Source organism: Kitasatospora sp. NPDC041988, assembly GCF_055588525.1.
This window is the reverse complement of record NZ_JBVJCO010000005.1, coordinates 202,683-253,197: the sequence shown is the minus strand read 5'-3', so window position 1 is coordinate 253,197 and position 50,515 is coordinate 202,683. Positions and strand designations below refer to the sequence as shown.

At 73.3% G+C, this 50,515-nt stretch carries 45 protein-coding genes and 1 pseudogene; 29 read left to right on the top strand and 17 right to left on the bottom strand.

Annotated features, from left to right (window positions below; translation table 11 throughout):
- Nucleotides 1–160 precede the first annotated feature (160 nt).
- The 4 genes from ACZ6NC_RS08315 (at nucleotide 161) to ACZ6NC_RS08300 (ending at nucleotide 2,281) form a co-directional block, all read left to right on the top strand.
- A complete protein-coding gene (locus ACZ6NC_RS08315) occupies nucleotides 161–367 on the top strand; it encodes an acyl-CoA carboxylase subunit epsilon (protein WP_465730222.1) in 207 nt (68 codons plus the stop codon).
- 115 nt (nucleotides 368–482) lie between these two features.
- Nucleotides 483–1,160, top strand: coding sequence for a TetR/AcrR family transcriptional regulator (locus tag ACZ6NC_RS08310; protein WP_465730220.1), 678 nt, complete (start codon nucleotides 483–485; stop codon nucleotides 1,158–1,160).
- A gap of 190 nt (nucleotides 1,161–1,350) precedes the next feature.
- Nucleotides 1,351–1,545, top strand: a complete 195-nt coding sequence (locus tag ACZ6NC_RS08305; protein WP_465730219.1) for a DUF1918 domain-containing protein — start codon at nucleotides 1,351–1,353, stop codon at nucleotides 1,543–1,545.
- 49 nt (nucleotides 1,546–1,594) lie between these two features.
- Entirely contained in the window at nucleotides 1,595–2,281 is a 687-nt protein-coding gene (locus tag ACZ6NC_RS08300) for a DedA family protein (RefSeq protein WP_465730218.1), read from the top strand.
- 20 nt (nucleotides 2,282–2,301) lie between these two features.
- Here ACZ6NC_RS08300 and ACZ6NC_RS08295 read toward each other — a convergent pair whose 3' ends face one another.
- Nucleotides 2,302–3,045, bottom strand: coding sequence for a PIG-L deacetylase family protein (locus tag ACZ6NC_RS08295; protein ID WP_465730216.1), 744 nt, complete (start codon nucleotides 3,043–3,045; stop codon nucleotides 2,302–2,304).
- A 247-nt stretch (nucleotides 3,046–3,292) separates the two neighbouring features.
- Here ACZ6NC_RS08295 and ACZ6NC_RS08290 point away from each other — a divergent pair, with 247 nt between their 5' ends.
- Nucleotides 3,293–4,312, top strand: a complete 1,020-nt coding sequence (locus tag ACZ6NC_RS08290; RefSeq protein WP_465730214.1) for an MDR family NADP-dependent oxidoreductase — start codon at nucleotides 3,293–3,295, stop codon at nucleotides 4,310–4,312.
- 23 nt (nucleotides 4,313–4,335) lie between these two features.
- Entirely contained in the window at nucleotides 4,336–4,719 is a 384-nt protein-coding gene (locus ACZ6NC_RS08285; RefSeq protein ID WP_465730212.1) for a MerR family transcriptional regulator, read from the top strand.
- Here the strand turns inward: ACZ6NC_RS08285 and ACZ6NC_RS08280 are convergent.
- Entirely contained in the window at nucleotides 4,716–5,399 is a 684-nt protein-coding gene (locus ACZ6NC_RS08280; protein ID WP_465730210.1) for a TetR/AcrR family transcriptional regulator, read from the bottom strand. The two genes, ACZ6NC_RS08285 and ACZ6NC_RS08280, sit on opposite strands and share 4 nt — an antisense overlap.
- 112 nt (nucleotides 5,400–5,511) lie before the next feature.
- Here ACZ6NC_RS08280 and ACZ6NC_RS08275 point away from each other — a divergent pair, with 112 nt between their 5' ends.
- The 5 genes from ACZ6NC_RS08275 to ACZ6NC_RS08255 all read left to right on the top strand — a co-directional run bounded on the left by ACZ6NC_RS08275 (nucleotide 5,512) and on the right by ACZ6NC_RS08255 (nucleotide 12,184).
- Entirely contained in the window at nucleotides 5,512–6,321 is an 810-nt protein-coding gene (locus ACZ6NC_RS08275; RefSeq protein ID WP_465730238.1) for a hypothetical protein, read from the top strand.
- A gap of 70 nt (nucleotides 6,322–6,391) precedes the next feature.
- A complete protein-coding gene (locus ACZ6NC_RS08270; RefSeq protein ID WP_465730208.1) occupies nucleotides 6,392–7,903 on the top strand; it encodes a serine hydrolase domain-containing protein in 1,512 nt (503 codons plus the stop codon).
- A 147-nt stretch (nucleotides 7,904–8,050) separates the two neighbouring features.
- Nucleotides 8,051–8,656: an ArsR/SmtB family transcription factor gene (locus ACZ6NC_RS08265; protein WP_465730206.1), complete on the top strand. Its 606-nt coding sequence runs from the start codon at nucleotides 8,051–8,053 to the stop codon at nucleotides 8,654–8,656.
- On the top strand, nucleotides 8,653–9,951 hold the full coding sequence (locus ACZ6NC_RS08260) for an MFS transporter (RefSeq protein WP_465730204.1): 1,299 nt from the start codon (nucleotides 8,653–8,655) through the stop codon (nucleotides 9,949–9,951). The genes ACZ6NC_RS08265 and ACZ6NC_RS08260 overlap by 4 nt, the downstream gene beginning before the upstream one ends.
- Before the next feature lie 259 nt (nucleotides 9,952–10,210).
- Complete coding sequence (locus ACZ6NC_RS08255; protein WP_465730202.1) at nucleotides 10,211–12,184, top strand: FUSC family protein; 1,974 nt, start codon at nucleotides 10,211–10,213, stop codon at nucleotides 12,182–12,184.
- An 18-nt stretch (nucleotides 12,185–12,202) separates the two neighbouring features.
- On the opposite strand, the gene ACZ6NC_RS08250 is transcribed toward ACZ6NC_RS08255, so the two are convergent.
- Complete coding sequence (locus tag ACZ6NC_RS08250; RefSeq protein WP_465730200.1) at nucleotides 12,203–13,618, bottom strand: amidase; 1,416 nt, start codon at nucleotides 13,616–13,618, stop codon at nucleotides 12,203–12,205.
- 187 nt (nucleotides 13,619–13,805) lie between these two features.
- Here ACZ6NC_RS08250 and ACZ6NC_RS08245 point away from each other — a divergent pair, with 187 nt between their 5' ends.
- The 5 genes and pseudogenes from ACZ6NC_RS08245 to ACZ6NC_RS08225 all read left to right on the top strand — a co-directional run.
- A complete protein-coding gene (locus ACZ6NC_RS08245) occupies nucleotides 13,806–14,153 on the top strand; it encodes a GntR family transcriptional regulator (RefSeq protein WP_465730198.1) in 348 nt (115 codons plus the stop codon).
- On the top strand, nucleotides 14,150–15,142 hold the full coding sequence (locus ACZ6NC_RS08240; RefSeq protein ID WP_465730196.1) for a DUF1648 domain-containing protein: 993 nt from the start codon (nucleotides 14,150–14,152) through the stop codon (nucleotides 15,140–15,142). The genes ACZ6NC_RS08245 and ACZ6NC_RS08240 overlap by 4 nt, the downstream gene beginning before the upstream one ends.
- Before the next feature lie 145 nt (nucleotides 15,143–15,287).
- A complete protein-coding gene (locus tag ACZ6NC_RS08235; RefSeq protein ID WP_465730194.1) occupies nucleotides 15,288–16,457 on the top strand; it encodes a serine hydrolase domain-containing protein in 1,170 nt (389 codons plus the stop codon).
- A gap of 264 nt (nucleotides 16,458–16,721) precedes the next feature.
- Complete coding sequence (locus ACZ6NC_RS08230) at nucleotides 16,722–18,761, top strand: SpoIIE family protein phosphatase (protein WP_465730192.1); 2,040 nt, start codon at nucleotides 16,722–16,724, stop codon at nucleotides 18,759–18,761.
- Nucleotides 18,762–18,837: 76 nt separating this feature from the next.
- Nucleotides 18,838–19,902 (top strand): annotated as a pseudogene (locus ACZ6NC_RS08225) (amidohydrolase); the annotation flags it as partial.
- A 24-nt stretch (nucleotides 19,903–19,926) separates the two neighbouring features.
- Here ACZ6NC_RS08225 and ACZ6NC_RS08220 read toward each other — a convergent pair.
- Both ACZ6NC_RS08220 and ACZ6NC_RS08215 read right to left on the bottom strand, forming a co-directional pair.
- Complete coding sequence (locus ACZ6NC_RS08220) at nucleotides 19,927–20,298, bottom strand: hypothetical protein (RefSeq protein ID WP_465730190.1); 372 nt, start codon at nucleotides 20,296–20,298, stop codon at nucleotides 19,927–19,929.
- Between the two features lie 156 nt (nucleotides 20,299–20,454).
- Nucleotides 20,455–20,658, bottom strand: a complete 204-nt coding sequence (locus ACZ6NC_RS08215; RefSeq protein ID WP_042388274.1) for a cold-shock protein — start codon at nucleotides 20,656–20,658, stop codon at nucleotides 20,455–20,457.
- 429 nt (nucleotides 20,659–21,087) lie between these two features.
- Here ACZ6NC_RS08215 and ACZ6NC_RS08210 point away from each other — a divergent pair, with 429 nt between their 5' ends.
- Together ACZ6NC_RS08210 and ACZ6NC_RS08205 are read left to right on the top strand one after the other, a co-directional pair.
- Nucleotides 21,088–22,758 (top strand): serine hydrolase, encoded by a 1,671-nt coding sequence (locus ACZ6NC_RS08210; RefSeq protein ID WP_465730188.1) that lies wholly within the window; start codon nucleotides 21,088–21,090, stop codon nucleotides 22,756–22,758.
- 84 nt (nucleotides 22,759–22,842) lie between these two features.
- Nucleotides 22,843–23,067 (top strand): hypothetical protein, encoded by a 225-nt coding sequence (locus tag ACZ6NC_RS08205; RefSeq protein ID WP_396322423.1) that lies wholly within the window; start codon nucleotides 22,843–22,845, stop codon nucleotides 23,065–23,067.
- Between the two features lie 146 nt (nucleotides 23,068–23,213).
- On the opposite strand, the gene glmS is transcribed toward ACZ6NC_RS08205, so the two are convergent.
- Nucleotides 23,214–25,040 carry a glutamine--fructose-6-phosphate transaminase (isomerizing) gene (gene glmS, locus ACZ6NC_RS08200; RefSeq protein WP_465730186.1) on the bottom strand — a complete coding sequence of 609 codons (1,827 nt, stop codon included), beginning with the start codon at nucleotides 25,038–25,040 and terminating at the stop codon, nucleotides 23,214–23,216.
- A gap of 35 nt (nucleotides 25,041–25,075) precedes the next feature.
- On the bottom strand, nucleotides 25,076–25,360 hold the full coding sequence (locus tag ACZ6NC_RS08195; protein ID WP_396322425.1) for a hypothetical protein: 285 nt from the start codon (nucleotides 25,358–25,360) through the stop codon (nucleotides 25,076–25,078).
- A gap of 237 nt (nucleotides 25,361–25,597) precedes the next feature.
- Here ACZ6NC_RS08195 and asnB point away from each other — a divergent pair, with 237 nt between their 5' ends.
- The 8 genes from asnB to ACZ6NC_RS08155 all read left to right on the top strand — a co-directional run bounded on the left by asnB (nucleotide 25,598) and on the right by ACZ6NC_RS08155 (nucleotide 36,857).
- Nucleotides 25,598–27,448, top strand: a complete 1,851-nt coding sequence (asnB, locus tag ACZ6NC_RS08190; RefSeq protein ID WP_465730184.1) for an asparagine synthase (glutamine-hydrolyzing) — start codon at nucleotides 25,598–25,600, stop codon at nucleotides 27,446–27,448.
- A 215-nt stretch (nucleotides 27,449–27,663) separates the two neighbouring features.
- Nucleotides 27,664–28,794, top strand: a complete 1,131-nt coding sequence (locus ACZ6NC_RS08185; RefSeq protein ID WP_465730182.1) for a hypothetical protein — start codon at nucleotides 27,664–27,666, stop codon at nucleotides 28,792–28,794.
- Between the two features lie 123 nt (nucleotides 28,795–28,917).
- Nucleotides 28,918–30,339 carry a pyridoxal phosphate-dependent decarboxylase family protein gene (locus ACZ6NC_RS08180; protein ID WP_465730180.1) on the top strand — a complete coding sequence of 474 codons (1,422 nt, stop codon included), beginning with the start codon at nucleotides 28,918–28,920 and terminating at the stop codon, nucleotides 30,337–30,339.
- Between the two features lie 102 nt (nucleotides 30,340–30,441).
- On the top strand, nucleotides 30,442–31,872 hold the full coding sequence (locus ACZ6NC_RS08175) for a GNAT family N-acetyltransferase (protein ID WP_465730178.1): 1,431 nt from the start codon (nucleotides 30,442–30,444) through the stop codon (nucleotides 31,870–31,872).
- 319 nt (nucleotides 31,873–32,191) lie between these two features.
- The gene (locus ACZ6NC_RS08170; protein ID WP_465730176.1) at nucleotides 32,192–33,454 is read left to right on the top strand and encodes a MurT ligase domain-containing protein; all 1,263 of its coding nucleotides are present in this window, start codon (nucleotides 32,192–32,194) and stop codon (nucleotides 33,452–33,454) included.
- 88 nt (nucleotides 33,455–33,542) lie between these two features.
- Nucleotides 33,543–34,271: a type 1 glutamine amidotransferase gene (locus ACZ6NC_RS08165; protein WP_465730174.1), complete on the top strand. Its 729-nt coding sequence runs from the start codon at nucleotides 33,543–33,545 to the stop codon at nucleotides 34,269–34,271.
- A gap of 364 nt (nucleotides 34,272–34,635) precedes the next feature.
- Nucleotides 34,636–35,661 (top strand): 6-phosphofructokinase, encoded by a 1,026-nt coding sequence (locus ACZ6NC_RS08160; RefSeq protein ID WP_465730172.1) that lies wholly within the window; start codon nucleotides 34,636–34,638, stop codon nucleotides 35,659–35,661.
- Nucleotides 35,662–35,855: 194 nt separating this feature from the next.
- Nucleotides 35,856–36,857 carry a 2-hydroxyacid dehydrogenase gene (locus tag ACZ6NC_RS08155; RefSeq protein ID WP_465730170.1) on the top strand — a complete coding sequence of 334 codons (1,002 nt, stop codon included), beginning with the start codon at nucleotides 35,856–35,858 and terminating at the stop codon, nucleotides 36,855–36,857.
- 457 nt (nucleotides 36,858–37,314) lie between these two features.
- On the opposite strand, the gene ACZ6NC_RS08150 is transcribed toward ACZ6NC_RS08155, so the two are convergent.
- From ACZ6NC_RS08150 to ACZ6NC_RS08105, 10 genes are all read right to left on the bottom strand, one after another.
- Entirely contained in the window at nucleotides 37,315–38,010 is a 696-nt protein-coding gene (locus ACZ6NC_RS08150) for a FadR/GntR family transcriptional regulator (protein WP_465730168.1), read from the bottom strand.
- A gap of 146 nt (nucleotides 38,011–38,156) precedes the next feature.
- Nucleotides 38,157–39,056, bottom strand: a complete 900-nt coding sequence (locus ACZ6NC_RS08145) for an amidohydrolase family protein (protein ID WP_465730166.1) — start codon at nucleotides 39,054–39,056, stop codon at nucleotides 38,157–38,159.
- A complete protein-coding gene (locus tag ACZ6NC_RS08140) occupies nucleotides 39,053–39,364 on the bottom strand; it encodes an L-rhamnose mutarotase (protein ID WP_465730164.1) in 312 nt (103 codons plus the stop codon). The genes ACZ6NC_RS08145 and ACZ6NC_RS08140 overlap by 4 nt, the downstream gene beginning before the upstream one ends.
- On the bottom strand, nucleotides 39,361–40,014 hold the full coding sequence (locus tag ACZ6NC_RS08135) for a LutC/YkgG family protein (protein ID WP_465730163.1): 654 nt from the start codon (nucleotides 40,012–40,014) through the stop codon (nucleotides 39,361–39,363). Before ACZ6NC_RS08135 ends, ACZ6NC_RS08140 begins: the two co-directional genes overlap by 4 nt.
- Nucleotides 40,011–41,477, bottom strand: a complete 1,467-nt coding sequence (locus ACZ6NC_RS08130) for a LutB/LldF family L-lactate oxidation iron-sulfur protein (RefSeq protein WP_465730161.1) — start codon at nucleotides 41,475–41,477, stop codon at nucleotides 40,011–40,013. Before ACZ6NC_RS08130 ends, ACZ6NC_RS08135 begins: the two co-directional genes overlap by 4 nt.
- Nucleotides 41,474–42,214: a (Fe-S)-binding protein gene (locus tag ACZ6NC_RS08125; RefSeq protein ID WP_465730159.1), complete on the bottom strand. Its 741-nt coding sequence runs from the start codon at nucleotides 42,212–42,214 to the stop codon at nucleotides 41,474–41,476. The genes ACZ6NC_RS08130 and ACZ6NC_RS08125 overlap by 4 nt, the downstream gene beginning before the upstream one ends.
- Nucleotides 42,214–43,203: an aldo/keto reductase gene (locus ACZ6NC_RS08120; RefSeq protein ID WP_465730236.1), complete on the bottom strand. Its 990-nt coding sequence runs from the start codon at nucleotides 43,201–43,203 to the stop codon at nucleotides 42,214–42,216. Before ACZ6NC_RS08120 ends, ACZ6NC_RS08125 begins: the two co-directional genes overlap by 1 nt.
- 2 nt (nucleotides 43,204–43,205) lie before the next feature.
- Nucleotides 43,206–43,967 carry an SDR family NAD(P)-dependent oxidoreductase gene (locus ACZ6NC_RS08115; protein WP_465730157.1) on the bottom strand — a complete coding sequence of 254 codons (762 nt, stop codon included), beginning with the start codon at nucleotides 43,965–43,967 and terminating at the stop codon, nucleotides 43,206–43,208.
- Nucleotides 43,964–45,304, bottom strand: a complete 1,341-nt coding sequence (locus tag ACZ6NC_RS08110) for an L-fuconate dehydratase (protein WP_465730155.1) — start codon at nucleotides 45,302–45,304, stop codon at nucleotides 43,964–43,966. Before ACZ6NC_RS08110 ends, ACZ6NC_RS08115 begins: the two co-directional genes overlap by 4 nt.
- An 11-nt stretch (nucleotides 45,305–45,315) precedes the next feature.
- Entirely contained in the window at nucleotides 45,316–46,167 is an 852-nt protein-coding gene (locus ACZ6NC_RS08105; protein ID WP_465730153.1) for a fumarylacetoacetate hydrolase family protein, read from the bottom strand.
- A 504-nt stretch (nucleotides 46,168–46,671) separates the two neighbouring features.
- Here ACZ6NC_RS08105 and ACZ6NC_RS08100 point away from each other — a divergent pair.
- The 3 genes from ACZ6NC_RS08100 (at nucleotide 46,672) to ACZ6NC_RS08090 (ending at nucleotide 50,389) form a co-directional block, all read left to right on the top strand.
- The gene (locus ACZ6NC_RS08100) at nucleotides 46,672–47,718 is read left to right on the top strand and encodes a sugar ABC transporter substrate-binding protein (RefSeq protein ID WP_465730151.1); all 1,047 of its coding nucleotides are present in this window, start codon (nucleotides 46,672–46,674) and stop codon (nucleotides 47,716–47,718) included.
- An 84-nt stretch (nucleotides 47,719–47,802) separates the two neighbouring features.
- A complete protein-coding gene (locus ACZ6NC_RS08095) occupies nucleotides 47,803–49,374 on the top strand; it encodes a sugar ABC transporter ATP-binding protein (protein WP_465730149.1) in 1,572 nt (523 codons plus the stop codon).
- Nucleotides 49,358–50,389: an ABC transporter permease gene (locus tag ACZ6NC_RS08090; protein WP_396323088.1), complete on the top strand. Its 1,032-nt coding sequence runs from the start codon at nucleotides 49,358–49,360 to the stop codon at nucleotides 50,387–50,389. Before ACZ6NC_RS08095 ends, ACZ6NC_RS08090 begins: the two co-directional genes overlap by 17 nt.
- Nucleotides 50,390–50,515: the final 126 nt, after the last annotated feature.

Sequence of the window (50,515 nt, the reverse complement as noted above, 5' to 3'; positions counted from 1 at the left end):
GGCAGGTCCTCGCCTCCTCGCTCGCCATGCTCCGCACCAAGCACGCCGACCTGCCCAGCCGCAAGCACGGCAACCCGCCGATGTAGCAGCGCCGTCCAGCGGCCTTCAGTTCCGGCGCCACCGACCACCCACCACGCATCCGCCCGGGAGAAACCGGACCATGGCCGTTTCCGCCGAACCCTTCATTCGCGTCGTCCGCGGCTCGCTCTCCGACGAGGAGCTCGCGGCCCTCACCGCCGTGCTGACGGCCCGCGCCGCCGCCGCCCAGCAGGCCGCGGCCGCGCCAGTCGAGCCGATCGCCACCTGGCAGCGCCTGGAGCGCCGCCCGGCCTACTTCTCGCCGGTCAGCTGGCAGCAGGCCGCCTGACGGATGGTCACCGGCGGGCCGCTCGCGGCCGCGAGCGGCCCGCTCCGGGGCGAACATGAGTAGCGCTCATGTTCGTGATTGGCCGCGGGAACGCCGGATGCGGCACAGTGGCCCCATGAGCCCGGACACGAGGAGTCACCACGCCGCCGGGCAGCGCGCCCCGGGCCGCCGGCGGCCGGTGCAGCAGCGCAGCCAGGAGCGGTACGGCCGGATCCTGGACGCCTGCGCCGGGCTGCTCGACGAGGCCGGGGCCACCGCGCTCACCACCAAGGAGGTCGCGCACCGCGCCCAGGTGCCGATCGGCACGCTGTACCAGTTCTTCGCCGGCAAGGAGGACCTGCTGGCCGCACTGGCCGGCCGCAACCTCGACCACTACCTCCAGCGGCTGGACCGGCGGCTGAGCAGCGAGGCCCCGGACGGCCCGGCCGGGTTCACCGACCTCGCCGTGGACGAGTTCGTGACCATGAAGCGGACCGTGCCCGGCTTCGGCCAGGTGGACTTCGGGCTGGCCGGCGCCGCCGTGCCCGCCGGGGTCCGGGACGACCGGCACCTGATCGACGCCGAACTGGACAACAACACGGCTGTCGCCCTGCGCCTCCAGGCACTCGGCGGCGAACTGTTCGGCACGGTCGATCCGGCGACGCTCACGCTGCGCCTGCGGGTGGCCCTGGAGGCGGCGGACGCCGTGCTCAAGCTCGCCTTCCGCGGCGACCCGGACGGCGACCCGGTCCTGATCGCCGAGTCGAAACGGCTGGTCCGCTGCTACCTGGCCGAACCGCCCGGCCCACGCTGAGGCCCACACCGAGGCCCACGCTGAGGCCCACACCGAGGCCCACGGTGCGCGACGACCCCGGCCGTGACGGCAACCCCAGGCCCCCCGGGCGTCCCTCAGCGCCGTCACGCCGTTGCGAGCCCGTCCCCGCCGCAGCACAGTGGAAGCAGAACGGCCGCCCGCGCGGCCACCGCTACCCGAGGAGCAGACCATGCACGCAGCGGTAGGTGACCAGCTCCACATCCACAGCAAGTCGGTGGGCATGGTCGACCAGAAGGGCGAGATCATCGAGGTGCGCGGCGCCGAGGGCGAGCCGCCGTACATGGTCCGCTTCGAGGACGGCCACACGGGCCTGATCTACCCCGGGCCCGACTGCAACATCGAACGCCGCGAGGCGCTCCGCTGACCCAGGCGGCCACCACCCTGCGCTTCCGCGGCGCGGGGTGGTGACTCACGTGTCCGCACCCGCCCCCGCACTGCCCGGCGCGCTCGCCGGGCTCGCACCCCTGCTCGACCAGTACGGCTACCCGGCCGTGGCGCTCCTCGTCCTGCTCGACAACTGCGGCATCCCGGCGCCCGGCCAGACCATCCTGGTGCTCGCCGCCGTCTACGCGGGCGCCGGGCACCTCGACTTCGCCGCCGTGGTGACGATCGCCTTCACCGCCGCGGTCGTCGGCAACAGCCTCGGCTATCTGATCGGCAGCACCGGCGGCCGCGCCTTCGTCCACCGCTGGGGCCGCTACGTCCTGCTCACCCCGGCCCGGATGGAGCGAGCCGACGGCTTCTTCGCCCGGCACGGCGGCAAGGTCGTCACCGTCGCCCGCTTCGTCGACGGACTGCGCCAGACCAACGGCATCATCGCCGGCACCACCGAGATGGGCTGGCGACGGTTCCAGCCGTTCAACCTGCTCGGGGCGGCGCTCTGGGTCGGCGTCTGGTCCTCCTTCGGCTACCTCGCCGGCGCCAACATCGGCGGGGTCTACCGAACGGCGATCCGCTACCAGCTCTGGCTGCTGATCGCCCTCGCCGCCCTCTGCGCCGCCCTCGCCGCCCGCCACCTGCTGCGCCGCCGCCGCAGACCGGACGACGGACGGCGCGAGCAGGCGGACGAGGGCTCGCAGGACGAGGACTCGCAGGCCTAGGCCCTCCCCTTCGAGCGGGCCTAGCCCAGCGGGAACACCTCGAACGGAACGGCGAAGCGCGTCCCGAGGCGGCTGCCGGCGCCCCGGCCGAAGCCCTCCAGGAACTCACGCGGGTCGCTCATCACGCCGCCCAGCCCGGCCAGGTACGCCTTGTGCTCGGCCAGCGAGGCGACGCCCTGCTCGAAGTGGTCGGTGGTGTCCACGGCGTGCCGGGACTCGGGCGAGGCGACCGCCCAGATCTCGCGCACGCCGTTCCACGGCTCGTGGCCCTCGGCCGTCAGCTCGCGGAACACCCAGCGGTTGCCGGCGTCGCGCACCGCGTCCAGGGTGGCCCGGCCGACGGCGATGTGGTCGGCCTGGTTGAGGAAGGTCCCGCCGTACGTCTCGCGGAAGTTGCTGGTGATGACGATGTCCGGGCGGTGCCGGCGGACGGCGCGGGCGATGTCGCGCCGCAGCGGCAGCCCGTACTCCAGCACGCCGTCGGGGTGGCCGAGGAACTCGACGGTGTCGACGCCGACCAGGGCGGCGGAGGCGATCTGCTCGGCCTCGCGCAGCGGTCCGCACTCCTCGGGGCTCAGCGAGTCGATGCCGGCCTCGCCGCTGGTGACCATCAGGTAGACCACCTTCTTGCCCTGCGCCGTCCAGCGGGCGACGGCGGCGGCACCGCCGTACTCCATGTCGTCGGGGTGGGCGACGACGGCCAGTGCGGTCTGCCAGTCCTCGGTGACGGGCTCGAACGGCTCGGGGGCCTGCTGCTCGCTCATGGTGCTGCCTCTCCGTGGTGCACGCGGTGTGGTCGTTGCGGTCGGTGCGGTCATTCGGTCGTACCGGTGGTGACTCTAGGAGATCACCGCTCCCCTCGTCCGCCGAACGGTCCGTCAGGCACGGTCGCCGCAGCCGCCGTTCCGCAGCGCCTCCTCGCGGGCTTGCCCCTGACCCGCGGGTCAGGGGTTAGCGTCCCGGCACCCGCAGCGGGACGGCCGCTGCCCGTGTTCCTCCAGGAGTTCCACGATGCCTCTCCCGACGACCGCCCGCGAGGTCCGGCTCATCACCGCCCCGGACGGACTGCCCGCCCCGGAGCACTTCGCGCTCGTCGAGGCCCCGCTCGCCGCGCCCGGCCCGGGCCAGGTGCTGGTCCGCAACCATGCCTTCCTGGTCTTCCCCGGCCTGCGCACCCTGATCGGCGGCGAGCTGACGGGCCTCCCGCTGCCGCGGATCCTGCCCGGCGGGGCACTGTTCGGCCCCGCGCTGGGCGAGGTGCTGGCCGCGCCGGCGGACGGCCCGCTGCGCCCGGGCGACCTGGTCACCCACATGCAGGGCTGGCGGGACCACGCGGTGGGCGACGCGGCCGGGTTCGCCCCGGTCGACGACACGCTGCCGGACCCGGTGGCACTGCTCTCCCCCGCCTCGGCCGGGTACGGCGGGCTGACCCGCTCGGCCGGGGTACGGGCGGGTGACGTCGTGCTGGTCACCGGTGCGGCGGGCGCGGTCGGCACGGTCGCCGGGCAGGTCGCCCGGCTGCTCGGCGCCTCGCGGGTGATCGGCACCACCGGCTCGCCCGCCAAGGCGGAGCGGCTGACGGCCGAGCTCGGCTTCGACGCGGTCCTGGTGCGCGGCGCCGGGCCGATCGCCGAGCAGCTGGCCGGGGCCGCGCCGGGCGGCATCGACGTCCTGCTGGACACGGTCGGCGGGGAGCAGCTGACCGCCGCCGTCGGCGCGGCCCGGCCGGGCGCACGGTTCGCCCTGGTCGGGGCGCTGGCCGGGCAGATGGCGCCGGACCGGCGCGGCGGCAGCTCCCCGGCGGTGGTCGACACCTTCCGGCTGCTCAACCAGGGTGTCACCGTGCGCGGGTTCCGCGGCCAGGACCACCCCGGCCTGGAGGCGGAGTGGCGGCAGCGGTTCGGCGCGTGGCTGCGCGCCGGCGAGATCACCTTCCCGTGGACGGCCGTGTCGGGCCTCGACCGGGCCCCGGAGGCGTTGCCCCGGCTGATCGAAGGCCGTACCTTCGGTGCCACGATCGTCGAGGTGTAGCCGGAACGGCAGCGGGGGGACGGATGCGGATCGGTGACGCGGCGGCAGCGGCGGGCACCACGCCCCGGGCGCTGCGCTTCTACGAGCAGCGCGGGCTGCTGCCGCCGCCGGTCCGCACGGCCACCGGCCAGCGCGAGTACGGGCCGGCCGAGGTGACCCGGGTGCGGGCGATCCGCGAGCTGCTCGCGCTCGGCCTGACCGTCGAGGACATCCGCAGCCGGGCCCACCGGCTCGACCTGCTCACTGAGGACCCGCCGCGCAGCTGCGCCTCCACCGGCGATGCCGGGCCGGAGACCTTCGCCCCGGTGGTCGAGCACCGCCTGGCCGCGCTGGACGCCGAGATCGCCCGGCTGACCTCCCTGCGCGACAGCCTGGCCCGGCACGCCGTCACCGGGGGCGCCGCCTAGCTCCTCCCGCCCGGTCCTTCGGACGGCGCTCCTTCGGACGGCGCTCCCTCAGACGGCGGCCGGATCAGCGTCCCGATGCCGGCGCAGAGCAGGTCCAGGCTGCGGGTGAACTTCTCGTCCGGCCCGTGCGCGGCCGCGGCGGCCACCGTCCGGGGGAAGCTCCGGTGGAGCGCGGCGACGTCCTCGGTGGTGACCGGCACCGCGGGTGGCTCGCTCTGCTCCTGGAGCACGTAGCCGGTGACGTGGCTGAGCACGGTGTCGGCGGCGGTGCCGCAGTGCTCCGGGGGCACGCCGGCCTCGGCGAGGGTGGCGAGCAGCCGTTCCATCAGCGAGAGCGCGCCGGGGCTGAGGGTCTTCGGGCTGCCGGCGAGCATGATCGCCCCGCCGGGGTGCTGCCGGATGCTCTGCCGCAGGGCGACGGCCTGCGCCGTGACCAGCTCCGGCCAGCTCGTCTGCGGGGGCAGTCCGGCCAGGGCGGCGGTGCCGGCCTCGTACGCCTGGCGGACCACCCGGTCGGCCATCAGCTGGAGCAGCGCGGCCTTGCTGGGCACGTGGTAGTAGAGGCTGCCGGCGTGCACGTCGAGCCGGTCCGCGACCTGGCGCACGGAGAAGCCGTGGTAGCCGGTCTGGGCGAACACCGCCATCCCCGCCTCGATGATCCGGTCTGCAGTCAGCTTCACGGCCGCAGTCTAGCGAGCTGCGCCGGCTTTCAAACAGTGTTTGAAAATTCCCCGGGTCGCGCTAATGTCATGATCAGCAAAATCGCACACGGCTCGGAGGGGGGTGGTGACGATGGACATCCTGCTGTTCAACGTGACCACGGCGGCACTGATGGTGCTGATGTTCAACGGCGGTCTGGCCCTGGTCGGCCAGAGCACCCTGGGCCGGCGGCGGATCCCCTGGGCGGCCGTCGGCCTGACCGGGCTCGCGCTCGCCGGGGTGGCCCTCCAGCTCTGCTGGTCGGGGGCGATGGGCGCGCTCGACGCGGACCCGTCGAAGTCCGGCTGGTGGCGCGTGGTCACCTCGGTCTTCATGCAGAACGGCGGCTTCGGCGGGGCGGCCTGGAACATCGCCACCCTCGCCGCCGTCGCGGCCTTCGCCGACTGGTTCTGGGGCGCGCCGCTCACGCTCGCCCTGTTCGCCGCGGGCATCCTGCTGCCGGAGCAGATCGACAAGCTGTGGGGCCAGACCTCCCACAGCACCGACCCCCGCAACTTCGCCGGCAGCTCCGGCGCCACCTACTTCCTGGGCGCGACGCTGGCCGCGGCCCTGCTGCTGCGCGGCGGCGCCGCCGAGAACTCCGGCAAGGCCGCCGGCCAGGGTGCCGGGCAGGGCTCCGACGACGAGGGCGCGAGCCGCGGCAAGGCCGTCCGCAAGAACCGGCTGCTCGCGCTCGGCGTGCCGGTGCTCGGGCTGGCGATGTGGTTCGCGCAGGAGAACGGGCACGGGCTGGTCTCCGGCTACGGCTTCGTCCTCGGCGCACTCGCCTGGGCCGCGTTCCGCACGGTCCTGCACCCGGACCGCGACCTCCGGCAGCCGCCGCGCACGACGGTCGCCTCGCTGACCGGGCTGCTCGGCCGGCGGACCCGCAACGCCGGCTAGCCGGCAGGCCCCCGCCCGACCCCGCCCCACCCCAACTGCGCCGTTCCACCGTGACCACGAGGGAGACAGCATGTCGGAAAACCTGCGCCGGGAAGTGTCGAAGCTCGTCGACCGGGAGGTGGCCGAGATCCTGGAACGGACCGACCGCGACGTGGCCCGTACGGTCAACCGCGCGCTGGGCGTGAACGACGGCGCCCCGGCGTTCGACACCGCCCGCTGGCAGGCCCGGCTCGGCGAGCTCCTCGCCGCCCACCACATCCCCGGCGCCGCCCTGGCCGTGCTCGCCGACGGCGAGATCCACGAACTGGCCGCCGGCGTCCTGCACACCGGCACCGGCGTCGCGGTGACCCCGGACTCCGTATTCCAGATCGGCTCCGTCAGCAAGGGCTACACCGCCGCCATGGTGGTCCTGCTCGCCGACGCCGGGAAGCTGGACCTCGACGCGCCGGTCGCGGACGTCCTGCCGGACTTCGCGGTCGCCGACGCCGGGGCCACCCGGACGATCACGCCGCGCCAGCTGCTCAACCACACCAGCGGCATCGAGGGCGACTACGTCAACGACACCGGCCGGGGCGACGACTGCCTGGCCCGCTACATCGAGGACGCGCGGACGGTCGGCCTGACCAACCCGCCCGGCGTCACCATGTCGTACTCCAGCACCGCCTACAACGTCCTCGGCCGGATCGTCGAGGTGGTCACCGGCCAGACCTGGGACGAGGCGCTCAAGGAACTGCTCCTGGCCCCGCTCGGGCTGGAGCACACCATGACCCTGCCCGAGGAGGTGCTGCGCTTCCGCGCCGCCATGGGGCACATGGGCGAGCCGGGCGAGAGCCCCGTCCCCACCCCGCTCTGGAACATGCTGCCGCGCTCGGCCGGCCCGTACGGCGGGATCAGCGCGACCGCCGCCGACGTGGCCCGGTTCGCCCGGGCGTTCGTGGACGGCGGTGCCGCGCCGGACGGCGCCCGGGCGCTGCCGGCCGCCGTGGTCGACGCGATGCTGACCCGCGAGGTCGAGATGCCCGACCAGTGGTTCCTCGGCGCCCACTGGGGCCTGGGCTGGGGTCTGTTCGAGTGGGACGGCGCGCGCGGCTTCGGCCACGACGGCAGCACCTTCGGCCAGCTCGCCTACCTGCGCGCCATCCCGGAGAAGGGCCTCGCCATCGCCCTGCTGACCAACGGCGGCGGCGCCGCGCCCAAGGTCTTCGAGGCGCTCTGCCGCGAGCTCTGCGCCGAACTCGCCGGGGTCGCCATGCCCGGGTTCGCGCCGGCCACCGAACCCCCGGCCGTGGAGACGGAGCCGTTCCTCGGCAGCTACAAGCGCGAGGGCTTCCTCATGACCATCGCCGACGGCGACGGCGGCCCGGGCACGCTGCGGCTGAGGTACGAGGGCGCGGACGGCCTGGCAGGCACCTTCGACCCGCTGGTCTGGCACCTGACCCCGGTCTCGCACACGCCGGCGAAGACGGTGTTCGCCGGCCGCCGCAACGAGAAGGACGCCTGGATCCCCGTGGTGTTCTACGCCCTCGCCGACGGCAGCCGGTACGTCCACTTCGGCGTCCGGGCGACGGCCAAGTCCGCCTGAGGCCCAGCCGTCCGGAGGTGCGGCCCGGCCGCACCTCCGGACCCGCCCAGCCGGCCCGGCATGATCGCAGGGCATCACGCCCATGTTGCAGAGGATTCTCTGCAGATACCTCTATGCAGAGAATCCTCTGCAACATACGATGGCGCCATGATCGAGCACCCGGACCAGCCGACCCCGCCCGCCACGCCGCACCGCCGGCTCGACGCCACGAGCCTGCGCGGCCTGGCCCACCCGTTGCGGATGCAGATCTTCGAACTGCTCAACCTGGACGGCCCGTCCACCGCGACCCGGCTCGCCGAGCAGCTCGGCGAGAACACCGGCACCGTCAGCTGGCACCTGCGCCACCTCGCCGAGCACGGCTTCATCGAGGAGGAGACCGGCCGCGGCACCAAGCGCGAACGCTGGTGGCGCCGGGTGCCCGTGGCCAATCGGCTCGACACCACGGACTTCCGCGACGACCCCGCCAGCCACAGCGCGCTCACGCTCTACGTGCACCAGGTGGTGCAGAACTCCTTCAACCGGGTCACCTCCTACCTCGACCAGGAGTGGGAGGACGAGTGGCGCGACGTCGGCACCGTCTCGGACTGGAGCCACCTGCGCCTGACGCCCACTCAACTCCGGGAGCTCAACGATGAGTTCGCGGCCGTCATCGCCCGCCACACCCCCAGCCCGGACGCCGCGCCCGACCCTGACGCGCTACCGATCGTGGTGCAGCTCCAGTCCTTCCCGCGCCGGGCCCGGGGTGCCGAGTGAGCCCCGCCGCCCGCGGCGGGCTGCTCCGCCGCCACCGGGACTTCCGCCTGCTCTGGTGCGGTGAGACCGCCGGGAAGTTCGGCGCCTCCGTCACCGGGGTGGCACTGCCGCTGATCGCCGTCTCCGATCTGCACGCGTCAACCTTCGAGATCGGCCTGCTGAACGCCGCCGCCTGGGCGCCCTGGCTCCTGATCGGCCTGCCAGCCGGCGTCTGGGTGGACCGCTTACCACGCCGGCCGATCATGCTGGCCACCGCCGCGGCCTCACTGCTGCTGTTCGCCGCCGTCCCGCTGGCCGACCGGCTCGGCCACCTGAGCATCGGCCTGCTGCTGACCGTCTCCCTGCTGACGGGCACGGCCGCGGTCTTCTTCCAGACCGCCTACACCGCCTACCTGCCCGGCCTGCTCGACCCCGCCGACCAGCCCGAGGGCAACGCCAAGCTGCACGGCAGCGCGTCCGCCGCCCAGATCGCCGGGCTCGGCTCCGGCGGCCTGATCGGCCAGTTCGCGGGCGCGGTGAACGGCATGTTCGCCAACGCCGCCACCTTCCTGCTCTCCCTCGTCTGCCTGGGCCGGATCCGCCACCGCGAGACCCCCGCCCCCCGCAGGGAACGGGCGCTGCGACGCGAGATCGGCGAAGGCCTGCGCCTGGTCGCCGGCGACCGCTGGCTGCGCACACTGACGCTCTTCGGCGCCGCCTCCAACCTGACGCTGATGGGGTACCAGTCGATCCAGGTCGCCTTCCTGATCCGCGAGGTCGGACTCGCCTCCGGCACCGTCGGCGGGCTGATCGCGGCCACGGCGAGCGGCGGCGTCGCCGGGGCGTTCGCCGCCCGCCGGATCGCCGCCCGGATCGGCACCGCCCGCGCGATGCTCCTCTTCGAGCTGGGCCTGCCCGGCCTCGCGCTACTGATCCCGCTCACCACCGACGGGGCGGGCGTGCTGCTCTACGTCACGGGCGGGCTCAGCGTCTCCGCCGGGGTGGTGGCGGGCAACGTGCTCAAGTCGAGCTTCCAGCAGAGCTACTGCCCGCCCGAGCTGCTCGGCCGCCTCGCCGCCAGCGCCGCCGTCCTCAACTACGGCACCATCCCGCTCGGCGCGGTGCTCGCCGGCATCCTCGGCACGACGCTCGGCCTGCGCCCCGCGATGTGGATCGCCACCGCCGGCGTCCCGCTCGCCGCCCTGATCCTGCTGTTCTCCCCCGTCGGCCGCACCCGCGACCTCCCGGCCGCCCGCCGCGCGGACCGGACGGAGGAGGGGGCGGACGGCCACCCGAAGGCCTCGGCGCTGCGCTGACCCGCCTCCCTCCGGGGCCCTCGCCGGTGACGGCGGGGGCCTGCGCCATTTGCGCACTCGATACAAAAGGCAAGCCCGACGCCGAAGCCCCGAAGCCGATACCGGCCGCCCGGGCCTCCGACCCGCCGGCCGCCCGCTCCGAGGCACGGGGACGCCAGGGCCTGTCCTACGGCGTGCCGGTGCCCGGCCGGCCCAGCAGGTCGGCCGGCGCGCCCGGGGCAACCGGGCCCGGACGCCCCCGGAGCCGTACGTTTCTCGTATGGCACGGAGCTCACGAGCCGGCCGGCTCGTACCCCCCAGCTGGCTCACCGCCGGCCTGCGACCGCACTCCGCGCCGATCCCGTGGGCCGCCGTCGCCCGGGCCGCCGTCGCGCTCTCCGCGCCGCTCGCGGTCGGACTGGCCGCCGGAAACCCCGGCTACGGCGCGCTGGTGTCGATGGGCGCGCTCTCCGCCGTCATCGGCGACACCGCCGACGCGTACCGGATGCGGCTCTTCAACATCGCCGTCCCCCAGCTGTTCGGCGCCCTCGGCGTCACCCTCGGGACGCTGGTGTACGGGGAGGGGTGGACGGCCGTCGCCGTGCTCACGATGACCGCGCTGGTCTCCGGCATGATCTCCTCGATCGGCGCCGTCGCCTCCGCCTCGGGGCTGCTGCTCCTGCTCAACGCCGTGGTCGGCGCCGGCCTGCCGATGCCCGCCCCCTGGTGGAAGCCGCCGTTGCTGCTCACCCTCGGCGGCCTGGTCGTGCTGATGCTCACCCTGTTCGCCTGGCCGCTGCGCGGCGGCGTGCCGGAGCGGACGGCGGTCGCCGGGACGTACCGGGCCGTCGCCGACTTCCTGGAGGAGGCGGGCACGTCCGCGCACGACGAGCGGCGGCAGGCCGTCACCCACTCGCTCAACCAGTCCTACGACCTGCTGCTCGCCCACCGCGCCCGCCGGCACGGCCGCTCCCCGGTGCTCGCCCTGCTGATCGCCCAGCTCAACGCCTTGGTGCCGGTGGTCGAGGCCGGTTCGGCGGCCAAGCTGCGGCCGGCCTCGCTCGGCCCGCTGGCACCGGCGTACCCGGCGGCGGTCCGCGAGCTGGCCACCGCCGTCGAACAGGGCCGGCCCGGCGCGCTCCCGCTCGACCTGCCGCCGCCGACCGGCCCCTCGGAACGCGCCATCGACCAGGCGCTGCACTACGCGGCCGCCGTCGCCCACGAACCCTCGCCCGACCCGTTCGGCCCGGCCGACCGCCTCGGCCACCCCGCCGCGTTCCGGGTCCGCGCCCGGCGCACCGCGCGGGCCGCGCTGCTCTCCGGGGCGTCCTGGCGCTACGGCCTGCGGCTGGCCCTGTGCATCGGCCTCGCCCAGGTGCTGGTCTCGACGCTGCCGGTGCCCCGCTCCTACTGGGTGGCGCTGACCGTCACCTTCGTCATGAAGCCCGACTTCGGCTCCGTCTTCTCGCGCGCCGTGCTGCGCGCGCTCGGCACCGCGGCCGGGCTGCTGATCGCGATCCCGGTCCTCGCCGAGGTGCCCCGCGGGTGGTGGGACGTGCCGATGACGGCGCTCCTCGCGATGCTGATCCCCGCCGCCTCGGCCAAGGGCTACGCGTTCCAGACCGCCGCCATCACCCCGGTCATCCTGCTCCTCTCCGACCTGATCAACCATCAGGGGTTCCAGCTGGTGCTGCCCCGGCTCTACGACTCGCTGATCGGCTGCGCGATCTCGCTGATCGCCGGCTACCTGCTCTGGCCGGAGTCCTGGCACACCCGGATCGGCGACCGGCTCGCCGACGCCGTCGCGGACACGGTCTCCTACGTCACGCTGGCCTTCCCCGCCACCCCCGGACGGGACCAGGCCGTCCGGCTGCGCTACCGGCGCCGGCTCTACCGCGACCTTTCCGCCGTCCGCTCGGAGTTCCAGCGCGCGCTCACCGAACCGCCGCCGACCGGAGCGCGGGCCGCCGCGTGGTGGCCGCTGGTGATCGCCGTCGAGCGGATCGTGGAGGCCACCACGGCCGCCCGGGTCCGGGTCGACCACGGCGTCCCGGCACCGCCCTCGGCCGAGGTCGCGGCCGTCGTCCGGGAGCTGGGCGACCTGGTGGACGCCCTGCGCGCGGGGGCGTCGCCGGCGGCCCCGGTGAAGGCGGACGGCTCGGACGAGCCGGACGAGCAGCGGGACGGCGTGCTGGCCCCGCTGCACCAGGAGGTCCGGGCCGCACGGGCGATCGCGGCCCCCGGCCCGGGCTGAGGGTTCGGCCGAACCGCCCTACGAGACGCCCTGGTCCTGGATCCGCTGCCAGGGCCGGTCCGCCTCCAGTGCGAAGGCCAGCTCCAGCAGCAGCCGCTCCTGGCCGTGCGCCGCCGACAGGTGCACGCCGACCGGCAGGCCGTTGCCCGTCGGCTCGGCCGGCAGTGAGATCGCCGGGCCGCCCGTCACGTTGTTCACCGGCGTGAACGCCACATAGCGGTGCAGCCGGTCCAGCAGCTCCTCGAAGGCGACGTTCGGGCTCAGGTGCCCGATCGGCGGCGCCATGTGCGCGAGCACCGGCGAGAGGATCACGTCGTGGTCCCGGAACAGCCCCGCATACGCCGCCTCGGCCTGCCGCAGCCGGCGCAGGACGCCCGGCGTCTTCATGAACTCGCGGTGGAAGGTGCGCCTCAGACCCGTGGTCAGGCCGTCCAGCTTGCGGGCCTGGAAGCCCGGGTCCAGCAGCACCTTGCCGGTGGTGGCGATCAGAAAGGCGATGTAGCCCCAGTAGAGGGTGAAGTCCCGGGAGAACTCCTCGCCGAACGGCAGCACGGTGGGCGTCACCTTGTGCCCCAGCGCCTCCAGCCGCCCCGCCGTCCGCTCCACCGCGTTCCGGGTCGGCCCGTCGGTGGCCGCCACCGGCGAGTCCAGCACCAGCCCGACCCGCAGCGGCCGGTCGCCGGGCCCCTCCACCAGGCCGAGCGGCGGCAGCGCCGGGTTGCGGTGGTGGCGCTCGGCCGCCGCGAAGAAGGCGGCGGTGTCCCGGACGGAACGGGTGACCACGCCGTCGGTGACCAGGTCGATCGGCAGCCGCCGGCCCTGGTCGTTGGCGACCATCCGGCCCCTGGTCGGCTTCAGCCCGACCAGCCCGCAACAGGCCGCCGGGATCCGGATCGACCCGCCGCCGTCGTTGGCGTGCGCGATCGGGACGACGCCCGCCGCGACCAGCGCCGCCGCCCCGCCCGAGGACGCCCCCGGCGAGTGCGAGGGCCGCCACGGGTTGCGCACCGGCCGGGCCTCGGCGAACTCGGTCGAGGCGTTGAGGCCGAACTCCGGCAGCCGGGTCTTGCCGAGTACGGCCAGCCCCGTACTGAGGAACTGCTCGGCGAAGCCCGCCGTCCGCCGCGCCGGCTTGGCCCGGAACGCCGAACTCCCCTGCCCGGTCGGCATTCCGCGCAGGTCCACGTTGTCCTTCAGATAGCTCGGCACCCCGAACAGCGCACCCCCGTCACCGGCCGGCGCCGTCCGCGGCTGCCCGTACGCGGCGAACGCGACCGGCGCCAACGCGGCATCGACCCGCTCCGCCCGCGCCGCCGCGGCCGCGGCGAGCTCCGCCGGACTGACCTCCCCGGCCCGCACCAACGCCGCCAGCGCCACCGCGTCGTGCTCCCCCAGCGCATCGTCCCCGAACGCGTGGACCCGCTCCTGCGCCATACGAACTCCCCATCCCCTACCAGCCGGTAATACCGCGCGAGTTCCGCAGTCTAGGCGTGGGGAGTCCGTCCGGACACCCCGCCGAGACACGCCGCGACCCGCGAGACGCCGCCACCCCGCCGGCTCCTCCCCGTCTGCTCCGGAAGAAGCCGCCCATCATCTGAATGGTGCTACTGTCGATAGCATCATGCTGCTGAAGCTGGATCTCTCCGACAGCCGCCCCCTGCACGAGCAGGTGGCCGGTGCGATCAGGCGCGCCATCGCCGAGGGCGAGTGCGCGCCGGGCGACCGGCTGCCGCCCGCCCGGGAGCTGTCCCGGGCGCTGGGCGTCAACGCCAACACCGTGCTGCGCGGCCTGCGCGCGCTCCGGGACGAGGGTGTGCTGGAGTTCCGCCGCGGCCGCGGGGTGACGGTGGCCGCAGGCGCCGACCAGCGGGCCGAACTGCTCGTCCAGGCAGCCGCGTTGGTCGCCGAGGCCGCGCGGCTCGGCTACAGCAGGACCGATCTCGTCGAACTGATCAGGAGGCTGCCGTGAACGGCGGGGGGAACCGGAAACGTGGTGCGTGGTGGAGTGCTGCCGCCTGGACGGCGGGGGTGCCGGCCGCCCTGGTCGCACTGCCCCTGGCGGCGGCCGGCCGGCTGCCGGACGAGGTGGCCACCCACTGGGGCGCGGGCGGGCGCCCCGACGGCTCGATGCCCTTCTGGGCGGTGCCGCTCTTCCCCGCCGGGATCTGGGTGGCCATGGTCCTGGGGCTGGCCCTGACCGTGCGGCGGGTCGGCCCGGCGGCGCGGTCCTGGTCCGGCGCGGCGCTGCTCGCCGGGGGTGTCCTGCTCACCGGCGCACAGGCCTCGATCGTGCACGCCAACCTGGACCGGGCCGCCTGGACGGACGCCGGCTCGGTCGGCCCGGAGGTCTTCGCCATCCTGGCGGCATCGGCCCTCGCCGGCATGCTCGGCCGGCTCGCCGGCCGCCGCGCCACCCCGCCCCCGTCCCCCGCCGGGGCCGACGGGACGCCCGGCCGGGACGGCGGCCCGCAGCTCGACATCCCCGCCGGGGAGCGCTTCGCCTGGCTCTCCCGCACCGTCAACCCCTGGCTCCAGCTGAGCGCCACCCTGGTCGGCCTGGCCGCCGCCGGTACCGCGATCGCCGCCACCGCCGGCCTGGCCGACGCACTGTGGGCCGTCGCTCTCCCGCTCGCGATCGCCGCCGTCACGATGTTCGGCTGTTCCTCCGTCCAGGCCCTGGTGACGCCGAAGGGCCTGGAGGTCGCCTTCGGCCCGGCCGGCTGGCCGGTGCGCCGCTGGCCGCTCGACGCCATCGAGTCGGCCCGCGCCGAGCAGCGGACCCCGGCCCAGGTCGGCGGCTGGGGCTACCGCTTCAGCGGTCTGGGCACCACGGTGATGCTCCGTAGCGGCGGCTGCCTGGTCGTCCGCCCGCGCAAGGGCACCGACTTCGCCGTCAGCGTCGACGACGCCGAGCGCGGCGCCGCGCTCCTCAACTCGCTCACCACCCGGCACCCGTGAAGTGACCCCGCACCGACCCGCTCCCCGCTCCCCGCTCCCCGCTCCCCGCTCCCCGCTCCCCGGAATGATCTCGGCCGGCCGGAAGTTGACGCCTCGGCAGGCCGGTGACCAGCGGCCTGAGCAGGTCCGGTACCGAGGGGGAACCATGTCGAGCAGTGCCGCCGTCCACGGGAGTGTCGCGCCCGGATTCGAGGAGGTACGCGCGGAGTTCACCGCCGTCGCGGCCGCCGGGCCGGACAGCGGCGGCGCCCAGCTGGCCGTCCACCTCGACGGCCGCCGCGTGGTGGACCTCTGGACCGGCGAGGGGGTGTCGGGCGAGTCACTGTTCGCCCTCTACTCCTCCGCCAAGGGCGCCGCGCACCTGGTGGTGGCGCTGCTGGCGCAGGAGGGCGTGCTCGGCCTCGACGACGAAGTGGCCCGCCACTGGCCGGAGTTCGCGGCCGAGGGCAAGGGCAGGATCACCCTGCGGCAGGTGCTGGAGCACCGGGCCGGGCTGATCGGCGTCGACGGCGGCTTCACCGTCGAGGAGCTGGCCGACGACCGGCGGCTGGCCGCCCGGCTGGCCGTGCAGAAGCCGTACTGGGAGCCCGGTTCCGGGTACGGCTACCACGCGTTCGTGATCGGCGCGCTGACCGGCGAGGTGGTCCGCCGCCGGACCGGCCGCTCGATCCAGGAGCTGTACGAGGAGCGGATCCGGGCGCCGTACGGGCTCGACTTCCACCTCGGCCTTCCGGCCGGGCTGGAGCCGCGCTACCTGCCGGTGCTGCCCGCGCTGCTCACCGCGGAGCAGGAGGCGGCGGCCGGGGCGCCCGCGCCGGACAGCCTCACCGGGATCGCCTTCAACCTGAACGCCACGCCGCCCACCGACCTGGTCGCGTACGCCAACACGCGTGCGGTGCGCGCGCTCGGCCCGGCCTCCACCGGCGGCGTCGGCAACGCCCGTGGCCTGGCCGCGCTGTACGCGGCGGCGGCGAGCGGGCTGGACGGCCGGCCGCCGCTGCTCTCCCCGGAGACGATCGCCGAGTTCGGTCGCGTCCGCACCCACGGCACCGACCTGGTGACCGGCGAGCGGGACCACTTCGGCCTCGGCTTCGAGGCGCAGAGCTCCCGGTACCCGTTCCTCGGCCCGGAGGCCTTCGGCCACAGCGGCGCGGTGGGCGCGCAGTCCTTCGCCGACCCGCGCAGCGGCATCGCCTACAGCTACACCCGCCGCCGGTTCGCCTTCGGTGAGGGCGGCGGCGCCTCGGAGAACCACCGCCTGGCCGCGGCGGCCGTCCGCGCCGCCGGGGCCGCCCGCACCACGACCGGCCGGTGACCGGCCCGCCGCCGGAGGAGCGGAACGCCTCGGCGCTGCACGCCGGTCTGCCGCGCCGAGGCGTGCCGAACGCCTTCCGTGTGCGACACGTCGGCCGCCGGGGCGGCTCTGCGACGCGCGGGCGCCCGGTCCGCCGGTAGCGTGCGGGTGACGGCCGCTGTCGGTCACCGCTGCTCGCCTCCCCGGCCGTCGATGCCGTCGATCACCGAGCGGCCGCGGCGCTGCGCGTGCCCCGGCCGTGCACCGCCGAAGGGGACGACACGGGTGCCCGAGCCACAGCTGACTCCGGAGGTCTTCGACCGGGCCATCGTGGCGATCGCCCTCACCGCGGGGCCGGAGCACCGCCTGGTCTACCGCAACGACGCCTTCCACGACCTGTTCGGCCCCCGGCCGATGGGGGTGCCCATCCGGGAGGTGTTCACCGAGCCGGGGGTGGACCGGTTCTTCGAGACCCTCGACCTGGTCCGGGCCGACGGAACGGCCCGCCAGGTCACCACGCCGCGTACCGTGGAGACGGCCGAGGACGATCCGGAGGGGCACCGGCACTTCGTCTACAGCTGCTCGCCGGTCTCCTCCCGCTTCGGGCCCGGCGTCCTGGTCAGCGCGATCGACACCACCGCCGAGGTGCACTCCGCCCAGCGCGCCGAGCGGCTCTCGCTGGACCGCCTGTACGCGCTCCAGCGCTACGAGGCGCTGATGTCGGCCGTCTCCCAGCTGGTCTGGCTCACCCGTGCGGACGGCACGATGGCCGAGCTGGTCCCGGGCTGGGAGGAGCTGACCGGGTACCCGTGGCGGGAGACCATGGACGAGGCGTGGTTCGAGCTCATCCACCCCCGGGACCGGGAGGCCCTGGCCCGGCGCTGGCTGGACGCGGCGGAGGGCGAGCCGACGATGTTCGAGCACAGTTTCCGGGTCCGCACCTCCTCCGGCGAGTACCGCCACGTCGCCTCGCGGGCCGTGCCGATCGTGCGCGACGGGCAGCTGGTGGAGTGGATCGGTGCCACCTCCGACATCGAGGACCGCTGGCGCAACCGGCTGCGCGAACGCCTGCTCGCCCGGGCTGTCGCGGTCACCGAGGCCTCCCGCCCGGAGGACGCCTTCGCGGCCGTCGCCGACCTGGTGGTGCCCGACCTCACCGACGCCTGCACGGTGTTCGTACTCTCCGGCCGGGAGCACTCGTCCCAGCCCGACGAGATCCGCGGTACCCGGATCGCCTCCACCGCCCGGCCCGGTCTGCCGCCGCTGCCACCGCTGCGCCAGCAGACCTTCCTGCTCGGGCCCTCGGCCAGGCAGGCCGTCGCCGACCGGGCCCCCGCCCTGCTGACCTTCCCGGCCGGCCACGTCCCGCCCGGCCTGGTCCCCGAGGAGTCGGCACGGTGGCTGGCCGCGGCCCGCGCCACCAGCCTCACCCTGCTGCCCATCGTGCTCGACGGCGCCACCGTCGCCCTCGCCGCGGCGGCCGGCTGCGACGACACCCCGCCGCCCGGCCGCGCCGACATCGAGCTGCTCCAGGAGGTCCTCCAGCGCGCCCAGGTGCCGCTGCGCCAGACCCTGGAGCTCCAGCGCACCCGGCACGCGGCGCTCGTCCTGCAGCGGGCCCTGCTCACCGCCCCGCCCACCGTGCCCGGCGCCGAACTCGCCGCCCGCTACCAGCCGGGGAACCGCGCCGCCGAGGTCGGCGGCGACTGGTACGACGCCTTCGTGCTGCCCGACGGCTCGCTCGCCATGACCATCGGCGACGTGGCCGGCCACGACCTCACCGCCGCCACCACCATGGGCCAGCTGCGCAGCATGCTGCGTTCCATCGCCTACAACCGCACCCACCTGCACACCCCGGCCGACGCCCTCGCCGGGCTGGACGCCGCAGCCGACGGACTCGGCGTCGCTGTCTTCGCCACCGCCGTCCACCTCCATCTCGCCCTGACCACCGACGGCGGCTGGCAGGCGGCCTGGTCCAATGCCGGCCACCCGCCTCCGCTGCTGCTCCCGGCCGACGGCCCGCCGCGCTTCCTCGACGCCGACGAGGCCGACGTCCCGCTCTGCGTGGCCCCCGCCGAACCGCGCCACACCCACCGCACGCCGATCGCCCCCGGCGACACCGTGCTCCTCTACACCGACGGGCTGATCGAGGTCCCCGGCGAGAACCTGGCCACCGGGCTGGCCCGGCTGGCCGCCGCCGCGGGGCAGGCGCACGGCCTGCCGCTCAACGCCCTCTGCGACCGTCTGCTCGCCGACGTCCCCGACGCCCGCGACGACATCGCCCTCATCGCCTTCCGCGCCGCCACCGGACCCCCCGACGCCTGACCCGACGAGCACGCCCCGGCCCGCGCCGGCACCCGAACCGACCGGCTTCCTCACCGACTTCGCGGTCCGCGGCCTCTCCCGCGACGGACACCGCGCGCTGCGCGCGGCGGGCGTGCCCTGGGCCCACCCCGACCGCCAGTACGGCCGGCTCGCCGCCAGCCTCGACCCGGCCGCCCGCTACGGCATCACCACCGTGGTCGAACCACAGAACTCCCTGGACGACCTGGCCCTGTTCGAGCGCGCGATCGCCGAGGGCCGGCTCCGCTCCCGCCTGGTCGCCGCACTGTTCCACCCCCGGGGCACCACCGAGGCGGAGCTCGCCGAGTTCGCGGCGGCGGCGCGGCGGCACGACGGCGACCGGTTCCGGGTCCGCCCGCTGAAGCTCTACATCGACGACGTGGTGGAGCCGCACACGGCCGCACTGCTGGAGCCCTACGCGGGCCACCACAGCCACCGGGGCGAGACCTTCTACCCGGCCGAGGAGTTCGCCGAGGTGCTGGCCCGCCTCGACGCGGCCGGCTTCCAGGCCTTCGTGCACGCCACCGGCGACCGCGGCATCCGCACCGTGCTGGACGCGGTCGAGCACGCCCGCCGGGTCAACGGCCCCCGCGACGCCCGCCACCAAGTGGTCCACGTCGAGTGCCTGGACCCGGCCGACGTGCCGCGCTTCGCCGAGCTGGGCGTGGTCGCCTGCATGCAGCCCCGGCACTGCTCCCCCGACATCGCCGGCCCGGGCAAGGACTGGGCCGAGGCGGTCGGCGAGCAGCGCTGGTCCAAGGCCTGGCCGATGCGCAGCCTCCAGGACGCCGGCGCGGTGCTGGCCTTCTCCAGTGACTGGAACGTCGCCGAGATGGATCCGCTGGTCGGTCTCTACACCGCCGTGACCCGCCGGGGGCTGGCCGGCGGCGAGGCGTGGATGCCCGGTGAGACCGTCCCCCTGGCCGCCGCCCTGCGCGGCTACACCCTCGGCAGCGCCTACGCCAACTTCCTGGACGACCGCGTGGGCTCGATCACCCCCGGCAAGCTGGGCGATCTCGTCCTGCTCTCCGAGGACCTCTTCGGCCTGGACCCGAAGGCCTACCTGGACGCCCGGGTCGACCTCACCGTGGTCGGCGGCGAGGTGGTCCACCAGGCCGGCTGAGCCTGGGCCGGCCCCCGGCGCCGGTCACTGGTCCGAGTAGCCGAGGTCCCCGAGGGTCCAGCTGGAGACGTCCTCGATCGCGATCCGGTACATCCCACCGGTGTGCGGGAGACCGAAGTCACCCTGGAGGATCCTCGCCAGATGCAGGTGGAGGTGGGTCACCGGGGCGGTGCCGGGGGCCGGGGCGTCGGCCGGGTCGGCGAAGAGGGGTGCGAACGGCTTGAGGCGGTCGGAGGCTTCAAGGACCTCCGCGACCCGTTCGCGCCAGACGGCTTCGGCGGCGAGCCGTCCCGTGATGACCGCTCCGGGAACAACGACGGTGATCGGCATCTGGTTGCTGCCCGTCGACTCCACCATCGCGGTGATGCCGGTCAGCAGCGGATCCGGTTTCGGCATACCTCCAGACTAACGGAGCGGCCCCGCCGGGGGCAGTGGCCCGCGGCGGGGCCGGAAAACGCCGAAAGGCCTGCACCGGCCGAATGGCTCGGTGCAGGCCCGTGCTGTTCGGCCGTCACCGCCCGAAAATGGGCGGGTGCCGCTCAGCGGTTTTAACTACAGCGGGCGAATGTTCTCCGCCTGCGGGCCCTTCTGGCCCTGCGTGACGTCGAACTCGACCTTCTGGCCCTCAAGCAGCTCGCGGAAGCCCTGGGCGTTGATGTTCGAGTAGTGGGCGAAGACGTCCGGGCCGCCACCCTCCTGCTCGATGAAGCCGAAGCCCTTCTCCGCGTTGAACCACTTCACAGTGCCATTAGCCATGAAAAATCTCCTTGAAAGGCAAATGCGGGTCCTGCACCTCGCAGGGGCCCGTGTCGCCGCGATGAGGCCCACCCGAAGAAGAAATCGGGAAAACAAAAAATGCGCCAGCGGTCACAACCGGCAGGCGCACACAAAGTTCATGGGAACCAAAACTGCAACTGACATCGACTGTAGCAGGTACCGCACCGAAGCGGCGTTTTTTTCCTCGCACGGCCCGCCCGCGCCCCGCCCGGCGTCCACCCCGGTGTCGACGGCGGTGTCCGGGGCGCCTCCGGGGCGGCTTCCGGCGGCTCGACCGAGCGGGTGGATTGCGCGGACCCCGACGCGCGGCAGCGGCCGGGGCCTGCGGGCCCGGCCAATACTCACGCCGTGATCGCAGACGGCGGCGCGCCGAACGGGGCCGCGCCGTCCGGACGAGGGAGGACCTTGATGCACCGTCACGGCGCAGCCCGTCGGACCGCTCCCCGGCCGGTCCGGACCGGGCCCGGGGCCCGTACCGCCGTGCCGCTGCTGGCCGGTCTGCTGCTGGCCGGCCCGTCGCTGGCCGCGTGCACCTCCGCGGCCGCGACCGATCCCGCCGCCGCCCCCGCCCAGAGCCCGTCCTCCGCACCGGCCACCGCGCCGCCCGCCCAGCCGGCCCCCGAGCTGACCGGTGACCGGGTGTCGTCCGCCGTGGCCAGGATCGACGGCTATGTGCGGGACGCCATGGCCAAGACGGGTGTCCCGGGCGTCGCCGTCGCCGTCGTCCACCAGGACAAGGTCGTCCACACCAAGGGCTTCGGCGTCCGCCAGGTGGGCAAGCCGGACACCGTCGGGGCGGACACCGTGTTCCAGCTCGCCTCGCTCTCCAAGCCGCTCTCCTCGACCGTGGTCGCCGGGGTGGTCGGCCAGAAGACGGTGAAGTGGGATGACCCCGTCACGGCCCACGATCCGGGTTTCGCGCTGGCCGACCCGTGGGTGAGCGGGCACGTGACGATCGCCGACCTCTTCTCGCACCGCAGCGGCCTGCCCGACCACGCCGGGGACCTCCTGGAGGATCTCGGCTACCAGCGCGACTACATCCTCCAGCACCTGCGCGACGAGCCGCTCGCACCGTTCCGGGCCAGCTACGCGTACACCAACTACGGCCTCACCGAGGCGGCGGTGGCCGTGGCCAGGACCAAGGGCGTGGCCTGGGAGGACCTGGCGGCCGACGTGCTCTACAAGCCGCTGGGCATGGACTCCACCAGCTCGCGCCGCTCCGCCTACGACAGCGCGGCGGACAAGGCGGTGCCGCACGTCAAGGCCGGCGGCGGCTGGCAGGCGAGCACCACCAACAACGCCGACCCGCAGGCCCCGGCGGGCGGGGCGAGCTCCACGGTGAACGACCTCGCCCGGTGGATGCGGCTGCAAATGGCCGACGGCAAGCTCGACGGCAGACAGGTCGTCGACGCGGACGGGCTGCACGAGACCTGGCTGCCGCACAGCGTCACCGGCCCGCCGAGGGCGCCCGCGGGCACCCCCGGCATGTACGGCCTCGGGTGGAACGTGGGCTACGACACCCACGGCCGGCTCCGGCTGAACCACTCCGGGGCCTTCGAGCTGGGCGCGGGCACGGTCGTCACCATGCTGCCGTCCGAGCACCTCGGGATCGTCGTACTGACCAACGGCCAGCCGATCGGCCTCGCGGAGGCCGTCGCCTCGGAGTTCTTCGACCTCGCCGAGAACGGCCGGGAAACGGTCGACTGGCTCGGCTTCTTCGGCAAGCTGGTCCCCGCCGCGGCCCTGACCGGCGTCTCGCCGACCGACTACACCAAGCCGCCGGCCGGCGCCGCCCCCGCCAAGGCCGACGCGGCCTACGTCGGCACGTACGGCAACGGCCACTACGGACCGCTCACCGTGAGCGCCGGGGACGGCGGCCTGGTGATGACCCTGGGGCCGGACAGCAAGCGGTTCCCGCTCCAGCACTACAGCGGCGACACCTTCAGCTTCCGGACCCAGGGCGAGAACGCGGTCGGGCTGTCGGGGGTGACGTTCACGGTGGGGGCCGACGGGACGGCGTCGACCGTGGTGGTCGAGCAGTTGAACCAGGAGGGTCTCGGGAGCTTCACCCGCGGCTGAAGGCCCGCGCGAAACATTCGGTGAAAGGAATTCGGGAGGCCGTCCCGGCGCGTTCGGGGCCGTCCGGGGCGCATACTGGCAGCAATGACGAACGCACCCGTGCCCAGGCGCCATCTGCCCACCAGTCCCTTCCGAGCCAAGGTGCCCCCGCCACCGAAACACTTCGCCGTCGACGATCGGGTGTCCCACGACGAGTACGGCCTCGGCCGGGTCGTCGCCGTCGAGGGCGGGGCGACCGCGGTCCTCGTGGACTTCGGCTCGCAGGAGAAGAGGATCACTGCGCCCTTTGCCAAGCTCTACCTGCTGTGACACTCCCCCATCCGCTCTGACGCCGCCGGCCCGTCCGGCGGCACAGCACTCCGGAAGCCCACCGAGCCCCAGAAGCCCGGCGGGCTTCCGCGCGTCCGGGCCCGGCCACCGCACGGCGACCGGGCCCGGACGGACGGCACGACGACCTACTCGACGGTCACGCTCTTGGCCAGGTTGCGCGGCTTGTCGACGTCGCGCTTGAGCGCCACGGCGGCGTGGTAGGCGAGCAGCTGGAGCGGGATGTTGAGGAGCAGCGGGTCGAGCTCGGGCTCGTTCTTGGGCACCAGGATGCAGTGGTCCGCGAGCTTGGCCTCGGGGCGGCGGTGGGCGATGGCCACCACGCGGCCGGAGCGGGCCTTGATCTCGCCGAGGGTGGTGAGGTTCTTGTCCAGCAGCTCGTCGTCCGGTACCAGGGCGACGGTCGGCAGCTCGGGGCTGATCAGCGCGAGCGGGCCGTGCTTCAGCTCGCTGGCGGGGTAGGCCTCGGCGTGGACGTAGGAGATCTCCTTGAGCTTCTGCGCGCCCTCGCGGGCCACCGGGAAGCCGCGGACCCGGCCGATGAACATCATGCCCTCGGACTCGGCGTACTCGGCGGCGAGTCCGGCGATGTCCTCGCTCTGCGCGAGGATCTCCCGGATCTGGTCCGGCAGCGCCTTGAGGCCGGCCACGATGCGGCGGCCGTCGGCGGGCGAGAGGTCGTGGATACGGCCGAAGTGCAGGGCGAGCAGCGCGAAGGCGATGACCGTGGAGGTGAACGCCTTGGTGGAGGCGACCGAGATCTCCGGCCCGGCGTGCAGGTAGATGCCGCCGTCGCACTCGCGGGCGATGGCGCTGCCGACGGTGTTGACGACGCCGAGCACGCGGCCGCCCTTGCGCTTGATCTCCTGGACGGCGGCCAGGGTGTCGTAGGTCTCGCCGGACTGGCTGACCGCGACGTACAGGGTGTCCGCCTCGATCACCGGGTTGCGGTAGCGGAACTCGGAGGCGGGCTCGCTGTGGGCGGGGATGCGGGCCAGCTCCTCGATCAGCTGGGCGCCCATCTCACCGGCGTAGTAGGCGGAGCCGCAGCCGAGGATCTTGACCCGGCGGATCTCGCGCAGCTCGCGGGCGTCCAGGTTGAGGCCGCCGAGGTGGGCGGTGGCGAACCGCTCGTCGAGCCGGCCGCTGAGGGTGCGCTCGACGGAGCCGGGCTGCTCGTGGATCTCCTTGAGCAGGAAGTGCTCGTAGCCGCCGGTGTCGTAGGAGTCGATCTCCCAGTCCACGGTGGACGGCTGGCGGTGGGTGGTGCGGGCGTCCTCGGTGAAGGTGCGGAAGCCGTCGGCCCGGACGGTGGCCAGCTCGCCGTCCTCCAGGTGGACGACCTGGCGGGTGTAGCGGACCAGCGCGGAGACGTCGGAGGCGGCGAACATCTCCTTCTCCCCGATGCCGAGCACGATCGGGCTGCCGTTGCGGGCGACCACGATCCGGTCGGGCTGGTCGGCGTCGACCACGGCGATGCCGTAGGTGCCGACCACCTTGCCGAGCGCGGCGCGCACGGCGTCCTCCAGCTCGGCGCCCTCGGCAGCGTGCGCGGCGATCAGGTGGGCGAGCACCTCGGTGTCGGTCTCGGAGCGGAAGACGGCGCCCTCGGCGGTGAGCCGGGCGCGCAGCTCGTCGGCGTTCTCGATGATGCCGTTGTGGACGACGGCGATGCGCTCGGCATTGTCCAGGTGCGGGTGGGCGTTGGCGTCGCTGGGCACGCCGTGGGTGGCCCAGCGGGTGTGGCCGATGCCGGTGGTGCCCTTGAACCGGGCCGGCACGGCGGCGGCGAGGTCGGCGACCCGGCCCTTGACCTTGCGGACCTTCAGGCCGCCGGTGCGGCCGGTGACGGCCACGCCGGCCGAGTCGTAGCCGCGGTACTCCAGCCGGGCCAGGCCCTCCAGCAGGAAGGGGGTCGCGTCCTTGGGGCCGATGTAGGCCACGATTCCGCACATCTGGATGACTCCTTCGTGAGACAGGGGGGCGGCACTCAGCCGTACACGATCCGGCGCAGCTGCCGGGCCGAGAGCCCGGGCGCCGCGACCCGCCGGGCGGGCAGTTCCTCGGCGAGCCGGGCGAAGATCCGCTCGTTGGTAAGGCCGCGTGCCTGGAGCTCGCCGTGGCGGCGGCGGACGTACTCCTCGGTCGTCTCGGAGAAGTACGCCAGGACCTCGGCCACCACCCGCGCCGCCTCGCGGGGCCCGAGCGGGCTGGTCCGGGTGAGGTGGGCGAGCAGGTCTTCGTGAGGGTGCGAGGCGCCGGGTGAGCTGGACACGAATGAGGACTCTAGGCCGGACCGATCGGAGAGATCAAAGATCCTGCCCGAATTCGGGCAGATCTTGAGACTTTCGGCTCAAGGAACACCGCCGGTTGCCCGCCCGATACGCCCTGGCAAGCCCGGCATGGATTCATCACCTTGTCGACACACCCTTGTAGCGGCACCGGATCGCCACGTAGCGTGACTCTCCGCATACGTATCGGAGATGCGTATCGGAAGACCGGAGGCTTGCTGATGTGCGGGATCACCGGATGGGTCGCCTTCGACCGCGACCTCACCGCCGAACGTCCAGTGCTCGACGCGATGACGGCCACCCAGCTCTGCCGCGGCCCGGACGCCCACGGGGTCCACCTGGAGCGGCACGCCGCGCTCGGCCACCGCCGCCTCGCCGTCATCGACATCGAGGGCGGCACCCAGCCCATGACGGTCGAGCACGACGGCCGGGTGCTGGCCGCCCTCACCTACAGCGGGGAGGTGTACAACCACCGGGAGCTCCGCGCCGAGCTGACCGCCGCCGGCCACCGCTTCCGCACCCGCAGCGACACCGAGGTGGTGCTGCACGCCTACCTGGAGTGGGGCGACGGCCTGGCCGAGCGACTGAACGGCATGTTCGCCTTCGCGATCTGGGACGCCCGCGGCGAGGAGCTGCTGCTGGTCCGGGACCGGATGGGCGTCAAGCCGCTGCACTACTGCCCCACCCCGCACGGCGTGATCTTCGGCTCCGAGGTGAAGGCCGTGCTCGCCCACCCCGACGTCCGGCCCGTGGTCGACCTCGACGGGCTGCGCGAGATGTTCGCCGTCACCAAGACCCCCGGCCGCTCGGTCTACCGGGGCATCGTCGAGGTGCAGCCCGGCCACGTGGTCAGGGTCCGCCACGAGGGCATCTCGGTCCGCCGCTACTGGGCGCTGGAGGCCCGCGAGCACACCCACGACCTCGACACCACGGTGGCCACCGTCCGGGCCCTGCTCGACGACATCGTCCACCGCCAGCTGGAGGCGGACGTACCGCTCTGCTCACTGCTCTCCGGCGGCCTCGACTCCAGCGCCGTCACCGCCCTGGCCGCCAGGGCCCTGCGCGCCGCCGGCGCCGGCCCGGTGCGCTCCTTCGCGGTCGACTTCACCGGCCAGAGCGAGCACTTCCGGGCCGACGAAATCCGGTCCACCCCGGACGGCCCGTACGCCCGGCTGCTGGCCCGGCACGTCGGCGCCGACCACAGCGTCATCGAGCTGGACAGCGCCGAGCTCACCGACCCGGCGCAGCGCGCCGCCGTCCTGCGCGCCCGGGACATGCCGGGCGGCTTCGGCGACATGGACAGCTCGCTGCTGCTGCTCTTCCGCGGCGTGCGCCGGCACTCCACCGTGGCGCTGTCCGGCGAGTCCGCGGACGAGCTGTTCGGCGGCTACCGCTGGTTCCACGACCCGCGGCTGGTCGCCGCCGACGACTTCCCGTGGGCGGGCGCGGTGACCCAGCTCGGCGGGCCGGGCACCGGGCCGCGCGAGCAGCTGCTGGACCGCGGGCTGATCGGCAAGCTCGACGTACACGAGTACCGGCGGGCGCGCTACCGCGAGGCACTGGCCGAAGTCCCGCACCTGCCGGACGCCGACCCGGTGGAACGGCGGATGCGGGAGATCTCGTACCTCAACCTCACCCGCTTCGTCTGCATCCTGCTGGACCGCAAGGACCGGATGAGCATGGCCAACGGCCTGGAGGTCCGGGTGCCGTTCTGCGACCACCGGCTCGTCCAGTACGTCTTCAACACGCCCTGGGCGATGAAGTCCTTCGACGGCCGGGAGAAGAGCCTGCTGCGCGCCGCCGTCCGGGACGTGCTGCCGGACGAGATCGCCGACCGGCTGAAGAGCCCGTACCCCGTCGTCCAGGACCCGCGCTACCCGGCGCTGCTGCGGGCCGAGCTCGCCGAGCTGGCCACCGACCCGGACGCCCCCGTCCTCGGACTGCTGGACCGCCGGGCGCTCGGCGACGCGCTCGCCCCGGACACCGACCCGCAGTCCGTCCGACTCGGGGTCGACCTGGCGCTGGACCTCAACGCCTGGCTGACCGAGTACCAGGTCTCGCTGGAACTCTGAACCGCCGTCACCACCGGGGCGGCACGGCGCGGGCCCCGTCCGCGGCCGCGCCGTCCGGGTGGTGACCCCCGGCCATCCCGCTTCGTTGAGCGGGTACGACGTGCGATAGCGTCGCCGACACCTCCCGAATGGCGGCCGAAAACACGGTTTCGCAGCCCCGTGCCGTCAGGATGGGGAGCGAACCGTCCGTCTCGATCCGCCGGGGGATCTCCGCCATGCAACCGCGAGCATTCGCGATTCTCACCGCCCTCCTGCTGGGGGTCCTGGGCCTGGGGTCGGTGGCCGTCACCGACTGGACGCCCGCCACCCTGGCGGCCGCGTCGGCCACCCCCGGGACGGCCGGCCCGGCGGGTTCGGGCGCACCGCCCGCCGGCGGCGCGCAGACGGCCGGGGCGACGGCCACCCCGACCGGCGACCCGGCGGTCTGGACGCGTTCGACGCTGCGGAACAAGCTGATGGCCGAGATGGAGGCCACCGACCCCGGCGTCGCGCTGGCCGACCTGGACAAGATCTCCAAGGCGCAGCCGTACACCGTCCGGTTCTGCCACCCGATCGCGCACGAGCTCGGGCACCAGGCGGTCAAGCGGTACAACGCCGACTTCCAGAAGGTCATCTCCTTCCCGCACGAGACCTGCGCGGCCGGGTACCTGCACGGCGCGGTCGAGGAGATGCTGAACGCCTCCGCCCAGCCCGAGGTGGACCTGCTGAAGCTCTGCGCGCCCAAGAACAGCGGGCCCTGCATCCACGGCGTCGGCCACGGCACGATGTTCGTCGCCAAGCAGGACGTGGCCAAGGCCCGCGACCTGTGCAACAAGTTCACCACCGACCAGAACCGGATCCGCTGCTCCGAGGGCCTCTTCATGCAGCTGTTCGGGCCGGACGAGGAGGACGAGAAGGCGAAGGCGAACCTGCCCGCCGACAAGCTCGCCCAGGACCCGCTGTACCCGTGCAAGGACCAGCCGGCGCTGTTCCAGTCCGCCTGCTTCTTCTACGCGCCGACCTTCTACCTCTCCTCGCACGACTACCCGAACCACCCCGAGGTGTACGGCGACGCGCTGAAGTGGTGCCTGGGCGGAAAGGCGTCCGGCGGGGCCGTGGACTGCAGCCGGGGCGTCGGCTCGCGGACCATGAAGTACAACCTGGACCGCGAGGACTGGGCCGCCCAGCAGTGCGCCACCGCCGCCGACGGCTGGCAGCGCAAGGCCTGTGCCGAGGGCCTGGTCAGCTACTACACGGTGAACTACACGGACGGCGGTGCGGCCGGCCGGCTCTGCGCCAAGATCACCGACAAGGAGATGCAGGGCTACTGCCGCTCCGCGAGCGGGCTCTCCGCCTCGCTCGACTGAGCACCCGCGCCACCCGAAGGGGCCCGCACCGCACGGTGCGGGCCCCTTTCCGTAGGATCGGGCCCGATCAGGTGCGCCGAGGACGCCGCGCCACGAGGCCTCCCCCACCCGCTGGAGCACCCCGTGACCTCAGAGGACTTCCGCGCCGCCGCGCACACCGCCGCCGACCTCGTCAGCGACTACCTCGCCGAGCTGCCCGCCCGCCCGGTCTGGCAGCCGATGGACGACGCCGCCCGGCAGACCCTGCTGGACGCGCCGCTGCCGGAGGACGGGCGCCCGCTCACCGAGCTGCTGTCCGCCATCGAGCGCGATGTCCTGCCGTACCCGATGGGCAACGGCAACCCGCGCTTCTTCGGCTGGGTCAACTCCGCCCCCGCCCCAGCCGGGGTGCTGGCCACCCTCGCCGCCTCCGCGATGAACCCCAGCTCGGCCGGCGGCGACCACGCCGACGTCCACCTGGAACGGGCCGTCGTCCGCTGGATCGCCGAGCTGGTGGGCTTCCCGCACCCGGCCGGCGGCGGACTGCTCACCTCCGGCACCTCGATGGCGACCATCGTCTGCCTGGCCGCCGCCCGCAACCGCGCCGCCCGGCTGGCCGGCCACGACATCCGCGAGGAGGGCCTCGCGGGCCTTCCGCCGCTGGTCGGCTACGTCAGCGGGGAGACCCACTCCTGCGTCCGCAAGGCCGCCGAGCTGCTGGGCCTCGGCAGCCGGTACCTGCGTACCGTCGCCACCGGCCCGGACGGCCGGCTGGACCCCGCCGATCTGCGCGCCGCCATCGAGCGCGACCGGGCCGCCGGGCTGCTGCCCTTCCTGGTCGTCGCCTCCGCCGGCACCGTCGGCACCGGCGCCGTGGACGCCTTCCACCCGCTCGCCGACCTCTGCGCCGAGCAGCGCCTGTGGCTGCACGTGGACGGCGCCTACGGGGCCTTCGGCGTGCTGGACCCGGCGATCGCGCACCGCTACGCCGGGCTGGAGCGGGCCGACTCGCTCGCCCTCGACCCGCACAAGTGGCTCGGTGTACCGGTCGACTGCGGCTGCGCGCTGGTGCGCGACACCGAGGAGCTGCGCTCCGCCTTCAGCCTCGTACCCTCCTACCTGCGCGACGAGGCGGCCGGCGCGCTCGGCTGGTTCTCCGAGTACGGCACCGAGCAGACCCGCCCGTTCCGCGCCCTCAAGCTCTGGGCCACCATCGCCCACCGCGGTCGCGACGGCCTCGCCCGGGACATCGCCCGGTGCACCGCGCTCGCCCGCCGCCTCGGCGAACTCGTCGAGAAGGACGGAGAGTTGGAGCTGCTGGCCGAGGTGCAGACCTCGATCGTGGCGTTCCGCCACCGCGCCCCCGGGCTGGACGAGGCCGCACTGGACGCCGTCAACCGGGAGCTGCCGGTGGCGGTTCAGCGGCGCGGCCGGGTCTTCGTCACCGGCGCCCGGCTCGACGGCCGCGAGATGCTGCGCGCCTGCCTGCTCAACGCGGACACCACCGAGGCGGACCTCGAACTGCTGCTCACCGAGGTCAAGGCCGCCGCCCGCGAGCTGCTCTGACGCAGGCACCCGCCCCGGAGGCGAGCGGGTGAGTCACCGACATTAACCGACAGGTCACGGGGGATTCGTGATCGTGAAACACCGGGGCGGCAGATTGATGGCATGGAGCACACGGAGCAGCTGACGACGACCGGACCGACCTCGACCCCGACGCCGACCCCCTCCCGTGCCCAGCGGCGCGGCGCCAGAACCCCTCGCTGGCGCCGCGACACCGTGGAGCTCGCCGCGGTCTTCCTCTCGGTGACCGCGGCCGACCTGGTGGCCAAGGTCGTGGTGCACGGCCCGGACGGCCCGGTGGTGCTGGCCGCCTCCGCGGTCGCCCTGGTGGCCACGGCGCTCTTCCACACCTGGTGGTCGCACCGCCACCACTTGCACGGGCCGCCGGCCCCGGACGCACCCCCGGCCGTACCCGGCGCGCCGGAAGCCGCGAAGGAGCCGTTGAAGGGGCCGCTGCACGACTTCGAGCAGACCACGCTCTGGCGGGTGCGCACCACCGTGCAGGACTCCCCCGGCAGCCTGGCCCGGGTCTGCCTGGCCTTCGCGGAGCGGCAGGTCAACATCGTCTCGATGCAGTCGCACCCGCTGCCCAGCGGCACCGTGGACGAGTTCTTCGTCCGCGCGCCCCGGACGCTGACCCGGGCCGACCTGGCCGCGCTGGTGGCGGCGGCCGGCGGGCACGACATCTGGAGCGCCCCGGCCGACGCGCACGACCTGGTGGACGTGCCCACCCATGTGCTGGCGCTGGCGACCCGCACCGCGCTGGACGCCGCCGAGCTGCCGATCGCGCTGCGCCAGCTCTTCGGGCAGTGCACCATCCGGCAGTACCCGGGTGCGGCCAAGCGCGGCGGTGCCGGGGTGGACGGGCATGTGATGCGGCTGCCGGTGCCGTCCGGTGACCTGATCGAGCTCAGCCGCCCGCACCTGCCGTTCACCCCGACCGAGTTCGCCCGGGCGCAGGCCCTGGTGGAGTTGGACACCCTGCTCGGCCCCCGGGTGCCGGACGTCCGGGCCAGGCTGGCCCAGCCCGCCGGGGCCGACCTGACCGTGCGGCGCGCGGACGCCGGTGACAAGGCGGCGGCGCTGGCCATGCACCACCGCTGCTCCCCCGACACCCTGCGCAAGCGCTACCACGGCCCGGTCCGGGACGCCGACCGCTACCTGGACCACCTGCTGGACGCCCGGCACGGCCAGACGCTGACGGTGGAGGCCGCCGACGGGCGGATCGTCGCCCTGGGGCACCTGATGTGGGACGACGACAGCGCCGAGGTCGCGGTGCTGGTCGAGGATGCCTGGCAGCGGCGCGGGCTGGGGCTGGACCTGATGCGGCGGATGTCGGCGCTGGCCCTGGAGGCCGGTGTGGAGACGGTGTACGCCGTGACGCAGTCCTCCAACACCGGGCTGATCGCCACCATGCGCAAGCTGGCCGCCCCGCTGGACTACCAGGTCGAGGAGGGCACCCTGGTGATCACGGCGCACCTGGCCGAGGCGGCCGAGGAGCTGCCCGTCCCCTGGCCGACCCGGCCAGGCAGGTGATCGTTTCTTCACCACATCCTCACGGCGCACCCCGGGCCGGACGGCGACCCCGCCGTCCGGCCCGGTCGCGCTCCCGCCCACCGGGAACCGCCGGGCGCCACAACAGCGTCCCCAGCAGCGAAAGGCCCGTCCGTACACCGCCTTTCCTGACGGCACGTCAGGGGCCCGCCGGCGGGCCCGCCGGGGCCGTCGCAGCAGGCGGCGCGGGGTCCGGATCGTCGAGCCGGGCGGCGGAGTCGGTAGGCTGGCCCCGTCCCCGCCGCCCGACGGCCCGTTATCCGGCCCCGGGCGGTGCCGCAGCAAGGAGGAACCACTGAGCATGGCAGGCACCGAATCGGAGCCCACAGGCGCACGCGACGCCTCGCTGCCCGCCCGCGCCAAGATCGCGGTCACGGCCGGCAAGGTGGCCGCCGCCCTGTCCCAGAAGGCGGGCCGAGGCAGCGGCTCGGTGATCGGCGGCAAGATCGCCCTCAAGCTCGACCCCGATCTGCTCGCCACTCTCGCCGACCACCTGGACGTGGTGCTGGTCAGCGCCACCAACGGCAAGACCACGACCACCCGGCTGATCGCCGAGGCGCTGCGCGCCGCCGGCCCGGTGGTCTCCAACGCCCTGGGCGCCAACATGCCGGCCGGCATCACCTCCGCCCTGGCCGGCGGCTCGGAGGCCCGCTTCGGCGTCATCGAGGTGGACGAGAAGTACCTGGCCGGGGTCGCCCGCGACACCCACCCGAAGGCGATCGCCCTGCTCAACCTCTCCCGCGACCAGCTCGACCGCGCCGCCGAGACCCGGATGATGGCCGAGAAGTGGCGCGAGGGCCTCCAGGACACCGAGGCCGTGGTCATCGCCAACGCCGACGACCCGCTGGTGACCTGGGCCGCCTCCTCCTGCAAGAAGGTGGTCTGGGTGGCCGCCGGGCAGGCCTGGAAGGAAGACGCCTGGTCCTGCCCCGCCTGCGGCGGCGTGATGCAGCGCCCCGGCGACGACTGGTTCTGCCAGGAGTGCGGCTTCCGCCGCCCCAACCCGCACTGGGCGCTCCAGGGCACCCACGTGATCGACCCGCAGCGCGGCGCCTGGCCCATCCGGCTCCAGCTGCCCGGCCGGGCCAACCTGGCCAACGCCACCAGCTCCGCCGCCGTGGCCGCCGTCTTCGGCGTCTCCCCGCAGGTCGCGCTGGAGCGGATGCAGTCGGTGACGGCCGTGGCCGGCCGCTACGACGTCGTCCAGTACCAGGGCCGCGACATAAGGCTGCTGCTGGCCAAGAACCCGGCCGGCTGGCTGGAGACCTTCTCGCTGATCGACGGCCCGCCCGCGCCGGTCATCCTCTCCGTCAACGCGCTCGACGCCGACGGCACCGACACCTCCTGGCTCTGGGACGTCGACTACGAGCGCCTCGCCGGCCACCCCGTCTTCGTGATGGGCCAGCGCAAGCTGGACCTGGCCGTCCGCCTGGAGGTCGCCGGGCTGCAGTTCCACGTGGTGGACTCGCTGGAGCAGGCCGTCCGGATGGCGCCGCCCGGCCGGATCGAGGCGATCGCCAACTACACCGCCTTCCAGCAGCTGCGGAAGGTCGTGGCCGGCTGATGCCGGCCGGGGGCCCGGCAGTACGACAGGATCGGCCGGCCAGGCCCCAGCAGCCCCATCGAGTTTGCGTGACGGAAGGCCTTCGAGGATGAGTGAGAGCAGCCTGCGCGTGGTCTGGGTCTACCCGGACCTGCTCAGCACCTACGGCGACCGGGGCAACGCCCTGGTCGTGGAGCGCCGGGCCCGCCAGCGCCATCTCAACGTGACCCGGATCGACGTCCGGTCCGACCAGGCGGTGCCCACCAGCGGGGACATCTACCTGATCGGCGGCGGCGAGGACCGGCCGCAGCGGCTGGCCGCCGAGCGGCTGCGCAACGACAGCGGCCTGGTCCGGGCCGCCGAGAACGGCGCGATCATCTTCGCCGTCTGCGCCGGCTACCAGATCCTCGGCCACGAGTTCGTCAACGACCTCGGCGAGCGCGAGCCGGGCCTCGGCCTGCTCGACGTCTGGACCACCCGCGGCGAGGGCGCCCGCTGCGTCGGCGACGTGCTGGCCGATGTCGACCCGCGCCTCGGCCTGCCGCAGCTGACCGGCTTCGAGAACCACCAGGGCGTCACCCACCTCGGCCAGGGCGTCCAGCCCCTGGCCAACGTCACCGCCGGCCGGGGCAACGGCACCGGGGACGGCACCGAGGGCGCCTGGCGGGACACCGTCTTCGGCACCTACCTGCACGGGCCCGTGATGGCCCGCAACCCCGCCGTGGCGGACATGCTGATCAAGCTGGCGCTGGACGTCAACGCCCTGCCGCCGGCCGACACCACCTGGTACGACGCGCTGCGCGCCGAGCGCATCGCGGCCACTTCGCGCCCCGCGTAACGCACGCTGTCGTGCGCCGGTCCGCTCCGACCGGGTGCCCGCGATGCGGTCACCCGGTCCACGGACGGGCCCGGACGTACGACAATGGGGTTGCCGGCTGCACACCCTCCTCGGCAGCAGGCTGCACTTCCGCGCGGGGGCGCCGACGGCGCCGCTCCCGCGTCGGCTCCTGCCCGGCCGGACGCAGGAGCCGTATGCTCGACACTCACGGCCGGTTTCGGATGTTCTGTCCGGATCGGCCGGTCCTTCACCCCACGGTCATCTCCCCGCCATCACGGCGTGGAACGGGGCCGCTACGGTGACGGTTCGTCGTCCCAGCCTGTAGTCCGGCCGTTCCTCGGTTCTGCACGGGAGTTGCAAAGCAATGCGTATTGGAGTGCTGACCAGCGGCGGTGACTGCCCCGGCCTGAACGCGGTGATCCGTTCCGTGGTCCACCGGGGGGTGGTCGACCACGGCGACGAGATCATCGGGTTCGAGGACGGCTGGCGCGGTTTCCTGGAGGGCGTCCACCGCCCCCTGACCCTGGATTCGGTGAGCGGCATCCTCGCCCAGGGCGGCACCATCCTCGGCTCCTCACGGGTGCAGCCGAGCCACCTGCGGGACGGCGTCGAGCGCGCCAAGCGGTACTGCGCGGACCTCGGTCTGGACGCCGTCATCCCGATCGGCGGCGAGGGCACCCTCAAGGCCGCCAAGCTGATGAGCGACGCGGGTCTGCCGATCGTCGGCGTGCCGAAGACCATCGACAACGACATCGCCTCCACCGACGTCACCTTCGGCTTCGACACCGCCGTCTCGGTCGCCACCGAGGCCCTGGACCGGCTGAAGACGACCGCCGAGTCGCACCAGCGCGTCATGGTCGTCGAGGTCATGGGCCGCCACACCGGCTGGATCGCGCTGAACGCGGGCATGGCCGCCGGCGCCCACGCGATCGTCGTCCCGGAGCGCCCGTTCCACATCGACAAGCTCACCGCCGTCGTCCGCGAACGCTTCGACCGGCAGAAGAAGTTCGCGATCGTGGTCTGCGCCGAGGGCGCCAAGCCCGAGCCCGGCACCATGCACTGGGAAGAGGGCAGCAAGGACATCTACGGTCACGAGCGGTTCACCGGCATCGCCACCCAGCTCTCCCGCGAGCTGGAGCACCGGCTCGGCAAGGAGGCCCGCCCGGTGATCCTCGGCCACACCCAGCGCGGCGGCACCCCGACCGCGTACGACCGGGTGCTGGCCACCCGGTTCGGCTGGCACGCCGTGGAGGCCGTCCACAAGGGCGCCTTCGGCCACATCACCGCGCTGCAGGGCACCAACATCAACCTGGTGCCGCTGAGCGAGGCCGTCGCCGAGCTGAAGACCGTGCCGCAGGAGCGCTACCTGGAGGCGGAGACGGTCCTCTGACCCTCCCCCGCCCTCTGCCACCGGCCCCCGAGCACCCGCTCGGGGGCCGGTGTCGTTCCCGCACGACGCCCTCGCGCACGGGCTAGCGTGACCGGTGGAGCGGGACCGGCGGGGCGCGACCGGTGGAACAGACCACCGCCGGACCACCGCCGGACCGCTGCGACCACCGTCGGACCACAGGGAGGAAGCAGCCGATGGAGATCCTCGCGTACGGCGTACAGGCCGACGAACGGCCGCTGCTGGAGCAGGCGTTCGCGGGCCGGCACGAGCTGCGCTGCCTGAGCGTCTTCCTCAACCGCGACACCGCCCCGCTGGCCGCCGGCTACCCGGCCGTCAGCAGCAGCGTCAACGACGTCCTCGACGCCGGCACCCTCACCCTCCTCGCGGCCGGCGGCACCAGACTGATCGCCCAGCGCTCCACCGGCTTCAACAACATCGACCTGGACGCCGCCGCCGAGCTCGGCCTCACCGTCGCGCGGGTCTCCCACTACAGCCCGTTCGCCGTCGCCGAACACGCCTGGGCGCTGGCCCTGGCCGTCAACCGCCGCCTCACCCGGGCCGCGAACCGCTCGCGCGAGTTCGACTTCCGCCTCGACGGGCTGCTCGGCCGCGACATCCACGGCATGACCGTCGGCGTCATCGGCACCGGCAAGATCGGCGAGTGCTTCGCCCGGATCGCCCACGGCTTCGGCACCGAGCTCCTCGGCTGGGACATCGCCCCCAACCCCGTCTGCGTCGACCTAGGCATGGCCTACACCGAACTGCCCGAGCTCCTCTCCCGCTCCGACCTGATCAGCCTGCACGTCCCCCTGCTGCCCGCCACCCACCACCTCATCGACGCCGCCGCACTGGCCCGCATGAAGGACGACGCGATCCTCGTCAACTCCAGCCGCGGCGGCCTCGTCGACACCGCCGCCCTGGTCGAGACCCTGCGCGCCGGCCGGCTCTCCGGCGTCGGCCTGGACGTCTACGAGGAGGAGACCGGCGTCTTCTTCTACGACCGCTCGGTCGAGGGCATCAGCGACGACACCCTCGCCCGCCTGATGACCTTCCCCCAAGTCCTGGTCACCTCCCACCAGGCCTACTTCACCCGCACCGCCGTCGGCCAGATCATCGGCGCCACCGCCCGCAACATCGCGGACTTCGGAGCCGGCCGCACCAACGAGAACACCCTCGTCCCGACGACGGACGCCTGAGCCGGGTGGGGGCGCCGACCGGCGCCAGCGGCCCGCGTTCTCCGCGGCTCCCCGCCCAGGGACAGACGTGCACCTGCTGTGCCACCTGGCGCAGGAGCTCGCTTCCGGGACAACACCCGCAGTTGCTGCGCACGCACGGCTGCCTCACACTCATGGCAGCGCCGGTCAGCCAAGTCGGAGGGACGGGACGGCTCGCCCGCCCTCGCGGGATGGTAGTGCGCGCACGCACCATGAAATCGGCACCCAGCCGGCAGAAGGTTCGTTGCTTGTGGATCTTCAGGCACGTCCAGGTCGGCTCTCGCCGCGTGAACTGCGAGTATCAAGGGCCTGGTCGGACTCGAGCGCGAAGCGGATCACCACCGATGCCACGGGTCGGGACTTCGCCAGAGTGCCGAGCGGCTTCGTCCACAGCCCCCGCCTGTGCGGAGGTCGCGTCCCGTGAAGCACCTGCCCCGGGTCAGCCGAGCGAGGATCCGGCTGCGCCGAGGGTGTCCCGCAGCCACTGCTCGACGCCTGCCACGTGCACCGTCGCCCAGGCGTGCGCGAGGTCGGGGCGGCGGTGGGCGATGGCGTCGAGGATGGCGTGGTGCTGCTGGCGGGTACGGTCGACCGCGCCTTCCTCGGTCAGCCCGCGCCAGATCCTCGCCCGGGCGGTCGGGCCGGACAGGCCGTCCACGAGCGAGCACAGGACGGTGTTGCCCGACCCGGCCGCGATCCTGCGGTGGAACTCGAGGTCGTTGTCGATCAGCTCTTGCAGGGTGGCGTCGTCGCTCAGGCTCTCCAGGACCTCCCCGAGCGCGGCGATGTCCTCGTCCGGCATCACCCGGGCGGCCATGGCTGCGGCGGCGGGCTCCAGAATGCGACGGACCTCCAGGAACTCCAGCACCGAGTCGTCCTGGTGGAAGTCGACGACGAAGCCCAGCGCGTCCAGCAGCAGGTTGGGCTCAAGACTCGTCACGTACGTGCCGTCGCCCTGGCGTACGTCGAGCACCCGGATGAGTGAGAGGGCCTTCACCGCCTCACGCAGGGAGTTGCGCGACAGACCGAGCCGCTCGGCCAGGTCGGCCTCCTTGGGGAGTCGCGAACCGGGGCGCAGCTCACCACTGACGATCATGGCTTTGATCTTCTCGATCGCCGAGTCGGTGACTGGCACGCCGTTGCCTCCCTGGTCCTGATCGTTGCAGCATAGCTTCCATGGCACCCGCCCGGAGATGTCCTTGACCGCGATAGGTCAAGGCCATCAGGCAAGATCCACCAGGGGCCGTCCGCCCCGGGCGGGCCGCACTCCGCCCGGGGCGTCTACGGTTCGCCCGGGGCGGCTACGGTCCCGGCGGGCCGACGCGGGGCGCCGAGCCCGTACACGCGGACGGCGTTGTGCCGGAACACCGCGTCCTTCTCCCCCGCGCTGAGCCCGTCCACGAGGTGCCGGGTGATCCGGGTGACCTCGGTGTAGCCGGCCTCCAGGGTGCAGACCGGCCAGTCGGAGCCGAAGAGGAGCCGTTGCGGGCCGAAGGCCTCCAGGGCGGTGTCGGCGTACGGCGTGAGGTCCTCCGTCCGCCACCGGCCGGGGGCGGCTTCCGTCACCAGGCCGGAGAGCTTTCCCACGGTGTTGGGCAGCGCGGCCAGGCGGCGCAGGTCCGCTGCCCAGGGGTCGAGCGTGCCGTCGGCGATCAGGGGCTTGCCGAGGTGGTCGAGGACGAACGTCAGGCCGGTGAGCCGGGCGGCCGCGAGGGCGGCGGCGGGCAGCTGGTGCGGCTTGACGACGAGGTCGTAGGCGAGGCCGGCCTCGGCGACGGCGAGCAGGCCGCGCTGGACGTCGGAGCGCAGCAGCCACTCGGGGTCAGGTTCCTCCTGGACCTGGTGCCTGATGCCCACCAGTCGTTCCCCGCCGGGGAGTTCGCGCAGGGCGGCGATCGCGTCGGCAACGTCGGGGGCGGTGAGGTCGGTCCAGCCGACGACGCCGGCGATCAGGTCGCTGCCGTCGGCCAACGCCAGCAGTTCGGGGGTCTCCTCGGGGACGCAGACGGTCTGCACGACGACCGTGGCGGCCACTCCGGCCTCCGCGGCCTCGGGGGCGAGGTCGGCGGCGGTGAAGGAGCGGGCCAGCGGAGCGAGGGCCTCGCCGCTGATCCAGGGCTGCGGCCGCGTGTCGAGGTCCCAGACGTGGTGGTGCGCGTCGATGATCTGACGTCCGGTCACAGCTCCCACACCACCGGGAGGCCGGCCCCGGCACCGGCGTCGGAGTAGTCGTGGCTGATGTCGAGCAGTTCGCCCATCTTCTCCTGCCAGGCGACGTTGACCGGGAGGTGCTCCAGTTCGGCGAGGAGCCGGGCGTAGTCCTCGCACTCCAGCAGGTGGAACAGGTCGCAACCGCTGCGCCAGATCCTCCACGAGGTGACGCCGGCGGCCCGGATGGCTGCGACGAGGTCGGCGGGCACGTCCCGGTGGGCGGCCTCGTACTCGGCGATCCGGTCCGGGCGGAGGCGGGTGTGCAGGGCGACACTCATGGCTGCTCCGGGTGGGTGGGGTGGTCGACGATGATGACGTGCAGGGTGCGGGGGCCGTGCACGCCCTCGACGCGGTCGAGTTCGATGTCGCTGGTGGCGGAGGGTCCCGAGATGAAGGTCAGCGGCAGCGCGGGGTCGAGGCGGGCGAGGGCGTCGGGGACGTCGGCGGCGATCTGTCCGGCGCGGATGACGCACAGATGGTAGTCGGGGACGAGGGTGAGGGTGCGGCGGCCCTGGCCCGGGCCGGTGTCGAGGACGACGGTCCCGGTGACGGCGATGCCGGCGGCGGCGAGGGTGCAGGCGCCGTCCAAGGCGTTCAGGGCCTGGACGTCCAGCGGTTCCCGGTGCCACTGCCAGTCGCCGGGCGGTAGCAGCTCGACGGGAAAGCCGCCGGGCAGTGCCAGGTTCTTTGCCCCGCACGCGGTGAGCGCGGCGGCGATGGCGGCCGGCAGGCCCGCCTGGTCGGTACGCGTGACGTTCGCGCGGTAGTCGGCGACCCGCTCGGCGAACAGGGCGACGGTGTCCTCGCCCGGCTCGGTGTGGCTGCGGCGGTAGGCGCGCGGTACGGGGACGTCGTCGGGCCGTTCGTCGGCGGGGACGTCGGCGAGCGCCGCCCGGATGCGGCCGAGGACTGCCTCACGGCTGCTCATCGTTCGCCTTCCCTGTTCTTGCGCCACCAGGTGCGGAAGGATTCTGCCGGAGGTGCGGGGGTGTCGCGGGTGTCCGACCAGCCGTGCAACGGGCCTGGCAGCCAGCCGATCCGCCCGTCCCTGGCAAGGACCCTGCCGCCGATGGCGGCGGCCTTCTGGGCCGCGGAGAGCAGGCGCGGGGAGTCGAGGACGGTGGAGGCGGCCTTCATGGCCAGTGCCTCCGCCCGCTTCGGCTTGCTCTCGACGGCCTTGGCGCGCAGGTGGGCCAGCACCTCGGGGATGTTGATCTTCACTGGGCAGGCGTCGTAGCAGGCCCCGCAGAGCGTGGACGCGAACGGCAGTGTGGCGGCCTGCTCCACCCCGACCAGCTGCGGGGTGAGGACGGCACCGATCGGTCCGGGGTACACCGAGCCGTAGGCGTGGCCGCCGGTTCGCTCGAAGACGGGGCAGACGTTGAGGCAGGCCGAGCAGCGGATGCAGCCGAGTACCTGCCGTCCGACCTCGTCGGCGAGGGTGTCGGTGCGGCCGTTGTCGAGCAGTACCAGGTGGAACTCCTGCGGTCCGTCGCCGTCGGCCACTCCGGTCGGACCCAGCCCGGTCCAGGTGGAGGTGTAGGGGTTCATCCGCTCGCCGGTGGAGGAGCGGGGCAGCAGTTGGAGGAAGACCTCCAGGTCCGACCAGGTGGGGACGGTCTTCTCGATGCCCATGACGGTGATGAGGGTTTCGGGCAGGGTGAGGCACATCCGGCCGTTGCCCTCGGACTCCACGACGACGACCGTGCCGGTGTCGGCGACGGCGAAGTTGGCGCCCGAGACGGCCACCTTGGCGGTGAGGAACTTCTCCCTCAGGTGCAGTCGGGCCGCCTCCGCCAGCGCCTTGGGGTCGTCGGCGAGGCCGTCCGGTGCGGGTCGACCCCAGTTGCCCATCTCGGCGGCGAAGAGGTCACGGATCTCGGTCCGGTTGCGGTGGATCGCGGGGACGAGGATGTGGGAGGGGCGGTCGTCGCCGAGTTGGACGATGAGTTCGGCGAGGTCGGTCTCGTAGGCGGTGATGCCGGATTCGGCGAGGGCTTCGTTGAGGCCGATCTCCTGGGTCGCCATGGACTTGATCTTCACGACCTCGCGTTCGCCGGTGGCCTTCACGAGTTCGGTGACGATGCGGTTGGCCTCGGCGGCGTCCGAGGCCCAGTGCACGGTGCCGCCCGCGGCGGTGACGGCGGCCTCCAACTGGACGAGGTAGTGGTCGAGGTGGCGTGAGGTGCGGTTCTTGATCGCGGCGGCGGCGTCGCGCAGTTGTTCCCAGTCGTCCAGTTCGGAGGCGACCGCGAGCCGCTTGTCGCGGATGGTGGTGGTGGCGCGTTTCAGGTTGGCGCGCAGCTGGGTGTTGCCGAGCGCCTCGCGGGCGGCGTCGGGGAAGGACGGGGCGCCGAGCCAGACGACGCCACGGCTGCCGGGGTTGCTCATCGTGCGGTTCCTTCGGTGGCGGCGAGGATCTCGGCCAGGTGCATGGTCCGCACGGCCGAGCCGTGGCGGGACAGTCCGCCGCCGATGTGCATCAGGCAGGAGTTGTCGGCGGCGCACAGGACCTCGGCTCCGCTGTCCAGGACGGCGGCGTTCTTGTCGGCGAGCATCGCGGCGGAGGTGTCGGCGTTCTTGACGGCGAAGGTGCCGCCGAAGCCGCAGCAGGAGTCGGCCGCGGGGAGGTCGACCAAGTCGATGTCCCGGACGGCGCGCAGCAGGCGGTCCGGGCGGTCGCCGAGGCGCAGGCCGCGCAGGGAGTGGCAGGTGGGGTGGTAGGCGACGCGGTGCGGGAAGCGGGCACCGACGTCCGTGACGCCGAGGACGTCGGTCAGGAACTCGGTGAACTCGTGAACACGGGGCACCAGTTCGGTGACCTGCCGCTGGAGGTCAGGATGTCCGTACTCCCGGGCGAGCAGGGGGTGGTTGTCGCGGACCATCCCGGCGCAGGAGGCGGACGGGGTGACCACGGCGTCGTAGTCGGCGAAGGTCCTGGCGAAGCGGGTCACCAGCGGGAGGGCGTCGGGGCGGTAGCCGGTGTTGAAGTGCATCTGGCCGCAGCAGGTCTGTTCCCGGGGGAACTCGACGCGGTGGCCGAGCCGCTCCAGAACCGTCACCACCGCGCGGCCGGTGTCGGGAAACATCGTGTCGTTGAAGCAGGTGATGAACAGGGCGATGCGCATCAGCTCACCTCCTCGGGGGTCGGGACGTCCGCGGGCAGCAGACCGCGTTCCTTGAACTCTGCCCAGAGCGCCGCCGGAACGGGGTGCTGGAGCATGGCGGCGGCGTCCCGGACCTCGCCGGCGCTGCGGGTGCCGACCAGCACGCTCGCCACCGCCGGGTGCCCGAACGGGAACCGCAGGGCGGCGGCGCGCAGCGGTACGCCGTGCCGCTCGCAGACGGCCTTGAGGTCGGTCGCCCTGGCGAGCAGGTCCGCCGGGGCCGCGGTGTAGTCGAAGGTGGCGCCGGGCCGCGGGTCGGCGAGCAGGCCGGAGTTGAAGACGCCGCCGATCACGACGCCGACGCCGCGCCGGTGGGCCAGTGGCAGCAGTTCCGCAAGGCCCCGTTGGTCGAGGAGGCTGTAGCGGCCGGCCAGCAGGACGACGTCGAGGTCGGTCTCGCGGATGAACCGGGCGGGCAGCTCGGCCTGGTTCATGCCGACGCCGATCGCTCCCAGGACGCCTTCGGCGCGCAGGCGTTCGAGTTCCGGGTAGGCCTCGGTGAGTGCCTGTTCGGCGTGGTCGTCGGGGTCGTGCAGGTAGGCGATGTCGATCCGGTCGAGGCCGAGCCGGTTCAGGCTGTCCTCGATGGAGTGGCGCACCCCCTGGGCGCTGAAGTCCCAGACGCGGTGGTGGGTGGCGGGCACGGCGAAGCCGTTGGCCAGGTCGTCGCCGCCGGAGGGGGCCGGCTCCAGCAGGCGTCCGACCTTCGTGGAGATCGTGTACTGCTCCCGGGGGAACGCCCGCAGGGCCTCGCCGAGTCGCCGCTCGGACAGGCCCAGGCCGTAGTGCGGGGCGGTGTCGAAGTACCGTACGCCGGACTCCCAGGCGGCGGTGACGGCCTGTTCGGCCTGCTCGTCGGTGACCGGGGTGAACAGGTTGCCGATGCCGGCGGCGCCGAAGGCGAGTTCGGTGACCCGGGCCGTGCTGCGGCCGAGCGGGTTGCGGCGCAGCTTCACGGGCGTGGCTCCGGTCGCAGGCGCAGGCCGGCCATACCGCCGTCGACCGCGAGAGCGGTGCCGGTGACACTCGCGGCGGCCGGGGAGGCGAGGTAGGCGATGGCGGCGGCGACCTCCTCGGCGGTGACCAGCCGGCCGGTGGGCTGGCGGGCGTTCAGTGCGGCGCGCTCGGCGGCCGGGTCGTCGGCGGCGTCGAGCAGCCGTGCGACCCACGGGGTGTCGACGGTGCCCGGGTTGACGCAGTTGACCCGGATGCCCTCGCGGACGTGGTCGGCGGCCATGGCCAGGGTGAGCGAGAGGACGGCGCCCTTGCTCGCCGAGTACAGCGCGCGCTGCGGCAGTCCGGCGGTGGCGGCGATCGAGCAGGTGTTGACCACCGAGGCGGAGGCGGAGCGGCGCAGGTACGGCAGGGCGGCGCGGGTGGTGCGGACGATGCCGAGCACGTTGACGTCCAGGACGCGGTGCCACTGCTCGTCCGGGTTGTCCTCCACGGTTCCGGCGGCGCCGATGCCGGCGTTGTTGACCAGGATGTCGATCCCGCCGAGTGCCACGGCCGCCGCCTGGACGGCCGCGCGTACGGAGTGGTCGTCGGCGACGTCGGCGGTGAAGCCGCGCAGCGGGGTGCGGACACCGCTCGGGTCGAGGTCGAGGACGGCGACGTCCGCACCGCGTTCGCCGAGCAGTCGGGCGGCGGCCAGGCCGATGCCGGAGGCGCCGCCGGTGACCAGGGCGGTGAGCCCGTCGAGGTCTGTCCTCATGAAAGCTCCTCCTTGTCTCCGCCGGCCAGGTCGGCTGCCCAGAAGGCGCCGTCGGGGTAGCGGTAGGTGTCGATGGCGGCCTGGTCCATCTCGGCGGAGAACCCGGGCGCGGTGGGTGCCCGGTAGTGGCCGTTGTCGATGACCACCGGGTCGAGGAAGTGCTGGTGCAGGTGGTCGACGAACTCGATCACCCGGTCCTCGGTGGTGCCGGCGAGCGCGACGTAGTCGAACATCGACAGGTGCTGGACGAGTTCGCACAGGCCCACGCCGCCGGCGTGCGGGCAGACCGGGACATCGAACCTGGCGGCTAGCAGCAGGATGGCGAGGTTCTCGTTGACGCCGGCCACCCGGGCCGAGTCCAGCTGGAGGACGTCGATGGCGCCGGCCTGGAGCAGCTGCTTGAAGACGATCCGGTTCTGCACGTGCTCGCCGGTGGCGACCTTGATCGGGTGGACACCGCGCCGGATGGCGGCGTGGCCGAGGACGTCGTCGGGACTGGTGGGCTCCTCGATCCAGTAGGGGTCGAACTCGGCGAGCGCAGTCGTCCACTCGATCGCCTCGGCGACGTTCCAGCGCTGGTTGGCGTCGATCGCCATCCGGATGCCCGGGCCGACGGCCTCGCGGGCGGCGCGGCAGCGGCGGATGTCGTCCTCCAGGTCGGCGCCGACCTTCAGCTTGATCTGGGTGAAGCCGTCGGCCACCGCCTGCTCGGCGAGGCGGGTGAGCTTCTCGTCGCTGTAGCCGAGCCAGCCGGGCGAGGTGGTGTAGGCGGGGTAGCCGACCTGCCGCAGGTGCCGGGAACGGTCGGCGGCGCCCTGTCTGCCCTTGCGCAGCAGTTCGAGGGCCTCGTCGGGCGTCAGCGCGTCGGCGATGTAGCGGAAGTCGACCTGGGACACCAGCCACTCGGGGTCGGCGTCGGCGAGCAGCTGCCACAGCGGCTTGCCCTCACGCTTGGCGGCGAGGTCCCAGACGGCGTTGAGGACGGCTCCGACGGCCATGTGCATCACGCCCTTCTCGGGGCCGAGCCAGCGCAGCTGGCTGTCGCCGATCAGGTCGCGGGAGAGGGAGCCGGGGTCGGCGCACAGCTCGGCGACGGACCGTCCGACGACGTGCGGGCGCAGCGCGTCGATGGCGGCGACCTGGACGTCGTTGCCGCGGCCGATGGTGAAGGTGAACCCGTGGCCCTCGGGCTCGCCGTCGGAGGTGCGCAGGATGACGTAGGCGGCGGAGTAGTCGGGGTCGGGATTCATCGCGTCGGACCCGTCCAGCTCCCGCGAGGTGGGGAAGCGGATGTCGTAGGTGTCGACGGCGGTGATCCGCGGTGTGGTTGCGGACAACGTGGTGCCTTTCACGCGTTGGCGAAGGTCTGGCGCTGGGTGCCGAGGCCGTCGATGGTCAGCTCGACGGCGTCGCCGGCGCGCAGGTAGGGGGTGCCGGGCAGGCCCAGGGCCACGCCGGCCGGGGTGCCGGTGTTGATGACGTCTCCGGGGCGCAGCACCATGTACTGGCTGAGGTACCAGACCAGGTACGGGACGTCGAAGATCATGTTCTTGGTGTTGCCGTCCTGGCGGGTCTCGTCGTTGACGGCCAGATGAAGGCCGAGGGCCCGCACATCGCCGGCCTCGTCCGGGGTGACCAGCCAGGGGCCGAGCGGGTTGAAGGTCTCGCAGGACTTTCCGAGGTCCCACTGGGCGGAGTATTCGAGCTGGAACTCCCGCTCGGACACGTCGTTGCTGATCGCGTAACCCGCGACATGGGCGAGGGCCTGCTGGGGCGAGTCGAGATAGCGGGCCTCGCGGCCGATCACGACCGCGAGTTCGACCTCCCAGTCGGTCTTGGCCGAGCCGCGCGGGATCAGCACCCGGTCGTGGGGGCCGACCACGGTGGACGGGTCCTTCATGAAGACCACCGGCCGGGCGGGGACGGCAGCGCCGGTCTCCTCTGCGTGGTCGCGGTAGTTGAGGCCGATGCAGACCACCTTGCCCGGCCGCGCGACGGGGGCGCCGATCCGCAGGCCGGCCGGGTCGATCGGGGGGAGCTCTCCGGCGGCCAGGGCGGCGCGGACGCGGTCGATCCCGTCCGAGGCGAGGAACGCCCCGTCGATGTCACTGGTCAGGCCCGTGAGCGCGAAGGCCCGGCCGTCGTCGCCGAGAGCTGCCGGAACCTCTTCTCCCGCCGGTCCGATCCGCAGTAGCTTCATGCCCTGACTCCCGTCATAGGTCTGCGAGCCGGAGTCTTCACCGGCCAACACATCGGATGTATTCGTGACGCCCTGACCATACGAGCCCCCGTCACATCACCGCAAGAAGTCCTCCGATGTTTGCCGGTCAGCCCGGCTCGTACGCCCTCCAACCATCCGTCAAATATGCAGCTCAGAGCGGAACTGGCACTTCACCCGTGACACGGTGCGGAAACCTGGACGTTACGGTTGAGAATCATCCGAGGTTTCCTCTTGTCAGGCAGATGTCAGGCTCGTATGGTCCTCGTGACCCGCAAGCCATCCGATGACTGTGGGAAGCGCGAGCCGGCGCCGTCTGCACGGACCGCCGCGACCAGGAACCGGCCGCCCTCCTGGTGAGGGCTGGAAGGGGGCCGGCTCCCACACCCGCTTCGCCCCACCGGGACGGGCCTATCGGCCTCCCACCACACCGCCTCCCCACCCCCACAGGGGAGCCCGGACATCCCAGCCAAGGAGATCAGCACCATGAAGCCTCGCTCCTCCAGAATCGCGGCCACGGCCGCCGCCGTGGTCGTCCTGGCGGGGTTCGCCACGGCCTGCAACCGCGGCAGCGCGACGGACTCCGCCGCCGGCGGCAAGCCGGCGCTCGGCATCGACCTCCCGCGTGCGGACTCCGACTTCTGGAACTCCTACGCGCAGTACGTCAAGCAGGACGCCACCGCCCAGGGCCTCAACACCCTGCCGGTCAGCAACTCGCAGAACGACGTCACCAAGCTGGTCGCCAACGTCCAGGTCTTCCAGAACACCGGCGCCAAGGCCGTCGTCATGGCCCCGCAGGACACCGGCGCGATCGCCTCCACCCTCGACCAGCTGTCCGCCAAGAAGATCCCCGTGATCAGCGTCGACACCCGCCCCGACAAGGGCAACGTCTACATGGTGGTCCGCGCCGACAACAAGGCGTACGGCACCAAGGCCTGTGAGTTCCTCGGCCAGCAGCTCGGCGGCAAGGGCAAGGTCGCCGAACTCCAGGGCGCGCTGAGCTCCGTCAACGGCCGCGACCGCTCGGAGGCCTTCGCCGCCTGCATGAAGGAGAAGTTCCCCGACATCCAGGTGATCGAGCTGGCCACCGACTGGAAGGGCGACGTCGCCTCCGCCAAGCTCCAGTCCACTCTGGCCGCCAACCCGGACCTGGGCGGCGTCTACATGCAGGCCGGCGGCGTCTTCCTGCAGCCCACCCTCGCCCTGCTCCAGCAGAAGGGCCTGCTCAAGCCCACCGGCCAGCCCGGCCACATCGCCATCGTCTCCAACGACGGCATCCCGCAGGAGTTCGACGCGATCCGCAAGGGCGACATCGACGCGACCATCTCCCAGCCCGCCGACCTCTACGCCAAGTACGCCCTGTACTACGCACAGGCCGCCGCCGAGGGCAAGACCTTCCAGCCCGGCGCGACCGACCACCAGTCGACCATCATCCAGCTGCCCAACGGCCTGGAGGACCAGCTCCCCGCCCCCCTGGTCACCAAGGAGAACGTCGACGACAAGTCCCTCTGGGGCAACGGCGTCGGCAAGTAACCCCACTGACCCCTCGTCAGCGGCGGCACGGACTCCCCCTCCGAGGCCGCCGCTCACGGATCCTGCGGAAAGGACATCCCCGCCATGGCGGACCCCAGCCCCGTCCGGGGCCCCGTCGTCGAGGCCGACGGGATCAGCAAGCGCTTCGGCGCCACCGTCGCCCTCAGCGACGCCCGCATCTCGGTCGCGCCCGGCGAGTCGCACGCCCTGGTGGGCCGCAACGGCGCGGGCAAGTCCACGCTCGTGTCGATCCTCACCGGCCTGCAGAACCCGGACACGGGCACCCTTCGCTTCGACGGCGAGCAGGCCCCGGCCCCCGGTGACACCGACGCCTGGCGCTCCCGGGTCGCCTGCGTCTACCAGCGCTCCACCATCATCCCCGCGCTGACCGTCGCCGAGAACCTGTTCTTGAACAGACACAGCCTGGACAGGCCGGGCAAAGGCGTCCTGCGCCCGATCAGCTGGAAGCAGCTGCGCGGCCGCGCCACCGAGCTGCTCGCCGAGTACGGCGTGGACGTCGACCCGACCGCGCGCGCCGAGGAGCTGAGTGTCGAGCAGCGCCAGTTCGTCGAGATCGCGCGGGCGCTGTCCTTCGGGGCCCGCTTCATCATCCTGGACGAGCCCACCGCCAAGCTCGACGCGCGCGGCATCGAACGGCTCTTCGACAAGCTGCGCTCACTGCAGGAACAGGGCGTCGCCTTCCTGTTCATCTCCCATCACCTGCAGGAGGTCTACGACCTCTGCAGCACCGTCACGGTCTACCGCGACGCCCGGCACATCATCACCGCACCGGTCGCCGAACTCGACCAGCAGGCCCTGGTGGAGGCGATGACCGGCGAGAGCTCCCGGGGAAGCGAACCCGCCTGGTCGGTGACCGGCCGGACGCGCCCCGACGGTGCCCCGCTGCTGGACGTCTCGGGCCTGAGCCTGGCCGGTGCCTACCAGGACGTCTCCCTGACCGCGCGGGCCGGCGAGGTCGTGGGCCTGGCCGGAGCGGCCGCCAGCGGCAACGTCCGGCTCGGCGAGACCGTCGCCGGCCTGCACCGCCCGCAGGCCGGCACGATCAGCGTCGCGGGCCGACCGGTGCGCACCGGTCGGGTTCCCGCCGCTCTCGCGGCCGGCATCGGGTTCGTGCCCGAGGACCGGCACATCCAGGGCCTCATCCCGCAGCGCAGCGTCGCCGAGAACGCCACCCTGACCGTCACCGACCAGCTCGGGCCGTTCGGCACGGTACTGCCCTCCCGGACCCGGGCCTTCGCCGAGCGGATGATCGGCGACCTCGACATCAAGACGCCCGGCCCCTCGGCCCCGGTGTCCGCCCTGTCCGGCGGCAACCAGCAGAAGGTGGTCATCGCGCGGGCGCTGGCCACCGAGCCGCACGTCCTGGTGGCCATCCGGCCCACCAACGGCGTCGACGTCAAATCCAAGGAGTCCCTGCTCGGCACCGTCCGCGAGGTCGCCGACGCCGGGAGGAGCGCCCTGATCGTGTCCGACGAACTCGACGACCTGCGGGTCTGCGACCGCGTCGTGGCCATGTTCCACGGCCGCGTCGTCGCCGAGTTCGAGCACGGCTGGAGCGATGAACAGCTGGTCGCAGCCATGGAGGGCATGCCCGGCCCGACCGACACGAAGGAACGCAATGTCTCCCACCACTGAGGTCCGCGCGCACGCGGCCACCGCCCCCGCCGTACCGGCCGGCCGGCGCTTCGACCTCGCCCGCTACCGCGACCTGTCGCTCGTACCGGTCCTGCTCGTCCTGGGCGTCATCGGCTTCGCCGTCTCACCCGCCTTCCTCACCTCCGACAACCTCCTGGGCGTCGGCCAGCAGGCCACCGAACTGAGCCTGCTGGTCCTGGCCGAGGCGCTGATCCTGATCGTCGGCCGGATGGACCTGTCCCTGGAATCCACGATCGGCGTGGCCCCCGTCATCGCCGTCTGGCTGGTCCTCCCCGACCACGGCGCGCGCTTCAACGGCCTCGGGCTCTTCCCCTCCTGGACGGCCATCCCGCTGTGCCTGGCCGTCGGCGCGCTCATCGGGGCGATCAACGGGTTCCTCATCCTCAAGCTGCGCCTCAACGGCTTCATCGTCACCCTCGGCGCGCTCACCCTGCTCCGCGGCCTCCAGGTCGCGATCTCCCAGGGCCAGTCGATCGTCAACCTGCCCGGCTCCTTCACCTACCTCGGCAGCACCAGCTGGCTCGGCGTCCCGGCGGCCATCTGGATCTGCGCCCTGCTCTTCCTGGCCGGCGGCTGCGCCCTCGCCTGGCTGCGCCACGGCCGTGCCCTGTACGCGATCGGCGGCAACTCCGAGGCCGCCCGAGCCGCGGGCATCCGGGTCGACCGGATCACCTGGATCGTGCTGATCCTCGGTGGCCTGCTGGCCGCCTTCGCCGGCGTCCTCTACACCGGCCACTACGGCTCCATCTCCGCCGACCAGGGCAACGGCTGGATCTTCCAGGTCTTCGCCGCCACCGTCATCGGCGGCGTCAGCCTCAACGGCGGCCGCGGCACCCTCTTCGGCGCCCTGACCGGTGTGCTGACCCTCCAGCTCGTGGTCAACGTCATGACCCTCGCGGGCGTGCCGCCGCTGTGGAACCAGTTCCTCAACGGCGCGATCATCATCGTCGCGCTGATCATCTCCCGCTTCGCCTCGGGCGAGAAGCAGGAGTGAGAGGTCCCACGGCCTGAGAGCCGCCGAAGCGGGGGGGGGGGGGGGGGGGGGGGGGGGGGGGGGGGGGGGGGGGGGGGGGGGTGTCCCCTCCCCCCCCCCCCCCCCCCCCCCCCCCCCCCCCCCAAA

What these genes read in the sequence shown, in the direction of transcription:
- ACZ6NC_RS08310 (WP_465730220.1), top strand. Translation starts at nt 483, where the DNA reads ATGAGCCCGGACACGAGGAGTCACCACGCCGCCGGGCAGCGCGCCCCG.
- ACZ6NC_RS08105 (WP_465730153.1), bottom strand. Translation starts at nt 46,167, where the DNA reads ATGAAGCTACTGCGGATCGGACCGGCGGGAGAAGAGGTTCCGGCAGCT.
- ACZ6NC_RS08235 (WP_465730194.1), top strand. Translation starts at nt 15,288, where the DNA reads ATGTCGAGCAGTGCCGCCGTCCACGGGAGTGTCGCGCCCGGATTCGAG.
- ACZ6NC_RS08155 (WP_465730170.1), top strand. Translation starts at nt 35,856, where the DNA reads ATGGAGATCCTCGCGTACGGCGTACAGGCCGACGAACGGCCGCTGCTG.
- ACZ6NC_RS08165 (WP_465730174.1), top strand. Translation starts at nt 33,543, where the DNA reads ATGAGTGAGAGCAGCCTGCGCGTGGTCTGGGTCTACCCGGACCTGCTC.
- ACZ6NC_RS08265 (WP_465730206.1), top strand. Translation starts at nt 8,051, where the DNA reads ATGATCGAGCACCCGGACCAGCCGACCCCGCCCGCCACGCCGCACCGC.
- ACZ6NC_RS08270 (WP_465730208.1), top strand. Translation starts at nt 6,392, where the DNA reads ATGTCGGAAAACCTGCGCCGGGAAGTGTCGAAGCTCGTCGACCGGGAG.
- ACZ6NC_RS08275 (WP_465730238.1), top strand. Translation starts at nt 5,512, where the DNA reads ATGGACATCCTGCTGTTCAACGTGACCACGGCGGCACTGATGGTGCTG.
- ACZ6NC_RS08160 (WP_465730172.1), top strand. Translation starts at nt 34,636, where the DNA reads ATGCGTATTGGAGTGCTGACCAGCGGCGGTGACTGCCCCGGCCTGAAC.
- ACZ6NC_RS08095 (WP_465730149.1), top strand. Translation starts at nt 47,803, where the DNA reads ATGGCGGACCCCAGCCCCGTCCGGGGCCCCGTCGTCGAGGCCGACGGG.
- ACZ6NC_RS08250 (WP_465730200.1), bottom strand. Translation starts at nt 13,618, where the DNA reads ATGGCGCAGGAGCGGGTCCACGCGTTCGGGGACGATGCGCTGGGGGAG.
- ACZ6NC_RS08130 (WP_465730161.1), bottom strand. Translation starts at nt 41,477, where the DNA reads ATGAGCAACCCCGGCAGCCGTGGCGTCGTCTGGCTCGGCGCCCCGTCC.
- ACZ6NC_RS08115 (WP_465730157.1), bottom strand. Translation starts at nt 43,967, where the DNA reads ATGAGGACAGACCTCGACGGGCTCACCGCCCTGGTCACCGGCGGCGCC.
- ACZ6NC_RS08135 (WP_465730163.1), bottom strand. Translation starts at nt 40,014, where the DNA reads ATGAGCAGCCGTGAGGCAGTCCTCGGCCGCATCCGGGCGGCGCTCGCC.
- ACZ6NC_RS08315 (WP_465730222.1), top strand. Translation starts at nt 161, where the DNA reads ATGGCCGTTTCCGCCGAACCCTTCATTCGCGTCGTCCGCGGCTCGCTC.
- asnB (WP_465730184.1), top strand. Translation starts at nt 25,598, where the DNA reads ATGTGCGGGATCACCGGATGGGTCGCCTTCGACCGCGACCTCACCGCC.
- ACZ6NC_RS08100 (WP_465730151.1), top strand. Translation starts at nt 46,672, where the DNA reads ATGAAGCCTCGCTCCTCCAGAATCGCGGCCACGGCCGCCGCCGTGGTC.
- ACZ6NC_RS08295 (WP_465730216.1), bottom strand. Translation starts at nt 3,045, where the DNA reads ATGAGCGAGCAGCAGGCCCCCGAGCCGTTCGAGCCCGTCACCGAGGAC.
- ACZ6NC_RS08170 (WP_465730176.1), top strand. Translation starts at nt 32,192, where the DNA reads ATGGCAGGCACCGAATCGGAGCCCACAGGCGCACGCGACGCCTCGCTG.
- ACZ6NC_RS08290 (WP_465730214.1), top strand. Translation starts at nt 3,293, where the DNA reads ATGCCTCTCCCGACGACCGCCCGCGAGGTCCGGCTCATCACCGCCCCG.
- ACZ6NC_RS08205 (WP_396322423.1), top strand. Translation starts at nt 22,843, where the DNA reads ATGACGAACGCACCCGTGCCCAGGCGCCATCTGCCCACCAGTCCCTTC.
- ACZ6NC_RS08090 (WP_396323088.1), top strand. Translation starts at nt 49,358, where the DNA reads ATGTCTCCCACCACTGAGGTCCGCGCGCACGCGGCCACCGCCCCCGCC.
- ACZ6NC_RS08255 (WP_465730202.1), top strand. Translation starts at nt 10,211, where the DNA reads ATGGCACGGAGCTCACGAGCCGGCCGGCTCGTACCCCCCAGCTGGCTC.
- glmS (WP_465730186.1), bottom strand. Translation starts at nt 25,040, where the DNA reads ATGTGCGGAATCGTGGCCTACATCGGCCCCAAGGACGCGACCCCCTTC.
- ACZ6NC_RS08220 (WP_465730190.1), bottom strand. Translation starts at nt 20,298, where the DNA reads ATGCCGAAACCGGATCCGCTGCTGACCGGCATCACCGCGATGGTGGAG.
- ACZ6NC_RS08305 (WP_465730219.1), top strand. Translation starts at nt 1,351, where the DNA reads ATGCACGCAGCGGTAGGTGACCAGCTCCACATCCACAGCAAGTCGGTG.
- ACZ6NC_RS08210 (WP_465730188.1), top strand. Translation starts at nt 21,088, where the DNA reads ATGCACCGTCACGGCGCAGCCCGTCGGACCGCTCCCCGGCCGGTCCGG.
- ACZ6NC_RS08185 (WP_465730182.1), top strand. Translation starts at nt 27,664, where the DNA reads ATGCAACCGCGAGCATTCGCGATTCTCACCGCCCTCCTGCTGGGGGTC.
- ACZ6NC_RS08285 (WP_465730212.1), top strand. Translation starts at nt 4,336, where the DNA reads ATGCGGATCGGTGACGCGGCGGCAGCGGCGGGCACCACGCCCCGGGCG.
- ACZ6NC_RS08125 (WP_465730159.1), bottom strand. Translation starts at nt 42,214, where the DNA reads ATGCGCATCGCCCTGTTCATCACCTGCTTCAACGACACGATGTTTCCC.
- ACZ6NC_RS08245 (WP_465730198.1), top strand. Translation starts at nt 13,806, where the DNA reads ATGCTGCTGAAGCTGGATCTCTCCGACAGCCGCCCCCTGCACGAGCAG.
- ACZ6NC_RS08175 (WP_465730178.1), top strand. Translation starts at nt 30,442, where the DNA reads ATGGAGCACACGGAGCAGCTGACGACGACCGGACCGACCTCGACCCCG.
- ACZ6NC_RS08140 (WP_465730164.1), bottom strand. Translation starts at nt 39,364, where the DNA reads ATGAGTGTCGCCCTGCACACCCGCCTCCGCCCGGACCGGATCGCCGAG.
- ACZ6NC_RS08215 (WP_042388274.1), bottom strand. Translation starts at nt 20,658, where the DNA reads ATGGCTAATGGCACTGTGAAGTGGTTCAACGCGGAGAAGGGCTTCGGC.